This window comes from Burkholderia sp. Bp8998 (assembly GCF_003854235.1).
Classification (GTDB): Bacteria; Pseudomonadota; Gammaproteobacteria; order Burkholderiales; family Burkholderiaceae; genus Burkholderia.
In genome coordinates, this window is the sequence record NZ_QTQF01000009.1 from 56,630 (window position 1) to 113,431 (window position 56,802).

At 67.4% G+C, this 56,802-nt stretch carries 51 protein-coding genes and 2 pseudogenes (2 of these 53 only partly in view); 34 read left to right on the forward strand and 19 right to left on the reverse strand.

All coding sequences use genetic code 11. The features are described from left to right. Both DIE06_RS12060 and DIE06_RS12065 read left to right on the forward strand, forming a co-directional pair. Positions 1-426 carry the 3' portion of a hypothetical protein gene (locus DIE06_RS12060; RefSeq protein WP_260433602.1) on the forward strand. 45 nt of this gene lie to the left of the window's left edge, so only the last 426 of its 471 coding nucleotides appear in the window; the start codon falls outside the window, past its left edge; its stop codon occupies positions 424-426. Next, a complete protein-coding gene (locus tag DIE06_RS12065) occupies positions 423-626 on the forward strand; it encodes a hypothetical protein (protein ID WP_124615197.1) in 204 nt (67 codons plus the stop codon). Before DIE06_RS12060 ends, DIE06_RS12065 begins: the two co-directional genes overlap by 4 nt. Before the next feature lie 178 nt (positions 627-804). Here DIE06_RS12065 and DIE06_RS12070 read toward each other — a convergent pair whose 3' ends face one another. Then, positions 805-1,305: an Lrp/AsnC family transcriptional regulator gene (locus tag DIE06_RS12070; protein WP_124661616.1), complete on the reverse strand. Its 501-nt coding sequence runs from the start codon at positions 1,303-1,305 to the stop codon at positions 805-807. Between the two features lie 191 nt (positions 1,306-1,496). Here DIE06_RS12070 and DIE06_RS12075 point away from each other — a divergent pair, with 191 nt between their 5' ends. From DIE06_RS12075 to DIE06_RS12135, 13 genes are all read left to right on the forward strand, one after another. Next, on the forward strand, positions 1,497-2,513 hold the full coding sequence (locus DIE06_RS12075) for a 1-aminocyclopropane-1-carboxylate deaminase (RefSeq protein WP_124661617.1): 1,017 nt from the start codon (positions 1,497-1,499) through the stop codon (positions 2,511-2,513). 500 nt (positions 2,514-3,013) lie between these two features. After that, entirely contained in the window at positions 3,014-4,426 is a 1,413-nt protein-coding gene (locus DIE06_RS12080) for an undecaprenyl-phosphate glucose phosphotransferase (protein ID WP_124661618.1), read from the forward strand. A 52-nt stretch (positions 4,427-4,478) separates the two neighbouring features. Then, complete coding sequence (locus tag DIE06_RS12085; RefSeq protein ID WP_124661619.1) at positions 4,479-5,633, forward strand: polysaccharide biosynthesis/export family protein; 1,155 nt, start codon at positions 4,479-4,481, stop codon at positions 5,631-5,633. Then, positions 5,630-6,127, forward strand: a complete 498-nt coding sequence (locus DIE06_RS12090; protein ID WP_124661620.1) for a low molecular weight protein-tyrosine-phosphatase — start codon at positions 5,630-5,632, stop codon at positions 6,125-6,127. The genes DIE06_RS12085 and DIE06_RS12090 overlap by 4 nt, the downstream gene beginning before the upstream one ends. Next, positions 6,124-8,421, forward strand: coding sequence for a polysaccharide biosynthesis tyrosine autokinase (locus tag DIE06_RS12095; protein WP_124661621.1), 2,298 nt, complete (start codon positions 6,124-6,126; stop codon positions 8,419-8,421). Before DIE06_RS12090 ends, DIE06_RS12095 begins: the two co-directional genes overlap by 4 nt. Further along, on the forward strand, positions 8,418-9,656 hold the full coding sequence (locus tag DIE06_RS12100) for a glycosyltransferase family 4 protein (protein WP_124661622.1): 1,239 nt from the start codon (positions 8,418-8,420) through the stop codon (positions 9,654-9,656). Before DIE06_RS12095 ends, DIE06_RS12100 begins: the two co-directional genes overlap by 4 nt. Continuing rightward, entirely contained in the window at positions 9,653-10,825 is a 1,173-nt protein-coding gene (locus DIE06_RS12105) for a polysaccharide pyruvyl transferase family protein (RefSeq protein ID WP_124661623.1), read from the forward strand. Before DIE06_RS12100 ends, DIE06_RS12105 begins: the two co-directional genes overlap by 4 nt. Next, positions 10,819-12,111: a lipopolysaccharide biosynthesis protein gene (locus tag DIE06_RS12110; RefSeq protein WP_124661624.1), complete on the forward strand. Its 1,293-nt coding sequence runs from the start codon at positions 10,819-10,821 to the stop codon at positions 12,109-12,111. Before DIE06_RS12105 ends, DIE06_RS12110 begins: the two co-directional genes overlap by 7 nt. Beyond that, positions 12,101-13,198 (forward strand): hypothetical protein, encoded by a 1,098-nt coding sequence (locus tag DIE06_RS12115; protein ID WP_260433603.1) that lies wholly within the window; start codon positions 12,101-12,103, stop codon positions 13,196-13,198. Before DIE06_RS12110 ends, DIE06_RS12115 begins: the two co-directional genes overlap by 11 nt. Next, the gene (locus DIE06_RS12120; RefSeq protein WP_124661625.1) at positions 13,195-14,232 is read left to right on the forward strand and encodes an acyltransferase; all 1,038 of its coding nucleotides are present in this window, start codon (positions 13,195-13,197) and stop codon (positions 14,230-14,232) included. The genes DIE06_RS12115 and DIE06_RS12120 overlap by 4 nt, the downstream gene beginning before the upstream one ends. A 530-nt stretch (positions 14,233-14,762) precedes the next feature. Next, positions 14,763-16,325 carry a ShlB/FhaC/HecB family hemolysin secretion/activation protein gene (locus DIE06_RS12125; protein WP_124661626.1) on the forward strand — a complete coding sequence of 521 codons (1,563 nt, stop codon included), beginning with the start codon at positions 14,763-14,765 and terminating at the stop codon, positions 16,323-16,325. 174 nt (positions 16,326-16,499) lie between these two features. Then, complete coding sequence (locus DIE06_RS12130) at positions 16,500-19,946, forward strand: GLUG motif-containing protein (RefSeq protein WP_124661627.1); 3,447 nt, start codon at positions 16,500-16,502, stop codon at positions 19,944-19,946. A 178-nt stretch (positions 19,947-20,124) separates the two neighbouring features. Then, on the forward strand, positions 20,125-23,151 hold the full coding sequence (locus tag DIE06_RS12135) for a GLUG motif-containing protein (RefSeq protein ID WP_124661628.1): 3,027 nt from the start codon (positions 20,125-20,127) through the stop codon (positions 23,149-23,151). A 168-nt stretch (positions 23,152-23,319) separates the two neighbouring features. Here DIE06_RS12135 and DIE06_RS12140 read toward each other — a convergent pair whose 3' ends face one another. The 5 genes from DIE06_RS12140 to DIE06_RS12160 form a co-directional block, all read right to left on the reverse strand. Further along, positions 23,320-26,328: a hybrid sensor histidine kinase/response regulator gene (locus DIE06_RS12140; RefSeq protein ID WP_124661629.1), complete on the reverse strand. Its 3,009-nt coding sequence runs from the start codon at positions 26,326-26,328 to the stop codon at positions 23,320-23,322. A gap of 79 nt (positions 26,329-26,407) precedes the next feature. Beyond that, entirely contained in the window at positions 26,408-27,082 is a 675-nt protein-coding gene (locus DIE06_RS12145; protein WP_124661630.1) for a response regulator, read from the reverse strand. A 340-nt stretch (positions 27,083-27,422) separates the two neighbouring features. Beyond that, complete coding sequence (locus DIE06_RS12150; RefSeq protein WP_124661631.1) at positions 27,423-27,611, reverse strand: hypothetical protein; 189 nt, start codon at positions 27,609-27,611, stop codon at positions 27,423-27,425. A gap of 119 nt (positions 27,612-27,730) precedes the next feature. After that, on the reverse strand, positions 27,731-30,802 hold the full coding sequence (locus DIE06_RS12155) for an ATP-binding protein (protein WP_124661632.1): 3,072 nt from the start codon (positions 30,800-30,802) through the stop codon (positions 27,731-27,733). Positions 30,803-30,940: 138 nt separating this feature from the next. Further along, on the reverse strand, positions 30,941-31,348 hold the full coding sequence (locus DIE06_RS12160) for a hypothetical protein (RefSeq protein ID WP_124661633.1): 408 nt from the start codon (positions 31,346-31,348) through the stop codon (positions 30,941-30,943). Between the two features lie 305 nt (positions 31,349-31,653). Here DIE06_RS12160 and DIE06_RS12165 point away from each other — a divergent pair, with 305 nt between their 5' ends. The 3 genes from DIE06_RS12165 to atsR are packed head-to-tail and all read left to right on the forward strand — an operon-like array spanning position 31,654 to position 34,902. Next, complete coding sequence (locus DIE06_RS12165; protein ID WP_124661634.1) at positions 31,654-32,532, forward strand: helix-turn-helix domain-containing protein; 879 nt, start codon at positions 31,654-31,656, stop codon at positions 32,530-32,532. A 48-nt stretch (positions 32,533-32,580) separates the two neighbouring features. After that, positions 32,581-33,081 carry a molybdopterin-dependent oxidoreductase gene (locus tag DIE06_RS12170; protein ID WP_124661635.1) on the forward strand — a complete coding sequence of 167 codons (501 nt, stop codon included), beginning with the start codon at positions 32,581-32,583 and terminating at the stop codon, positions 33,079-33,081. Positions 33,082-33,090: 9 nt separating this feature from the next. After that, entirely contained in the window at positions 33,091-34,902 is a 1,812-nt protein-coding gene (gene atsR, locus DIE06_RS12175) for a hybrid sensor histidine kinase/response regulator AtsR (protein ID WP_124661636.1), read from the forward strand. 42 nt (positions 34,903-34,944) lie between these two features. On the opposite strand, the gene DIE06_RS12180 is transcribed toward atsR, so the two are convergent. Together DIE06_RS12180 and DIE06_RS12185 are read right to left on the reverse strand one after the other, a co-directional pair. Next, a complete protein-coding gene (locus tag DIE06_RS12180) occupies positions 34,945-35,364 on the reverse strand; it encodes a secondary thiamine-phosphate synthase enzyme YjbQ (RefSeq protein ID WP_059605044.1) in 420 nt (139 codons plus the stop codon). 10 nt (positions 35,365-35,374) lie between these two features. Beyond that, positions 35,375-35,701 (reverse strand): thioredoxin family protein, encoded by a 327-nt coding sequence (locus tag DIE06_RS12185; protein ID WP_124661637.1) that lies wholly within the window; start codon positions 35,699-35,701, stop codon positions 35,375-35,377. A 201-nt stretch (positions 35,702-35,902) separates the two neighbouring features. Here DIE06_RS12185 and DIE06_RS12190 point away from each other — a divergent pair, with 201 nt between their 5' ends. The 5 genes from DIE06_RS12190 to DIE06_RS12210 all read left to right on the forward strand — a co-directional run bounded on the left by DIE06_RS12190 (position 35,903) and on the right by DIE06_RS12210 (position 38,766). After that, a complete protein-coding gene (locus DIE06_RS12190) occupies positions 35,903-36,235 on the forward strand; it encodes a DUF2322 family protein (protein WP_124661638.1) in 333 nt (110 codons plus the stop codon). A gap of 72 nt (positions 36,236-36,307) precedes the next feature. Continuing rightward, positions 36,308-37,102 carry a hypothetical protein gene (locus DIE06_RS12195; protein ID WP_260433608.1) on the forward strand — a complete coding sequence of 265 codons (795 nt, stop codon included), beginning with the start codon at positions 36,308-36,310 and terminating at the stop codon, positions 37,100-37,102. A gap of 208 nt (positions 37,103-37,310) precedes the next feature. Then, on the forward strand, positions 37,311-37,943 hold the full coding sequence (locus tag DIE06_RS12200; protein WP_124661640.1) for a LysE family translocator: 633 nt from the start codon (positions 37,311-37,313) through the stop codon (positions 37,941-37,943). 207 nt (positions 37,944-38,150) lie between these two features. Beyond that, positions 38,151-38,492, forward strand: coding sequence for a type II toxin-antitoxin system RelE/ParE family toxin (locus DIE06_RS12205; protein WP_124661641.1), 342 nt, complete (start codon positions 38,151-38,153; stop codon positions 38,490-38,492). Then, a complete protein-coding gene (locus DIE06_RS12210; protein ID WP_124661642.1) occupies positions 38,479-38,766 on the forward strand; it encodes a helix-turn-helix transcriptional regulator in 288 nt (95 codons plus the stop codon). Before DIE06_RS12205 ends, DIE06_RS12210 begins: the two co-directional genes overlap by 14 nt. Positions 38,767-38,855: 89 nt before the next feature. Here DIE06_RS12210 and DIE06_RS12215 read toward each other — a convergent pair whose 3' ends face one another. Next, complete coding sequence (locus DIE06_RS12215; protein ID WP_124661643.1) at positions 38,856-39,425, reverse strand: hypothetical protein; 570 nt, start codon at positions 39,423-39,425, stop codon at positions 38,856-38,858. 217 nt (positions 39,426-39,642) lie between these two features. Further along, positions 39,643-40,101: an Lrp/AsnC family transcriptional regulator gene (locus DIE06_RS12220; protein WP_060153484.1), complete on the reverse strand. Its 459-nt coding sequence runs from the start codon at positions 40,099-40,101 to the stop codon at positions 39,643-39,645. A 126-nt stretch (positions 40,102-40,227) separates the two neighbouring features. Between DIE06_RS12220 and DIE06_RS12225 the strand changes: the two genes are divergently transcribed. From DIE06_RS12225 to surE (DIE06_RS12235), 3 genes and pseudogenes are all read left to right on the forward strand, one after another. Next, positions 40,228-40,965, forward strand: coding sequence for an AzlC family ABC transporter permease (locus DIE06_RS12225; RefSeq protein WP_124661644.1), 738 nt, complete (start codon positions 40,228-40,230; stop codon positions 40,963-40,965). Next, on the forward strand, positions 40,955-41,257 hold the full coding sequence (locus DIE06_RS12230; protein WP_409364497.1) for an AzlD family protein: 303 nt from the start codon (positions 40,955-40,957) through the stop codon (positions 41,255-41,257). Before DIE06_RS12225 ends, DIE06_RS12230 begins: the two co-directional genes overlap by 11 nt. 197 nt (positions 41,258-41,454) lie before the next feature. Continuing rightward, positions 41,455-41,718 (forward strand): annotated as a pseudogene (gene surE, locus DIE06_RS12235) (5'/3'-nucleotidase SurE); the annotation flags it as partial. 15 nt (positions 41,719-41,733) lie between these two features. Here the strand turns inward: surE (DIE06_RS12235) and DIE06_RS12240 are convergent. Beyond that, a complete protein-coding gene (locus tag DIE06_RS12240; protein ID WP_124661645.1) occupies positions 41,734-42,786 on the reverse strand; it encodes an RNA-guided endonuclease TnpB family protein in 1,053 nt (350 codons plus the stop codon). Between the two features lie 107 nt (positions 42,787-42,893). Here DIE06_RS12240 and surE (DIE06_RS12245) point away from each other — a divergent pair. Continuing rightward, positions 42,894-43,421 (forward strand): annotated as a pseudogene (gene surE, locus DIE06_RS12245) (5'/3'-nucleotidase SurE); the annotation flags it as partial. Between the two features lie 114 nt (positions 43,422-43,535). Here the strand turns inward: surE (DIE06_RS12245) and DIE06_RS12250 are convergent. From DIE06_RS12250 to DIE06_RS12265, 4 genes are all read right to left on the reverse strand, one after another. Further along, entirely contained in the window at positions 43,536-44,357 is an 822-nt protein-coding gene (locus DIE06_RS12250) for an SDR family NAD(P)-dependent oxidoreductase (RefSeq protein WP_124661646.1), read from the reverse strand. A 69-nt stretch (positions 44,358-44,426) separates the two neighbouring features. Next, positions 44,427-44,894 (reverse strand): cupin domain-containing protein, encoded by a 468-nt coding sequence (locus DIE06_RS12255; protein WP_059685155.1) that lies wholly within the window; start codon positions 44,892-44,894, stop codon positions 44,427-44,429. Positions 44,895-45,065: 171 nt separating this feature from the next. After that, entirely contained in the window at positions 45,066-46,418 is a 1,353-nt protein-coding gene (locus DIE06_RS12260) for a pyridoxal-dependent decarboxylase (RefSeq protein WP_124661647.1), read from the reverse strand. Positions 46,419-46,438: 20 nt separating this feature from the next. Then, positions 46,439-46,738 carry a helix-turn-helix transcriptional regulator gene (locus DIE06_RS12265; RefSeq protein WP_059464945.1) on the reverse strand — a complete coding sequence of 100 codons (300 nt, stop codon included), beginning with the start codon at positions 46,736-46,738 and terminating at the stop codon, positions 46,439-46,441. 260 nt (positions 46,739-46,998) lie between these two features. Here DIE06_RS12265 and DIE06_RS12270 point away from each other — a divergent pair, with 260 nt between their 5' ends. Further along, entirely contained in the window at positions 46,999-47,346 is a 348-nt protein-coding gene (locus DIE06_RS12270; protein ID WP_124661648.1) for a hypothetical protein, read from the forward strand. Positions 47,347-47,641: 295 nt separating this feature from the next. Here DIE06_RS12270 and DIE06_RS12280 read toward each other — a convergent pair whose 3' ends face one another. Next, positions 47,642-49,120: a PLP-dependent aminotransferase family protein gene (locus DIE06_RS12280; RefSeq protein ID WP_124661650.1), complete on the reverse strand. Its 1,479-nt coding sequence runs from the start codon at positions 49,118-49,120 to the stop codon at positions 47,642-47,644. A gap of 131 nt (positions 49,121-49,251) precedes the next feature. On the opposite strand from DIE06_RS12280, the gene DIE06_RS12285 reads away from it, so the two are divergent. From DIE06_RS12285 to DIE06_RS12300, 3 genes are all read left to right on the forward strand, one after another. After that, complete coding sequence (locus DIE06_RS12285; protein WP_124661651.1) at positions 49,252-49,728, forward strand: GNAT family N-acetyltransferase; 477 nt, start codon at positions 49,252-49,254, stop codon at positions 49,726-49,728. Between the two features lie 378 nt (positions 49,729-50,106). Beyond that, the gene (locus tag DIE06_RS12295) at positions 50,107-51,171 is read left to right on the forward strand and encodes a hypothetical protein (RefSeq protein WP_124661652.1); all 1,065 of its coding nucleotides are present in this window, start codon (positions 50,107-50,109) and stop codon (positions 51,169-51,171) included. A gap of 168 nt (positions 51,172-51,339) precedes the next feature. Next, entirely contained in the window at positions 51,340-52,149 is an 810-nt protein-coding gene (locus DIE06_RS12300; protein ID WP_124661653.1) for a TlpA disulfide reductase family protein, read from the forward strand. Between the two features lie 123 nt (positions 52,150-52,272). Here the strand turns inward: DIE06_RS12300 and DIE06_RS12305 are convergent, their stop codons facing one another. Beyond that, positions 52,273-52,677 (reverse strand): peptide ABC transporter ATPase, encoded by a 405-nt coding sequence (locus DIE06_RS12305; RefSeq protein WP_124661654.1) that lies wholly within the window; start codon positions 52,675-52,677, stop codon positions 52,273-52,275. A 250-nt stretch (positions 52,678-52,927) separates the two neighbouring features. Further along, a complete protein-coding gene (locus tag DIE06_RS12310; RefSeq protein ID WP_124661655.1) occupies positions 52,928-53,332 on the reverse strand; it encodes a hypothetical protein in 405 nt (134 codons plus the stop codon). Between the two features lie 19 nt (positions 53,333-53,351). On the opposite strand from DIE06_RS12310, the gene DIE06_RS12315 reads away from it, so the two are divergent. The 3 genes from DIE06_RS12315 to DIE06_RS12325 all read left to right on the forward strand — a co-directional run bounded on the left by DIE06_RS12315 (position 53,352) and on the right by DIE06_RS12325 (position 55,614). Then, positions 53,352-53,741: a fucose-binding lectin II gene (locus DIE06_RS12315; protein WP_057926312.1), complete on the forward strand. Its 390-nt coding sequence runs from the start codon at positions 53,352-53,354 to the stop codon at positions 53,739-53,741. A gap of 127 nt (positions 53,742-53,868) precedes the next feature. Beyond that, positions 53,869-54,687 carry a fucose-binding lectin II gene (locus tag DIE06_RS12320; RefSeq protein ID WP_124661656.1) on the forward strand — a complete coding sequence of 273 codons (819 nt, stop codon included), beginning with the start codon at positions 53,869-53,871 and terminating at the stop codon, positions 54,685-54,687. Between the two features lie 192 nt (positions 54,688-54,879). Continuing rightward, positions 54,880-55,614, forward strand: coding sequence for a fucose-binding lectin II (locus tag DIE06_RS12325; RefSeq protein ID WP_124661657.1), 735 nt, complete (start codon positions 54,880-54,882; stop codon positions 55,612-55,614). A 194-nt stretch (positions 55,615-55,808) separates the two neighbouring features. Here the strand turns inward: DIE06_RS12325 and DIE06_RS12335 are convergent, their stop codons facing one another. Beyond that, positions 55,809-56,802: the 3' portion of a M23 family metallopeptidase gene (locus DIE06_RS12335; protein WP_124661658.1), read on the reverse strand. The gene runs 377 nt beyond the window's last position; only the last 994 of its 1,371 coding nucleotides appear in the window; the start codon falls outside the window, past its right edge; the stop codon is at positions 55,809-55,811.

Consider the following 56,802-nt stretch of genomic DNA (forward strand, 5'->3'; position numbering starts at 1 on the left):
AACATGACCGCGCTGCACATGCCGGTTCCCACAACGCTATTCGCGACCCTGGAAACAGCGGTGGCGAGTGTCAGCACGATGATGGGCGCGCTGAACAAGCTAGGTCCGGATGCGACGGTCGCGGAATTGCTTGGCGCGACCACAAAACTCGAAGTGGCAACCGTCGTTGGGGCGATCCTCGGCAGCGCCTATCTGGGCGCGGTCATCGCTAGCCTGATGGTCGCGACAGATGCTGCGTCGGCATGCGGCATCGGCAAACACGGCAGCAACCTGTCCCTGGCGGTCGCGCAATGGGGCGCACGCCACCACCTTGCGGTTCATCCGTTGATCATGGCGCAAATCCTGCGGCATCCCGAAGTGCTCGCGCCCGGCCCGCATAGCTATCTCGGGTTGAAGGCAAACACTGCAATCCGGGGTGCGCGATGAAGTGGATCGTGGATCGCTTGCTTCTCATCGTCACGGCGTTGATTTGCGCCGCCGTGGGATGGACCATCATCGCCGCGACCGGCGAATGGTTTCCCACCCTGATGATGTTGATCGCGTTCGCTACGCTATGGGGCGATAACGCACGACTGCGAAAGCTGCTGGAACAAAACGGCATCGACCCGAGACGGCGCAAGCGGTAGCGAGTCGATTGGTCACGGCGACGAGCAAGGCCATGCCTGTACCGCCGCGTTCGAGCGCGTGGAGATTGGCTCTTGGTCATGCGGCGTCGCAGGTGAGTCTCCGTGTGCCCATCGTGCTCACTTCGTTTTTCCCGCATGCCGCCAACACAGCATGCGCGGCCAGCCGCATCGCGATGCGCTACACCGGCAGCGCATGCGTCGACAGAATCTCCTTGAGCACCATGAACGAGCGCACCTGCCGCACACCGGGCAGGTACAACAGCTGTTCCGCGTGCAGGCGGTTGAAGCTCTCGTTGTCGCGCGTGCGAACCAGCATGAAGTAGTCGAATTCGCCGGTCACCACGTGGCATTCGACGCACCCCGACACTTTCTGCGCGGCCTTCTCGAATTCGGCGAACGCCTCCGGCGTCGAACGATCGAGCACGAAGCCGATCACGACCAGCATCCCGGCACCGAGCGGCTTCGGGTCGAGCAGCGCGACGATGCCGCGGATCAACCCCATCTCCTTCAGCCGCTCGACGCGCCGCAGACACGCCGGCGCGCTCAGCTTCACCTTCGCGGCGAGGCTCACGTTCGAGATCGACGCGTCCTGCTGCAACTGCCGCAGGATCGCGCGATCGATACGATCAAGCGCCGGCGCGGCGTCAGTCGGCAATGCACTGCCCCGATCTAATTTCATTGCGCCTTACCTCCGTTTCACGAACCAAAATTATTCATTCGATCTTCATCCCATCGATAACGTAGGTCTACACGGTTAATTTCGCAAGCTCATTTCGCGCGGTTCTGCCTATCATTTTTCCATCGGAACACGGCGTGCCGGCCGCACCCGACCGATGCGAATTCCCGCCCACCGCCTTTCGGAGCTTGTCGATGAACCTGCAACGTTTCTCCCGTTATCCGCTCACGTTCGGCCCGACGCCGATCCAGCCGCTCAAGCGCCTGAGCACGCACCTCGGCGGCAAGGTCGAGCTGTATGCGAAGCGCGAGGACTGCAACAGCGGCCTCGCGTTCGGCGGCAACAAGACGCGCAAGCTCGAATACCTCGTCCCCGACGCGCTCGCGCAAGGCGCCGACACGCTCGTGTCGATCGGTGGCGTGCAGTCGAACCAGACCCGCCAGGTCGCGGCCGTCGCCGCGCATCTCGGGATGAAGTGCGTGCTCGTGCAGGAGCACTGGGTCAACTACGAAGACCCGGTGTACGACCGCGTCGGCAACATCCAGCTGTCGCGGATGATGGGCGCCGACGTGCGGCTCGTGTCCGACGGCTTCGACATCGGCATTCGCCGCAGCTGGGAAGAAGCGATGGAGAGCGTGCGACAGGCGGGCGGCAAGCCGTATCCGATTCCGGCCGGGTGTTCCGAGCATCCGCTCGGCGGGCTCGGGTTCGTCGGCTTCGCGGAAGAAGTGCGCGAGCAGGAAGCGCAGCTCGGCTTCAAGTTCGATTACGTCGTGGTCTGCTCGGTCACGGGCAGCACGCAGGCGGGGATGGTCGTCGGCTTCGCGGCCGACGGACGCGCGGATCGCGTGATCGGCATCGACGCGTCGGCGACACCCGAGCGCACGCACGAGCAGATCACGCGCATCGCACGGCACACGGCCGAGCTGGTCGGGCTGGGGCGCGATATCGACGAGAAGGACGTCGTGCTCGACACGCGCTATGCCGGACCGGAATACGGACTGCCGAACGACGGCACGCTGGAGGCGATTCGTCTGTGTGCTCGGCTGGAAGGAATGCTGACCGATCCCGTCTATGAAGGGAAATCGATGCACGGGATGATCGACAAGGTGCGGCGCGGCGAATTCGAGCCGGGGTCGAAGGTGCTGTATGCGCATCTCGGCGGCGTGCCGGCGTTGAGCGCTTACGCGGAGATCTTCCGCAACGGCTGATGTGCATCAGGCGTCGATCCGGCGCACGATTGCATGCGTCACGAGGTCGCGGCGGCCCGTGCGGAGATTGTCCGCATCGGGCCGCGATCGCTTTGCGATTGGGCGCAATTCGCGTCCCCCGCTCCCCGCCATTTCCGCGACTCGTCCCGGCAAGAAGAACGGACCATACGGATCGGTATCAGATCATTCGTACATGTACTACCTCCTGAGGGTGTCATTTAGTAGGCGTTCTATTTAAATCAGTACCCCACTTACCGAAAATTGACCCGGTCGATTCGATCGCAACGTTTCGCAAACATTCGCGCAATGCGAACGCGAATCCGAAAGCACCGGCGCAATGCGCCCGACCGACAGCAAATCAAGCAGCGCCCCCGTCCACCGATTGCCAATTCCGCGCAATGAAGCAGCCGCCTCCGGCATCCGCCGGATGTGCCTTCTTGCCTGCTGGATCGGGATGGAAACCGGCGCAGGGTCAACCAGAACGGTAGCAACAGGGGTATATGGATACGTCTTTCGAAGCACGACGCGGGCATGCGTCGCAGAACGCCGGAGGGGCGATCGCCAGGGTTTCCGACGTCGTGCTGATTTCGGCGGGCGCGCTTGCCGCAACGCTGGTTTCGCCCATCCCCGAACCCGGCGGGGCCGCGGAACTCGCGAACGTCGCCTGCGCGGCAACGTTCGCGCTGATGCTGTTTCCCGCGTTCCGCCTTTATCACGTGCCGGCCGGCCGGTCGAAATACCGCGCCGCCGCCGTCACCGCCTTCGCATGGCTGCTTGCCCAGGCCAGCGCCGCGTTCGTGATGCGCGCCCTCCCTCCCGCACTGAACGTTTCGCCCTACTGGCATCTGCTGTGGACGGCCCTGAGCGGCATCGCACTCGTCGCGTCGCGGCTCGCCGCCCGCACGACGCTCGACCGGATCGCGCGCGCCCAGGACGGTGACCGCCTCGTCGCCGTCGTCGGCGCGGGCACGCATCGCGACGCCGTGCTCGACCGCATCGGCCGGCTGCCGTCGGCCGGCTTTCGCGCGGCGGCGACACTCGACTTCGGCGTCGTGACACACGGCGACCGCGTCGATGTCCGGTCCTTTCACTCGCTCGACGCGTTCGCACGACACGTCCGCGCGCAAGCGATTCCCGAAGTCTGGCTCGCGTTGCCGATCGACGAGGCCCGCACCGTGATGGCCGTGCTCGATGCGTTCCGCGACGATCTCGTCAACATCCGGCTCGTGCCGGACGTCAGCAAGCTCGCGATGTTCGACGGCGAAATGATCGACCTGGTCGGCGCGCCCGCGATCAACCTCGTCGCGTCGCCGCTGTCGTCCCGCGCGCTGTTGCAGAAGGCCGTCTTCGACCGGCTGTTCGCGGCCGCCGTCCTGACCTGCACCGCCCCGCTGCTGCTCGTGATCGCGCTGGCGATCCGGCTGTCGTCGAAGGGGCCCGTCCTGTTCCGGCAGCGGCGCAAGGGCGCCAACGGCAAGTCGTTCACGATCATCAAGTTCCGCACGATGCGGCTGCACGACGATCATCGCGCAGTGCGGCAGGCGACGCGGGACGATCCACGCGTCACCCGGATCGGGGCATTCCTGCGCCGCACGAGCCTCGACGAGATGCCGCAGTTCGTCAACGTGCTGCGCGGCGAGATGTCCGTCGTCGGGCCGCGCCCCCATGCGCTCGAACACGACGACCTGTACCGGAAGATCGTCGACGGCTACATCCACCGCTATCGCGTCAAGCCGGGCATCACCGGCTGGGCGCAGATCAACGGCCTGCGCGGCGAAACCGATCGCGTCGAGAAGATGCAGCGCCGCGTCGAAGCCGATCTCTACTACTTGCGCAACTGGTCCTTCGCCCTCGACATGCGCATCGTCATGGCCACCGTCCTGCGCGGCTGGACCCACAGCAACGCGTACTGACACGCATGCGGCGCCTGCTCGAACGGCCGCCGATTCAAAATAAGGATTGCCAATGAAAACCGCACTGAACGCGCGGAGCGGCTCCGCGCATCCGGCCGCCGCGCGCGCGCTGCTGGCCGCGACGCTGTGCATCGCGCTGTCGGCCTGCGCATTCGCCCCCGGCATGCGCATGAGCACGGCGCCCGATTCGACCGGCGGCACAGCCGCCGACGGCGCGCCGCCGTTCCGGATGACGCGGATCGACACCGGCCTGATCCGCCAGCTCGATGCACAGGCTGCCCGCCATCAGGACATCCAGTCGGACCGGCTCGCCGCGCCTGCCGGCCCGTACCGGATCGGTGCCGGCGACGTGCTGCAGGTCACCGTCTGGGACCACCCCGAACTGGCCGCCGCGCAAGGCGCCGCGCCGCAGGGCACGCCGCGCGCGGCCGACCCCGTCACCGGTTTTGTCGTCGATCCGCACGGCAACGTGTCGTTTCCGTTCGCGGGCGACGTGCCGGTCGCCGGCCTGACCGCCGACGCGGCCCAGGCCCGGATTGCCGGCGCGCTCGCACGCGTCTATCGCAATCCGCAGGTGACGCTGCGCGTCGCATCGTTTCGGTCGCAGCAGGTCTACATCGACGGCGAGGTTCGCACGCCGGGCGCGCAGCCCGTCAACGACGTGCCGATGACGCTTTACGAGGCGCTCGGCCGCGCGGGCGGCCTGAGCCCGACGGCCGATCAGAGCCGCATGACGCTCGTGCGCGGCGGCGAAACCTATCCGCTCGACCTGAGCCGGATGTTGCGTCACGGCCGCAACCCGGCCGATGTCGTGCTCGCCGCCGGCGACCTGCTGCACGTGCCGGCCCGCAGCGACTACGGCGTGTACGTGATGGGCGAAGTCAACAAGCCGGCGCTCGCGGTCCCGCTGCGCGACGGCCGCCTCACGCTCTCCGACGCGCTGTCGCAGGCCGGCAGCGTGAACGCCGGCACGGCCGACGCGGCCCAGATGTTCGTGATCCGCGGCTCCGGCACGAACGAACCGCAGGTGTTCCATCTCGACGCGCGCTCGCCGGTGTCGATGGTGCTCGCCAACGAGTTCGAGCTGCGGCCGAAGGACATCGTCTATGTCGACGGCAACGGCCTCGTGCGCTTCAGCCGCGTGCTCAGCCTGCTGCTGCCGGGCGTCAATACCAGCGCGGCGGCGGCCGCGCTCGCCATCAAATGAGGCCCGTCGCCACCCTGCTCGTCGTGTGCATCGGCAACCTCTGCCGCAGCCCGATGGCCGAGGCCCTCTTTCGTGCCCGGCTGCCGGGCGTCGATGTGCAGTCGGCCGGCATCGGCGCGCGCGACGGTCAGCCGGCCGATCCGCACGCCGTTCACCTGATGCGCGCGCGCGGCCTCGACATTGCCGCGCATCGCGCGCGCCGCCTGCCGCCGGCGCTCGCGGCGCGTGCCGATCTGATCCTGACCATGGATCTCGCGCAGAAGCACTGGCTCGAGCAGTGCCTGCCCGTGCTGCGCGGCCGCGTGTTCCGACTCGGCCTGCCCGATCTTTCGGCCGGCCTCCCGTCCGGCTTCGACGTACCGGATCCGTACCTCGGCCCGCGCGCGTCGTTCGAGCACAGCCTGCGACTCATCGAGCGCGGCGTCGACGCGTGGTCCGTACGCATCGCGTCGCTGCCGCCCCCCACTTCTCCGCTTTCCGGACCGAACCGATGACATCCCCTCCCACTCACGAGCGTCCGCACGATCGCGACGCCGAGCTCGATCTCGCCGGCGTGATCGATGTGCTCGTTTCCCGGCGCTGGCTGATCGCCGTCGTCACCGCGACCTGCGTCGGCGCCGGTTCGCTGTACGCATTCCTCGCGCACCGGCAGTACCAGGCCGACATCATGGTGCAGGTCGAGGACAGCGGCGACACGTCCGCCGCCAAGAGCGTGCTCGGCGACGTATCGTCGCTGTTCGACGTCAAGTCGAGCGCCGCGGCCGAAGCGCAGATCCTTGCGTCCCGGCTCGTCGTCACGCGCGCGGTCGACGAATTGCGCAGCTACATCGTCGTCCGGCCGAAGCGCTTCCCCGTCGTCGGCGAGTTCGTGTCGCGCTTCAATCCGGGGGTGACCCGCCCCGGCGTGTTCGGTCTGGGCGGCTACGCGTGGGGTCACGAGTCGGCCGAACTCACGCGCTTCGACGTGCCGAAGTCGCTCGAAGGCGAACGCTTCGAACTGTCGATGCTGGACGCCGGCCGGTACCGCGTCACGGGTGCCGCGCTGCCCGCACCGGTCACCGGCACGATCGGCCGCCCGCAGGCTTTCGACACGGCCGACGGCCCGGTCGCGATCGACGTCGCGCGCATCGACGCGCTCCCGGGCACCCGTTTCACGCTCGTGCGCGAATCGCGCGCCGAAACGATCGATACGCTGCGCCGCGGGCTCGACGTCCAGGAAAAGATCAAGCAGTCCGGCGTGATCGTCGCGACGCTGCGCGGGACCGATCCGCAGCGCGTGCAGACACAGCTGCAGGCCGTCGCGAGCCACTACATCCGTCAGCACATCGAGCGCAAGTCCGCCGATGCCGCGCAGTCGCTCGCGTTCCTCAACGCGCAGTTGCCGGTGCTCAAGAAGCAGCTTCAGGATGCCGAGCAACGTTATACGAACCTGCGCAACGCGAACGGCACGATCGATCTCGACGCCGAAGCCAAGTTGCTCCTGCAGCAATCGGCCGACACGGCGACACGCCGGCTCGAATTGCAGCAAAAGCGCGACGAGATGGCGTCGCGCTTCGTGGCAGGCCATCCCGACATGATCGCGCTCGACGCGCAGATCGCCACGCTCGCACGCGAGCAGCAGGGGTTCGAACACCGTGTGCGCAGCCTGCCCGACCTGCAGCAGGACGCCGTGCGGCTGATGCTCGACGTGAAGGTCGATACCGACCTCTATACGGCGCTGCTCGCCAACGCGCAGCAGCTCGAACTGGTCCGGGCCGGCAAGACCGGCAGCGTGCGGATCGTCGACATGCCGATCGTGCCGGAGGACGCCGTCCGTCCGAACCGGCCCGTCGTGATCGCCGCGGCGGCGATGGTCGGCCTCCTGCTCGGCGTCGCGCTGGCGTTTGTCCGCGACTACCTGTTCGGCGGCGTGCGCGATGCCGACGAGATCGAGCGGCATCTCGGTATCGACGTGTACGCGACCGTCCCCGATTCCGCAGGCCAGCGGCGCGTCGCACGTCGCCTCGCGCAACGCCTGCCCGCGCCACACCTGCTGAGCGCGCTGGATCCGCACGATCCCGCGGTCGAAAGCCTGCGCAGCCTGCACACTGCGCTGCGCTTCGCGATGCAGGGCGCACGCAACAACGTGCTGCTGCTGACGGGCCCCGTGCCCGGCGCGGGCAAGTCGTTCGTCGCGGCGAATTTCGCGGCGCTGCTGGCCGCCGGCGGCGAACGCGTGCTGCTCGTCGACGGCGATCTTCGCAAGGGCTATCTGCACGAATCGCTGGGCCTCCCGCGCGAATCGGGGTTGTCCGAACTGCTGTCCGGCGACACGACCCCGGCGGACGCGATCCATCGCAACGTGCTCCCGAATCTCGATTTCATCGCGACCGGCACGATGCCCGAGCATCCGGCGCAATGGCTTGCCGACGATCGCGTCGCGGCGCTGCTCGATGCGCTGTCGGCGCATTACGACCGCGTCGTGATCGACGCGGCGCCGATCCTCGCCGTCAGCGACGCAGTCTCGCTCGGACGCCACGCAGGCACCGTGTTGCTGACCGCCCGAGCGGCATCGACACGCCTCGCCGAACTCGGCGAAGCCGCCCGCCGCCTCGCGCACAACGGCGTGGCCGCGAGCGGCGTGGTGCTCAACGGCGTCGATCCGCGCACGGGTCGCTACGGTTCGCGCTACGGTGCGTACCGCTATGCGCAATACCGCTATGGGCCGCCGAGCGACGACGCCGGCTCGCCGGTCCGGCGCGCGCTGCGGGCCTGCCTCTCCCGGTTGCATCGCGGAGGCACGCGATGAGCGAAATCCGCCACCTCGAACGCGCCGCTACGGGCGAAACCCGTCATGCACCGGTTCCGCACGCCGCCGACACGCGCACCCAGGGCGCGCCGCGCCTGCGCATCGCGCTCGTCGCGGAAGCCGCCGGCGGCGGTGTCGCCGTCCATCTCGCCGACCTGATCGACGGGCTGCGCGCGATCGACGGCGTCGAACTGCACCTGATCATGCCCGACGGCGCGCGCTTCGACGCGCGCATCCTCGACGAACGCGTGCTGTCCCGCTGCACGAGCGTGCATCGCATCCCGATGCAGCGGGCCGTGGGCTGGCGCGACGCGCTGGCCGTCGCGCGCGTGTATCGCTGCCTGCTGCAGATCGGGCCGGATATCGTGCACAGCCACAGCTCGAAGGCCGGCGCGATCGCGCGCCTGTGCGTCGGGCCATGGCGGCAGGTCTATACGCCGCACGCCGTCTACACGCTCAATCCGTCGCTGACCGATGCGCAGCGCCGCTTCTACGGCACGATCGAGCGGTTGCTCGGCCGGCTGTGCACGCACCGGATCATCGCGGTGTCGCATGACGAAGCACGGCACCTGCACGACGCGCTCGGCATCCCCGCTCATCGCGTGACGACGATCGTCAACGGCGTCAAGCCGCCGGACACGATGCCGCGACGCGACGCGCGGCAGGCGCTCGGCCTGCCGGACGACGCGATCGTCGTCGGCTTCGTCGGTCGCTTCGACCACCAGAAGGGCATCGACCGGCTCGTGCGGATCGCGCGCGGCGTCTATCGACGATGCGGGCGCGGCGTGCAATTCGTCGCGATCGGCTCCGGCGATTTCAATGCAGCCGCGGGCCCCGAGGCCGAGTATCTGCCGCCGAACCTTCACGTCGCGGGCGCCATCGAGCGCGCGAGCCGCTACTTCTCCGCCTTCAACCTGTTTGCGCTGCCGAGCCGCTACGAAGGCTTTCCGTACGTATGCCTCGAAGCGATGGCCGCGCGCGTGCCGATCGTCGCGTCGCGCGTTGCCGGCGCGGCCGAGCTGATCGATGCGTACGGCATCGGCATCGTCGTGCCGAACGAGGACGACACGACGTCGTTCGCGCGCACCGTCGTGGCGCTCGCGGACGAAGCGGCGCAGCGCGATCGCATGCGCGCCAACTGCGCGGCGGCGCTCGCGCCGTTCTCGGCCGAGACGATGGTCCGGCGCACGCTCGATCTCTATCGCGCACTCGTCGCACAAGGAAAAACCGCATGACCTCATCCCCTCATATCGCATTGCTGCATGCGTACAGCACGCGCAACTCGGGTGACGGCCTGCTCGTCGACCTGTCCGTCGAACTGCTGCGCGAGGCCTTCGGCGACGCGACCCGCGTGTCGATCGTCGCAGCCGACCCCGCATCGTTCCCCGCCTACGACGACGTGCGCGCGGCGCCCGTGCTCGCGGATCGCGGCTGGCGCCGGCTGACCGCCGCGGCCGGCACCGTGCTGCACGTGCGCGCCAACGGCCGGCTGCGCCCGCTGGGCGAACTCCTCGACGAAGTCGACCTGATCGTCGGCGTCGGCGGCGGCTACCTGCGCGCACGCAATACCGTCGAAGCGCTCAAGCTGGAAGCCGGTCATCTACTGCAGATGCGCGCCGCCCGTGCGTCCGGCAAGCCGGCCGTCTACCTGCCGCAGAGCATCGGCCCGGTGATGTCGGCACGCCCTGTCGACGCGCACCTGCAGGCGCTGCTCGCGTCCTTCGACACTGTGTTCGTGCGCGACGACCGTTCCGCGGCATGCCTTGCCGCGCATCCGAACGTGCGGCGTGCGCCCGACCTGGCGGTGCTCGATTTCGCGCATCGCCACGATGCGATCGTGCGGCGCGCCACGCACGCCGACGGCCCGATACGCCACATCGCGTTCGTGTTGCGCCGTGCGCCCGCATGGAGCACGGCACGGCGCAACCGTTACGACGCGGCGATCGCCCGGCTCGTCGAGCAGGTTCGCGGATCGTGCCGAGTCAGCTTCGCGGTCCAGAGCACCGGACGCGGCAACGACGATCTCGCCTACTACCAGAGTCTCGGCATCCGGGACGCCCTCGTGCCGTTCAGGACACTGCTCGAGCACGACCGGCCCGATGCGACGGTATCGGTCCGGCTGCACGGCGCGCTCGAATCGATCCTGCATGGCGTGCCGGCCTTCCACGTCAGCTACGAACGCAAGGGGTTCGGCGCGTATGCGGACCTGCGGCTCGACGACTGGGTCGTCAACGGAGCGGATTTCGATCCGTCGCGCGTGACCGCGACGCTGTTCGCGCCCGGTGCGACGACGGCATTCTGGTCCGCCGCGAGCGCCGGTCTCGCGCCGATCCGCGCGGCGCGCACCCGCGTGATCGACGCGCTGCGCGCCGCGCTGCGCACCGACCGGGCGGCCCGATGCTGACGCGCCTCGTGCTCCGGTTCTCGGCGCTCGGCCTGAAGTTCGCGCTCACGATCGTCATCGCGCGCACCCTCGGCTTCGACGCGGTCGCGGCCTACGGGCTCGCGGTCGCCGCGTCGGTCATCGCGTCGAAAGCGCTCGGGCTCGGCTTCGGCCCGGAACTCAACCGCAGGCTGAGCGAGGCCGACCCGCTGGACGCGATCGGCGATGCGCACGCACTCGGCATCGGCTACGGCGCGCTGTACCTGCTGATCGCCGCGGCGTTCGCCGTCGCGACGACGAATGCCGCGGTCGTCGCGCTGCTCGACCGGTTCACGCTGTCGATGCCGCTCGCATGGTGCGTGCTCCTCGTCGCACTGTCCGAGCATGCCGCGTTCGAAGTCAACGGCTGGCTGTTCTCGCTGCACCGGCCGCGCATCGGCGCGATCCTGCTGTTCGTGCGCACCGGCGCGTGGTCGGGCCTCGCCTGCGCCGGCCTGCTCGCCGGCGCACTGCAGTCGATCGAGGCCGTGTTCGCGCTGTGGATCGCGACCAACGCGATCGTCGTCGCGGTCGCATGGCGAAAGATCGGTGCGGTCGCGCAACGCACGCGCGGCATCGGGTTGCCGGCCCCCTTGCAACGTCCGCAACGCATGTGGGGTGTCTGGCGGCACGGCCTGCCGTTCTATGCGGCTGCCGTGATCCTGTCGTCGCTTCAATACGCGGAGCGCTTCATCGCCGGCAGCCGCATCGGCGCCGACGCGCTCGGCCAGTACGTATTCGCTTGGTCGATCGCGAATGCCGTGCAGACGATCGCGTTCGCGACGGTGGCCGTCACGGCCGGCCCGCGCCTCGTGCGCACGCTCGCCGACGCGCCCGACGCGTTCCTGCGCCGCACCCTGCACGCAGTAGCAGCCAGTGCCGCCGTGACGCTGCTCGTGTCGACCGGCATCATCGCCGTCCATCGCGAACTGTTCGCCCTCGCGCACGAGCCCGGCGGGTCGGGCCAGGTCGCGCTGCTCGCGGTACTGCTCGTCTCGTTCGTGCTGCGGGCGGCCACGGACGTTCTGTGGAGTGCCGCGATCGCGCTGCGTGCCGGCGGCATCGTGCTCGCGGCGATGGCCGGGCTCGCGCTGCTTTACGTGCCGGTCGCCGGATATCTGATCGACGTGTCGGGCGCCGAAGGCGCGGCGCTCGCGCACCTCGCGGCAAGCATCGCCATCGCCGCCGCGCTCGCGCTGACCGTCATGCGCCGCGCCGGCGCACGACGCGCCGAACCGGCGATGGAGGGGCCGTCACATGCTGGATAAACTGCTGCGCGCCGGCCCGCGGCTCAGTACCGGGATCACGCGCGCGATCGCCGCGCTGGCCGTGCTCGCGTACTGGATCATCTATGCCAAGGCCGGCGCGCTCCTGCCGGAATTCGTGTTCCGGGACGCGGAGAAAATCCAGAGCCAGATCGGCGGCGCGAGCACCTACGAAGGCACGTCGTTCGACGCGGTGGCCAAGTTCTACGCCGCGCTCGGCACGACGGGCACGCACCTGTTCGTGGCCGCCGTCGGTGCGCTGTGCATCTGGCGCACGCTCGGCCACGGCCGGCGCGCGGGCTCGCTCGCGGCATGCATCGTCCTGCTCGCGCCCTGCGTGTTCTTCAACCTGTTCGTCGCGAGCAAGGACACGATCGTCGTGCTGATGGCGATCGTGCTGAGCAGCGTCGCGCAACGCCGCTCGACGGCCGCGGCGCTCGCCACAGCCGTCGCGCTTTACGGCGGCTACGCGCTGCTCGTGCGCGGCTATTTCGCACTGGTCCTTGCACTCGCGCTCGCCGTGCTGCTGTTTCGGCGCGCATCGTGGCGTGGCAGGGTATCGCTGGCGCTGGCCGTGCCGGTCGCGCTGTTCCTGCTGCCGAACGATCTGTACTACCTGCTGCAACATCCGCGCGACATGGCCGCCGACTATCTCGCATACGGCTCGCCGTTCGGCGCGCGCACGAGTTTCCGCAACCCGCTGCCGCCGGATTCGTTCCTGGCGTTCTGCGCGAACTATGCGTACGGCGTGCTGCGCCTGAACCTGCCGGGACTCTTCATGCCCGGGCCGAAGGAACTCGCGATGCAGGCGTTCGTCTGGATCGCGCTGGCCGCCGCATGGCGACACGGGCGCGGCAACGCGCTTGCCCCCGCCGATCTGCTCGCGTGCCTCGTCATCGGCCACGTCGCCGTATCGATGCTGTTCGAGCCCGATCTCGGCAGCTATACGCGCCACCTGTCAAGCGTCGCGCTGTTCTGCGCGATGCAGTTCGACGCGCGCGGGCCACGCCGCTCGCGCCTCGGCGGCGTGCCGAACCCCGGTTCCGGCACGCCGCGCCCATCGTCCCGACTTTCCCGTTTTCGCCCATGAACTCGCTCGGCCGCCCCGGTGCCTTCTTTCCGAATATCCAGTGCGCGCGTGCCTGCGCGGCGCTCGCGGTCGTCGGCTATCACATGAACGTCCTGCCGTCCGGGCAGGCCGGCGTCGACGTGTTCTTCGTGATCAGCGGCTTCATCATGTCGCAGGTCGCGCCACGCGAAGGCCGCGCGTTCCTCCGCAAGCGGCTGATCCGGATCGTGCCGCTGTACTGGCTGACGACGCTCGGCGTGTACGCGATCGCGACATGGCGGCCGCAGTGGCTCAACTCGACGACCGCACGCTTCGACTATCTCGTCAAATCGCTGCTGTTCGTTCCCTACGTGAAGGAGAACGGTCATTGGGGACCGCTGAACCTGAACGGCTGGACGCTCGAGTACGAAATGCTGTTCTACGTCGTGGTCACGCTCGCGCTCGTGCTCGTGCGCGGCCGTCACGCCACCGCATTCGCGGCGCTGCTGCTCGCGGTGTTCTGTACGTATGTCTCCGTCCACGGCACGCGCAGTGCGCTGGCCGATCACCTCGGGCAGCCGTTCGTGCTCGAATTCGGTCTCGGCGTGCTCGCCCATCGCACGCTCGCGGCCGGAATCGCCGGCCGCGTCGCGCCGCGCGCGTGGATCGGGCTCGTTGCCGCGAGCGTGGCGACGATCGCGCTGCTTCCGCTCCTCGGCGGCACGCCGGCCGGCTTCGTCCGCGTCGCGGGATGGGGCGTGCCGGCGTGCGTGCTGATCGTCGCGCTGGTCGCGCTCGACCTGAACGGCCGCTCCGTCACGAACGCGCTCGCCGCGGCGCTCGGTGCGGCCAGCTATTCGATCTATCTGCTGCATCCGTACGTGATCGGCATCGCGACACGCATCGCGGGTGCGCATGCCGATCTCGGGACGCCGCTCGGTATCGTGACGACGTCCGCCATCCTGACTGCCGTATGCGCGGCGGGATATGCATGTCACGTCATGATCGAAAAACCGATGCTTGCGATGTTCGACGGGCGCCGCAAGCGGCCGCGACGCGCGCCGACGGCGACCTGAACACGCCGTCGCCGCCGTGCGACCGGTCCGGCCGGGCGGATCGCGCCGGCCGTGCTGCTTCGCACATCGGCCGGCGTCCGAAACCGCGCACAATCGCGGCCGGAGTTTCAACTCCCGACGACAATCGTTGCCTTCGCATCGCCGTCCGATACGCCAATGCATGCGCCGAACGCACATCGGGACAAAAATCATGCAAGACAGAGGTTTCCGGGATGCGCGCTCGTACTCGTTCAATATCCACGCCCGCAACCGTTTCGTAATATCCCCGCCTATATCAACGGACCGGTACAGATGCTTGAGATCGGTCCACATTTTCCGATCCGGGGTGGGATATTCAATTCATTCGTCGCACTCAGGCGCCGGCGGCCGTCGGCAGGTCGATCGCCATCTCCGGTTTGCCGGCAAACCTCGCCAGCACGCGTCGCGCCCCACACGCCGGCGCCCGCGCGTGGCGTCACTGGCGCTTCGCCGCCGCGCTGCTCGTTCCCGGGCTCGTCCATGCTCAGCCCATACCCAGCGCCGGACAATCGATGCGCGACATCGAGACCGTGCGGCCGTCGCTGCCTGCCGCCACCGGCCCGAAGATCGACCTCGCCCCCACCGAACCCGAACCCACCGCGAGCGATGAAACAGGTCCGCGAGTCACGGTCAGCGCATTCGCCCTCGAAGGCAACGCGGCCATTCCCGCCGCGCGGCTCGCCCCGCTGCTCGGCGATCTGGTCGGCCGCGAACTGAGCTTCGGCGATCTGCAACAGGCCGCCAACCGGATCACGACGTACTACCGCGAACACGGCTACGTCCTCGCCCGCGCCTATCTCCCCCGCCAGGACATCGAACACGGCATCGTGCGCATCGCCGTCGTCGAAGGCCGCTACGGACAGATCGAATTGCACAACCGCACGCGCGTGCTCGATCGCGCGCTGCGTCAACCGCTTGCGTCGTTGCAGCCCGGCGAGATTGCGCACGGCAACCGTCTCGAGCGCAGCCTCATGCTGCTGAACGAGATGCCCGGCGTCGATGCGAAGGGCACGCTGCGTCCCGGCGCCGAACCCGGCACGACCGATCTCGTGATCGACGCCGAACGCGGTCGCTTCGCCACCGGCTCGATCGAACTCGACAACTTCGGCGACCCGCTGACCGGCCGCTACCGCGCGACCGGCAACGTCGACGTCAACGCCCCGTTGCGCGTCGGCGATCGCTTCTCGCTGCGCGGACTGACGAGCAATACGAACCAGCACTATTACCGCACGTCGTATCAACTGCCCGTCGGCCCCGCGTCGACGCGCGTCGGTGTCGCGTATTCCGACATGGACTACCGGATCGGCGGCAGCCTCAAGGACCTTCGCTTCCACGGCGGCGCCGACGTTCGCTCCGCGTTCGTCACGCAGCCACTGCTGCGCAGCCGGCGCACGAACCTCGACGCGCAGGTCGTCTACGAAAACAAGCATTTGCGCGACGTGTACGGCGCGTTCGACGTGGTCAACGACAAGACCGTCGACCTGTGGTCGTTCGGCGTGAGCGGCAATCACCAGGACACCGTGGGCGGCGGCGGCCGGACCGGCTTCTCCGCTACGCTCGGCATCGGCCACCTGAGCGGCAACGATCCGCTCGACATGGACTACTACGTCCATACCCAAGGCCAGTTCGCGAAGCTGAATGTCAGCGCGCTGCGGCTGCAGGCGCTCGGCTCGCGATTCCAGCTCTATACGCAATTCAGTGCGCAGTTGTCGTCGCGCAATCTCGATGCATCGGAAAAATTCAGCCTCGGCGGCCCATACGGCGTGCGCGCATTCGCACTCGGCGCCGGCAGCGGCGATCAGGGCTGGCAGGCCACGGCCGAACTGCGCTATCTCGTCGCGCCCGGCTGGCAACTGAGCGCATTCGCCGACACGGGCCGCATCCAGCTCAGCAAGCAGCGATGGTCCCGCGAGCGCAACACCGTGCAGCTGTCGTCGCTCGGCGTCGGCGCGAGCTGGTTCGGCGCGCGCCATCAAGTCAATCTCGCCGCCGCGCTGCCGGTCGGTTACGCCGATCCGGTCGCGTCACCCACGCGGTCGCCAAGTATCTGGTTGCAAGCCGCCCAGTATTTCTGAGCGGCATTCGACGAGCGGCTCGTCAGGCAGGGATGGGCCGCAAGTAGCACGGGCGGTACAACCGCCCGCACCATCGGAAGCGTGCGTGCCACGTCTTTCCGCCTTCACCACTTCGTTAGGTATACAAACCAAATCGAAGCGATCTCCCAGTCCTTTTTCAAAGGGAAAAATCTCATGAACAAGACCTACGCACTGGTCTGGAACCAGACCCAGGGATGCTGGAGCGCCGTCGGGGAAACCGCGCGCCGCCGCGCCAAGCCCGGCAGCGCCAAGCGCGCCGCCGCCGCCCTCTCCCTGCTCGGCTTCACCGCGCTGCCCGCCTTCGCGCTGCCCACCGGCGAGAACATCACCGCCGGCAAGGCCGACATCATTCGCGACAACAACGGCAAGTCGATGTCCATCAACCAGCACACCGACAAGCTCATCACCAACTGGAACGACTTCAGCATCGCCAATAACGAGCGCGTGTCGTTCCATCAACCCGGCAAGACGTCGATCGCGCTGAACCGCGTGGTCGGCAACAACGGCAGCCAGATTCATGGCCAGCTCGACGCCAACGGCAAGGTCTTCCTCGTCAACCCCAACGGCGTGCTGTTCGGCTCCGGCGCGCAGATCAACGTCGGCGGCCTCGTCGCGTCCACCCGGAACATCACTGACGAGAACTTCCTCGCCGGCAACTATCGCTTCTCGGGCAACTCCACCGCGTCGATCGTCAACGACGGCCACATCACCGCCGCCGACGGCGGCAGCGTCGCGCTGCTCGGCGCACGCGTGTCCAACAACGGCGTGATCCAGGCGAAGATGGGCCGCATCGCGCTCGGCGCCGGCGACACGTTCAAGGTCAACTTCGACGGCAACGACCTGCTCAGCCTGCAGGTCGAAGGCGGCGCCGTTGATGCGCAGGCCACCAACGGCGGCCTGCTGAAAGCCGACGGCGGCGAAGTGCTGATGACCGCGCGCGCGGCCGGCAACCTGCTGAACGCCGTGGTCAACAACACGGGCACCATCGAAGCGAAGGGCCTCGCCAGCCACGGCGGCAAGATCACGCTCGACGGCGGCACCGTCAAGGTTGCCGGCAAGCTCGATGCAAGCGCGGCCGAAGCCGGCGCGCCGGCCGGTTCGATCGTCACGCGCGGCGAGCAGGTCCGTGTCGCACGCGGCACCACGGTCGACACGCGTGCCGGCAACACCGCCGGCACCTGGACCATCGAAGCCGCCAACGTCGGCGTCGCACGCAACCAGGCCGACAGCGTCTATCCGGATGGTGCGTCGATCGATGCCGATACGCTGTCGCACAACCTCGGCACCACCAACGTCGCGCTCACCAACACCCGCGGCGACCTCTCCGTAGCCGGCCCCGTCGCCTGGAACAGCGATCGATCGCTCACGCTGACCTCGCAAAACGGCAACGTCGATCTGCAGCAAACGTTGTCGGCCACCGGCGCCAACGCCAGCCTGAACGTCAACGCCGCCGACGAGATCCGCATCAACGACACCGTGAAGCTCACCGGCCGCAACGCGCACCTCGAGCTCAACGCGAAGAACGGCCATACGCTGAACGACAAGGCCGTCGTGACGCTGTCCGGCGACAACGCGTCGTTCCGCTCGAACGGCGAGGACTACAAGGTGCTGCACACCGTTGCCGACCTGCGCAGCATCGATGCGAACCTGGGCGGCCGCTATGTGATCGGCAACACGATCGACGGCGCGAACACGAGCTTCCGCAGCATCGCGGCCAACGGCGCGTTCTATGGCGTGTTCGACGGCCTCGGCAATACGGTCTCGCGCCTGCGGATTTCCAATCCGGGCCAAAACTCCGTCGGCCTGTTCTCGCACAACGCCGGCCGCATCGCCAACCTCGGCCTGCGCGACATCGTGACGGTCGCATCGGGCCTGCCGTACGGCTCGCCGATTTCGGTCGGCACGCTCGCCGGCAGCAACTCGGGCACGCTCTCGAACGTGACGGCCGAAAACGTCGCGGTGTCGACGACGGGGCGCGCATACGTCGGCGGCCTCGTCGGCTCGAACTATGGCGGCACGATCGAGCACGCCAACCTGTCCGGCCGCATCGACACCGATCGCTACGCGAGTGCGGTCGGCGGCCTCGTCGGCGAGAACCTGACGCTGCTGAACCAGCCGCCGGTCTCGGCGCTGATCCGCGACAGCCACGCCGAGGTACGCATCAACGCCGCGCACGACGGCGCCACGGGCGGCCTGGTCGGGTACAACACCGGCACGATCGAGCGCTCGTCGAGCGCCGGCAGCATCAACGCGACGGGCGCGAGCACGCAGGTCGGCGGCCTCGTCGGCATCAACGACGGCAAGGGCATCGTCAAGCAGTCGTCGTCGTCGGCTAGCGTGACCGCGCGCAACAACGCGGTGGCGGGCGGCCTCGTCGGCATCAACATGGCCACCATCGCGGAATCGCGCGCCAGCGGCAAGGTGAGCGTCGGCGAGCGCAGCGTCGCGGGCGGCCTCGCGGGCGTGAACCTGGGTGACATCGACGCGTCCACGGCCGACGGCGACGTGTTCGCGGCCGCCTCCAGCACGGTCGGCGGCCTCGTCGGCACGAACAGCGGCCGGATCCGCAAGTCGCAAGCCAACGGGAACGTGACGGCGGGCGGCAAGGCGGTGGCCGCAGGCGGCTTCGCCGGCTACAACGACGGCGACATCGACGAATCGACCGCGACGGGCAACGTCGTCGCAGGCGCCGACAGCCTCGCCGGCGGCTTCGTCGGGCGCAACGGTACCGCGGGCCGCATCCGTGCCTCCGTCGCGCAAGGCCATGTCCGTGCCACGGGCAAGTCGACGCTCGGCGGCTTCGCGGGCACGAACGACGGCTTCGTCGAAACGTCGCTGGCCAGCGGCAACGTGGCCGGCGATCACGGCAGCACCGTCGGCGGCTTTGTCGGCACGAATGCCGGCACCATCGAGGCATCCGACGCATCCGGCGACGTGGCTGCGGGCGACAACAGCACCGCGGGCGGCTTTGCAGGGATCAACACCGGTACGCTGGATTCCTCCAACGCATCGGGCCGCGTCACCGTTCTGAACGCCGGCACGGCAGGCGGCCTCGTGGGGCTCAACCAGGGCATCGTCCGCACGTCGAGCGCCAGCGGCAAGGTATTGGCCGGGCAATCGAGCAAGGCTGGCGGCCTCGCAGGCCGCAACCTCGGGACGATCGCCGATTCGCGCGCCACCGGCGCGGTCAAGGCGGGCGACTTCTCGTCGGCCGGCGGCCTCGTCGGCGCCAACGAAAGCGGCAACATCGGGCGATCGACGGCGTCGGGCGACGTCGAAGCCGGCCGGCAGAGCCAGGTCGGCGGTCTCGTCGGCAGCCTGCTCGGGTCGATCGACCAGTCGCGCGCGACGGGCTCCGTCAAGGGCGGCGACGCCAGCTACGTCGGCGGCCTGGTCGGCAGCAATGCCGGCGTCATCACCGCGTCGTCGTCGAGCGGCACGGTTTCCGGCGGCCGGTACGCGCGACTGGGCGGGCTCGTCGGCGGCAATTTCGGCTTCGTCTACGGCTCGTCGAGCACCAGCCGCGTCGACGTGAAGGCTGGCTACGACCAGTCCTACGGCGCACTGGTCGGCGTGAACTATGGCCGCGTGATGCCGTAAAACGGGCACGGACGGTTTCCGGTCACGCCGCCTGAACGGCATGCCGGATTCCGTCGCCTGATACGAGCGGCCCGTCCGCTCGCCGCCGGCGGCCACAAGGCCGCCGGTTGCCCCCTCCGGCCGATCAGCGTTCGAGGTCGGCCGGATTTTCCTAAAATGCAACCAGGAAGACCAACCGATGAATAGAACCTACGCACTGGTCTGGAACCAGACCCAGGGATGCTGGAGCGCAGTCGGGGAAACCGCGCGCCGGTGCACCAAGCCCGGCAGCGCCAGGCGCGCCGCCACCGCCCTCTCCCTGCTCGGCTTCACTGCCCTGCCCGCCTTCGCGCTGCCCACCGGCGAGAACATCACCGCCGGCAAGGCCGACATCATCCGCGACAACAACGGCAAGTCGATGTCCATCAACCAGCACACCGACAAGCTCATCACCAACTGGAACGACTTCAGCATCGCCGGCAACGAGCGCGTGTCGTTCCATCAGCCCGGCAAGACGTCGATCGCGCTGAACCGCGTGGTCGGCAACAACGGCAGCCAGATTCACGGCCAGCTCGACGCCAACGGCAAGGTCTTCCTCGTCAACCCCAACGGCGTGCTGTTCGGCTCCGGCGCGCAGATCAACGTCGGCGGCCTCGTCGCGTCCACCCAGAACATCGCCGACGCCGATTTCCTCGCCGGCAACTATCGCTTCTCCGGCAACTCCACCGCGTCCATCGTCAACGACGGCCACATCACCGCCGCCGACGGCGGCAGCGTCGCGCTGCTCGGTGCGCGCGTGTCCAACAACGGCGTGATCCAGGCGAAGATGGGCCGCATCGCGCTCGGCGCCGGCAACACCTTCAAGCTCAACTTCGACGGCAACGACCTGCTCAGCCTGCAGGTCGAAGGCGGCGCGGTCGATGCGCAGGCCACCAACGGCGGCTTGCTGAAAGCCGACGGCGGCGAGGTGCTGATGACCGCGCGCGCGGCCGGCAACCTGCTGAACGCCGTCGTCAACAACACCGGCACCATCGAAGCAAAGGGCCTCGCCAGCCATGCCGGCAAGATCACGCTCGACGGCGGCACCGTCAAGGTGGCCGGCAAGCTCGACGCGAGCGCGGCCGAAGCCGGCGCGCCGGCCGGTTCCATCGCCACGCGCGGCGAGCGCGTCGACGTCGCTGCCGACACCACGGTCGACACGCGTGCCGGCAACACCGCCGGCATCTGGACCATCGAAGCCGCCAATGCCGGCGTGAATGGCGATCGCTCGATCGACGCCGATACGCTGTCGCGCAACCTCGGCACCACCAACGTCGCGCTCACCAACACCCGCGGCGACCTCTCCGTAGCCGGCCCCGTCGCCTGGAACAGCGATCGCTCGCTCACGCTGACCTCGCAAAACGGCAACGTCGATCTGCAGCAAACGTTGTCGGCCACCGGCGCCAACGCCAGCCTGAACGTCAACGCCGCCGACGAGATCCGCATCAACGACACCGTGAAGCTCACCGGCCGCAACGCGCACCTCGAGCTCAACGCGAAGAACGGCCATACGCTGAACGACAAGGCCGTCGTGACGCTGTCCGGCGACAACGCGTCGTTCCGCTCGAACGGCGAGGACTACAAGGTGCTGCACACCGTTGCCGACCTGCGCAGCATCGATGCGAACCTGGGCGGCCGCTATGTGATCGGCAACACGATCGACGGCGCAAACGCGAGCTTCCGCAGCATCGGCGGCAACCAATCGTTCCATGGCGTGTTCGACGGCCTCGGCAACACGATCAGCCGGCTGTCGATCGCCAACACCGGCCCGAACATCGGCCTGTTCGGGCAAAGCAGCGGCACGCTCGCGAACCTGGTGCTCGATTCGCTCACCGTCGACGGCACCTCGGCCGCTCGCACCGCGTTCGTCGGTGGTCTCGTCGGCGACAACCTGGGCGGACGCATCTCGAACGTCACCGCGAAAAACATGAGCGTCTCGTACAACGGCAGGGACGCGATCGAGATGGGCGGCCTCGTCGGCCGGAACCTCGGCACGATCGATCGCGCGCGCTTCGCCGGGCGTGTATTCGGCAGCGCCAATACGTTCATCGTGGGTGGGCTGGTCGGCTCCAACGGAGGCACGATCGCCGACAGCGAGGCCTTCGCCGACGTCACGCTGTCCGGCCGCCCCGGCACGCCGCTCGACCTGCGGTTCAACCCTGACGTGCAGAGCGCTGGCGGACTCGTCGGGCTGAACGGCGGCCGCATCGTTCGCTCGTCGAGCGGCGGGCGCGTGTCCGGTCGCGACAACACGAGCACCGGCGGCTTCGTCGGCGTCAACTACGGCACGATTCGCGACGCGTCGGCCTCCGCCACGGTCACGGCAGGCAAAGGCGGGTATGTCGGCGGTTTCGTCGGCAAGAACCGCGACGGCGGCACGATCGCGAACGCGTCCGCATCCGGGTCGGTCACGGCCGCCGGTGCGATGGCGATCGGCGGGTTCGTCGGCGAAAACGCGCGCGGCACGCTGGACGACGTGCGCGCAACCGGCGGCGTGACCGACCTCGACAGCGGTCATGTCGGCGGCCTGGCCGGCACGAACCGCGGCACGATCCGCAATGCACACGCCACGGCCACAGTGAAGGCCGGTCGCAACAGCCACGCGGGTGGGCTCGTCGGCACGAACGACGGCACCGTATCGAACGCGCGCGCCGACGGCAAGGTCGACGCACGCGACGCAAGCGACGTCGGCGGGCTCGTGGGCCTGAACACGGGATTGCTGGACACCGTCCAGGCTGCGGTCGACGTGACGGCCGGCAACGGCAGCCGTGTCGGCGGACTGGTCGGCGCGAACCGCGGCAACAACGCGATCGTGCGCCATGCGTCCGCGTCGGGCAGTGCGGCGGCAGATGGTTCCAATGTCGGCGGTCTGGTAGGCCTGAACGACAAGGGCGCCCTGATCGAGGATGCATCGTCCACCGGCACGATTGCCGGCGAGCGCTCGAACCTGGGCGGCCTCGTGGGCGAGAACGCCGGCACGATCCGGCGCTCGACGTCGAGCAGCCGTCTGAACCTCGTGTCGCCGATCTACGGTCCGTTTTTCTGGGGCCGCCTGGTCGGGTCGAATACGGGTAGCGGCATTATCGAAACCAGCTCGGCCGGCGGCCCGGACCAGCCCTATTCCACGGTCGGCATGAGTTTCGGCAAGATCGACGGGCAGTGGCGTTACGGTCCGGTCAGCTGGTGATGGTGCGTTGAACCCGTAGCATTCGGCATGACGGTCCTCCCGCTCGGTTGACGAGCGGGAGCCGGAAAAGCGATGACGGGGGGGGTCGTCGAGACAGCCCGTCATCGCGACAACGCTGCGGCAGCCGCGTGCGACGCGCCTGCCGGCCGCGTCCAAGCATGCGCAGGTTCAGTGCTTCAGTTCGCGGGCAATCGCGTCGCGGAAAGCCGGCCAACGTTCCCTGAACGCTTCGGCTCCACCTTCGCTCAACGCATGCTCCATGGCCGCACAGGCGTCCCGCGCCCGCGGATTGTCGGCCAACGCGAAACCACCGCGCATCGAGTGCAGTTCGACCGCGATCGCATCGGCGTCGCCCCTCGACAGCGCCGCATCGAGCGCGTCGAGCGAAGTCAGCGTAGCCTCGCGCAGGGTTCGACGGATTTCGTGGGTGATGGCCGGCACATTCTCCCGCTTGCCGCTCCCCGTTTTCCCCGCGCCCACACCACGCCCCCCGTGCCGACGCAACACCGCCTCGAGCGCATCGATCGACAACGGCTTGAGCACGACTTCCACCGCCCCCACCTGCGCGCAGCGGCGCCGGTCCTCGTCGGTCGCATGCGCGGTCATCGCGATCACCGGCACGGTCGCGCCCTGCTCGCGCAGGAAATTCGCGAGCGCGAAGCCGTCGAGTTCCGGCATGCCGAGATCGGTCAGCACCACGTCGAACGGCTGCTGGAAGTACGCGCGCATCGCCTCGACGCCATTCGCGACGAGCGTGGCGTCGCAATGCAGCGCATCGAGCTGATCGCGCAGCAGCGCGCGGCTCGCGGGATGATCCTCCGCCACGAGCACGCGCAGCGGGGTCTCGTCGTCCGCAAGGATCGGCAACGCCGGCGCCTCGGGTTCCGGCTGGTCGAACGCGGCCCGCCACCCGTGCGGCGCGTCCGACAGCGGCAGCGACGCAGTGAACGTCGTGCCCGAGCCCGGCCGGCTCTCGACGGTCAGCTCGCCCTGCATGAGCCGCACGAGACGCCGGCAAAGCGGCAGCCCGAGCCCCGTGCCGCCGAAGCGCCGGTAGATCGACGGATCCGTCTGAACGTAGACGTCGAACAACGTCGGCAGGCCGTCCGGGGGAATGCCGATTCCGGTATCGCGCACCGCGATCTCGACGCCGCGCCGGTCGCCCGACGCGCCGGCCGGGCGCGCATCGATCCTCACGCTGCCGTGCTCGGTGAACTTGATCGCGTTGCTGACGAGATTCGACACGATCTGACGCAGGCGGCTCGGGTCGCCGACGTAGCCGTCGGCCAGTTCCGGCGCGATCCGGCATTCGAGCGCGAGATGCTTCGCGTCCGCGAGCGGGCGGAAGATCGCCGCGACGTCGTGCAGAACGGCACGCACATCGAACGGAACGGTTTCCAGCGCCATCTGGTTGGATTCGACCTTCGACAGATCGAGCACGTCGTTGATCACGCGCAGCAACGCGTCCGACGACGACATGACCGTCTGCAGCCGGCGCTGCTCCGTCGATGGCAGCGTGGCCCGCGCCATCAGCTCGAGGTTGCCGATGATCGCGTTCAGCGGCGTGCGAATCTCGTGGCTCATCGTCGCGAGGAACGTCGATTTCGCCTTGTTCGCATCCTCCGCCGCCATGCGCGCTTCCTTCAGCTTGACTTCCGTCAGCTTGCGGGCGGTGACGTCGGTCAAGGTGCACAGCAACACATCGACGCCGCGGAACTTGGTCCGCACGACATGCGCTGCCAGATAAACCGTGTCGTGATCCGGGCGCTCGATCGCCAGTTCGTGCTGCATGACGCCGCGCCGGGTGCCACCGCCCGCCTGGCGCTCGCGGTAGGCCTGCCAGATGCGCTTGCCGAGCGATAGCCCGGGCGTGCCGCGGTCGTACGCGAGCACCGCATCGTTGCGCACCATCGCCTCGCCGTCCGTCACCGACAGCAGCAGCAGCCCGGCCGGCGCGTGGCGGATCAGCGTCCGGTTGAATGCCTCGCTCTCGATCAGACGGATCGCGCGCCGGTTCGCCGGACGCAGCGCGCGACGATCGAACAGCACGATCGTCGACCAGAGCAGCACGATGCCGAACAGCGTGGCGCCGAGCGTGACGCTCACGCCGACGAACGTCGCCGTCAATACGCTGCGCCACGAGTAAGTCGTCATCACGACGAGGCTGGACCCGGGCAAGCGGTCGTAGACGATGAAGCGCGCGCCGCGCCGCCGCACGACCACGTGTTCGCCTAACGGTTCGCGCGCGTCGCGCAGCGCGCGTTCGATCATCGCCGGGTCGCGCTCGCGCCCGAAGACGATGTTCCCCTGAGCGTCGATGACCGCGACGTCCTCATCGTCGGAACGCGGCACCATCGCATCGTCGACCCGATACGCCCCGTTGACGACGAGCCATCCGAACGGCCGTCCGGCCGCGTCGTCGAGCCGACGCGCGAACCGCACGACGTCCCGTCCGGACAACGGGTCGAAACGGCGATCGAGCATGACCGGCCGGCTCTGAATGAACGTCTTCTGTTTCGCGGCCCCGGTCGGCATCAGCCGGGCAGTCAGCGCCGTCAGATCGATGCCCGGCCCGAGCGAACGGGCGCGTGCGACGAGCCCCGGCCCCACGACGGCGAGAAACCGGCCATCGAGCCCGATCAGGTAACCACCGAATGGTTCGGCGTCGGACGTAAGCGCAGAGGGTTGCGTCGGACTCCACCGGTCATCCTTCCGGATCAGGCCAAGCAACGCACCGAGATAGCCCGCATACGACACGGCGGGGCGATCCGGCGTGATTTCCGCCAAGGCGAGCAGCGTCTCGCTACCCGCGCCGTTGCTCGTGCCCAGCACACCGCCCGCCGCCGAGAATTGCGTCAGTGCGTCGGGCGACGGCCGCGCGCCCTGATTCCAGAGTTGCTCGATCCTGCTCCCGACGGTCGCCAGCACCTTGTCGCCCGCCTGTATGCTCCCGAAGAACTGCGCTTCGCGATACAGGAACGTCGAACGTGCCTGCCCGCGATAGTCCTGGACGTCGAGCCGCACGACAAGCGCGGCGCAAATCAGAATGAACAGCGTGACCGCGATACCGCCGCCATACAGCAGGAACTGCTGCTGACGGCGCACCCGGCCGGGATCGAACGGCTTGCGGCCGGCATTGGCAACCTGGCCGGCGAATCGCTTCAATTTGGCGGGCATGGACTATCGTGTGCCGATGCACCTGCCGGCGGCCGCTGCCTGCCGCCGGAACCGAAATCGGATCGCGCGTCGCATGCCGCTACTCGCCGCGCGCGGGCGCGTCGGCGCCGGGCAAGTCGGAAAGCTGGCCCTCGCTCGCATAGCGAATCAGGTCGGCATCGCGGACGATACCGAGCTTCTTCATCGCGCTCGACTTCTGCGAACTGATGGTCTGCTTGCTGCGATGAAGCTGGACGGCGATCTCGCCGACCGTCAGGCCGGCCCCGTAGAGCCGCACGACTTCAATCTCGCGGGCGGTCAGCGTGCGGGTGCCTGCCGACGGCTGGCAGTCCTCCAGCAGCTTCTTGACGAATGGAGACAGATAGTTCGCGCCGACGAACGCCGCATGAACCGCGCCGACCAGATGCGAAATCGCATCGGACTTGCTCAGGATGCACCCGACACCCTGCTTCTGGATCGCGAGCAGCACGCTCGGGTTGTCGATCATCGTGATCGTCACGAGGCGAAGCGCCGGATAGCGCCGCTGCAGAAACGACAGCAGTGCAAGACCGTCGCCGTACTTGCCGCCGGGCATCACATAGTCGACGACGAGCACGTCGCTCTGCTGCTCGTCGAGCATCGCCACCAGATCGGTCGAATTCGAGACAGTACCAAGCAGCCTGATCGTGCTGCTGCCCGCGAGTGCCTGCGACATCCCGAGTGCGGACGAAGGATGGTCGTCCGCCACCATCACTCGCACAAAAAATTCATCCATCTCTATTCTTCTCCCGATACACGCGGCCCGACGTGCCATGTTGTGCGACGCGCCGGCATTCGAGTCGATTCCGCAACACGATCGCGTTGCGGTGTTCGGCGAACCAGGCGGTGCGCAGCGTAATTTTAAGATATTAGGCGGATTGTGCGTCGCGTCGGTGCGACAAGGCGCGGGGGCCCTCGACCGCCCCACCCCCGCGCGCATGCATCGCGCCAGCCGACGCACCCGACACGACGTTGCGGCACGTAACCTCGGTGGCGCGCCGCCCACGCGCGCCCGATCGACGGCGCCCCCAACGCCGTCGATCCGTCCCGTCCCGCGAGGTGGCCCGAGCCGCGGCCTATCGTTTGGCCACGGACTTGTCTGGCTCACCGACCCCATCGTCCGCGACATGCTGCCACTCGGTGATGGCCCGCCGCTTCTGCGACGGCGACATCATCATGAATTCGTTCAGCTTCGTGAGGAAATCCCGTCTGGATTTCTCCGGCAACGTCGCGAACCCAAGCAGCAGCCCGAACACCTTTCCCATATAGCGCACGGCCTCACCCTTCCTTCTTCAGTCGAAATCACGCGGCACCGGCACGATGCCGCGTGTCTGCCTTCCCCGTTTGACGCCGGCGGTCTACGCCGCCTTCGCGTGTCGTTTTCTTATCGTCCCGGCCAATTCACCGCTGCGGCCATCGCATCCGTTGCCGGCCGCCCGTCCGCCGCTTCGGCGGGCGCACCCGTCCCGCGCAGCCGCGCGATGCGCACCAGACTGCGGCGCAGGTCCGCCAGCGTCACGGGCTTGGTCAACACGCATTCGACGTTCGATGCCGCGTAACGCCTTGCATCGTCGGGCGCCAGATGCGATGCCACGACGATCATGTCGCACGGCAGTGCGCGCGCATGGACGGCTTCCGCCAGCTCACGGGCCGACATGTCGGGCAGGTCGGCGCCGAGCAGCAGCACCTCCCATGCACCGTTCGCCAGCGTATCGAGCGCCGCCGCGCCGGACGACACGCAGCGGACCGTACAACCGAGCACGTCGAGCTGCTCGCGGAAGATCGACCCGTTGACCGACGCATCGTCGGCGACCAGCACGCGCGGCACACGCGGGCTGGAAGCTGACGCAGGTCGATCGTCACCGGCTTCGCCCGTCGGCTGGCGCCATTGCTCGGCAGTCGCGACGCGCGCCTGCTCGATCGCCGTGCGCAGCCCGTTCAGCGAATAGCTCGACACGCGGATCGCGCGGCCCGCGACGTCCGGCTTCAGCGGGCCGTCCGGCGTTGCCAGCACGACCGGCGTACCGCCGCCGAGGGTGTCGAGTTCGTCGCGCCGCCATTCGTCGGAATCACCGAAGAGCACGATCGCGTGCGCACGCGCGAGGCACCCGGCGGCAATCCCGATCGGACTCGGATGCATCGCGACGTCGAAACCCCATGCACGCAGATGCGGAAATGCGAACGCGCGCCACGCGTCCTCCGGTGACACGACGATCAGCGTCTGGCCGGCGCCCGTGCCGGCCGGGGATTTCGGCGCAATCCCCATGCGCAGCGGCAAGCGCACGGTGAACAGGCTGCCGATGCGCGGTGCGCTGTCGACCGAGATCGTTCCACCCATCGCCGCGACCAGCCGATCGCACAGCGCGAGCCCGAGCCCCGTGCCGCCGTAGCGCCGGGTGATCGACGCGTCGACCTGCGAGAACGGCTTGAACAGCCTGGCCTGTTGCGCGACGTCGATCCCGATGCCGGTATCGTCGATGCCGATCGCGAGCTCGGGTGCGCCGCGCGCGTCGTGTCCCACCGCCACGCGCGCGACGATGCGCCCTTCGCTCGTGAACTTGATCGCGTTGCTCAACAGGTTGCCGACCACCTGCGCGAGCCGCGTCGGATCGCCGCGCATCCGCTGCCCACCGCTCGCATCGATATCGGCGAACAGCGGCAACCCTTTCGCCTTTGCAACCGGCGAGAATGCCGCGAGCTCGCGCTCGATCACCGCGATCACATCGAACTCGATCGACTCGACCGACATCGCACCGGCTTCGATCTTCGAGAAATCGAGAATGTCGCTGACGATCGCGAGCAACCCCTCGGCCGATGCGCGCACCGTCCGTACCCGGCTCTGCTGCGAGACATCGAGCGCCGTGCGTTCGAGCAACTCGAGGTTGCCGAGGATCACGTTGAGCGGCGTGCGGATCTCGTGGCTCGTCGCGGCGAGAAACGACGACTTCGCCGCATTCGCCGAATCGGCCGCGCGCACCGCTTCCTCCAGCTGATGCACGAGGCGGCGCTGCGCGGTGGTGTCGGCGAATATCGCGATCAGCACGTCCTCGCCCTGGTAACGCGCGCCGTGCGCGATGATGTCCAGGTGCAGCGGCGCGTCGCCATCGGCGTCGAGCACGAGCTCGGTCATCATCGTCCGGCCGGCCCCGCCGTTCGCGATGAACGCGTCGTATTGCGCCAGCACCTGCGCGGTCAGCGCGTGGTGATCGCCACCGTGCGGCACGAGCATTTGCGTCAGTGCGTCGCTCTCGAGCATGACGCGCCGGTCGGACAGCGACACGAGGCCGATCCCGACCGGCGCCATCGCGATCACGCTGCGGCACAGCGCCTCGCTGTCGAACACGCGTGCGGAGCGTGCGTAGACCGGCAAGAGCACGCGCCGGTGGAATCGCACGAGCAGCAGCCACATCACGGCGATCGCGACGAGCGTCGACGCTGCCAGCGCGCCGGCCTGCACGCCGATGCCGGCCACCACGTCAGCCCACGACAGCGCGTAGGCGATCGTCCAGCCGGTTGCCGCGAGCTTGCTGCCGAACACGATCGCGCCGTCGCGAAAGCGCGGCTCGCCGGACGCCTGGCCGCCGCGCGCGACGTCGAGATTCAACAAGCGCTCGGTCAGTGCGTTCGTGCGCTCGACGCCGGGATCGATCGCGATCAGGCGGTTGTCCGTCGACGTGATGAAGAACGTGCCGACCGACGCACGCCCGGCCAGCCATGACAGCAGGTAGTCCGGCGCGTACTCGGTGACCAGCACCGCGAACGGCGCGCCGCCGGCACGCGCTTCGGCGGCAATCCGGATGCGCGCCTGCCCGGTCACGGGATTGATGTAGGGCGGCAGCCAGCGGACGTGCGGCCGGCCGTCGGTCGGGGCCGGTGCCAGGCCGTCGAAATCCACGTGCAGCGCCGCGAGGACGCGCGCGCGCGCCTCGGCCGACGCGAGCGCGGGGTTGTCGCGCGCCAGATGCGGCACGAAGCCGAAAAGCCCCGTGCGCGTGCTGTAGTGGTATCCCTCCAGCGTGCGCCCGCGATTGAGCGAGCTCGCCGCACAGATGCGCGACAGCATGAACGACAACGCGAGGTAGCGCGCCACCTCGTCTCGCTGCGCGGTCTGGCCCGGCACACCGATCACGAGCGACGGGTAGGGCTTGATCGCGAGCTGCTGGCCGTTGGCGAAGAAGTCGTTCACGACGCCTGCCGGCGCCGCGCGGAGTTCGCGCCAGATGAGCTGCGTATTCGCGACGCCGTTGCGGAACGAGTTCTCGGCCACCTGAACTTCGTCGACGGCTTCCTCGACGCCGTTCAGGAAATTGCGCCGCTCGCCGTCCAGGTAGCCGTAGACGATCGACGTGATCCCGAGCCCGCAGGCGATCAGGATCAGGATCGTGACGACGATACCGCCCCCGAACATCGAAATGCTCTGGTAGCGGCGAATGGACTGAAGCGTGCTGTATGACATGGTTCGGCGTGACGGCGCTCCGGGTACGGACACGCGGCAGATTCCCTGCCGGGCCGGGCGTCACGATGGATACATTCGGGATAGCGATATCCCGATCATGCCAAACGACATGGTGAAAATCAGTCGTGCATTATCCTTTTAGTACACGTCTGATTGGTTTTGATTCTTGTTTTGAACTTGAACGAATCTTCGTGGTGAAATCGCGTGCGGGGATCGATCCGATTGGACAAGTCGTGCGGTCGACGTGGCGCAGACACGCGCGCACACGAAATACCGCCGGCAAGCCGGCGGCAAAAGATGCGTCCACATACGACGTGACGCACCGGTGGCACCCGTACAGTTCGCCGGCTTGAAGTAAAACGACGCCGTCGCGATCGGCGGCGTGGTGCCGAGCGCGATATCGCATTGCGTGCGCCCTTTCCAGTCCTCCTCGTCTTCCTGCTTCGCCTGGCGCGCAAGTTCGAGCAGCTTTTTCGCGGTCGTCCGAATCGCTCTTCTTTTGATAGGAAAACTGATCTTCATGGCGATCGGAACACGCTGTGTCATCGCGGATCCGCGTGTACCCGGCTTGCGCGCGGCGAGGCGAATACAATTCACCCACGCCGACGCGCAGTCCAAGGCTCTCTCAGGCTCTCTTCGAATCGTTCAGTCACGCGCTGGCTGCCGCTTTTCGCTGGGCCGACTGCGGTCGACACCGGCCTCCAAACCTGACGCAACAAACAATAGTGACGTGGTGAGCAATAATAATGGAGAAAAATGGCATGTCAAGATGATTCGCGATTTCAGAGTTTGCATATCGCGTCACTTTTGAATATGCTCTTCGTCGCTAAAACCCAGGAGACCCCGTCGAGATGTCCAATAGCGAGCAGGCCAACGTCGATCTCATTACCGCCACCAAGGTGCACGATCTGCTGACGCGCAACGGCATTCCGCCGCGCAGTCACAACACGACGATCGCGAACGTGCTGGGGCTCAGTTTCTCGGTCGTCACGCGCAAGATGAAAGGCCTGATCCCGTGGAACCTGTCGCAGTTGCAGGACATCGCGACGCACTTCGGCGTGCCGCCCGCGATCCTGCTCGACGACAAGGGCACACAGCCGGCCGCCGCCGAGATGATCGACGCGACCCTCGTGATCGAGTCGCGCCGCTTTCGCTGCCGCGCGGCGATCTCGGCGAAGGCCAGCAGCCAGATCGAAACCGATTTCGTCGCACTGCAGTGGCAGGGCGAATGGATCGTCACCGAACGCCAGCATGCGCGCGAAGGCCGCCTCTATCCGGTCGACGTCGTCGAACTGCGCTCGAGCCAGCCGACCGTGTACGCGGCGCGGATCGCGGTGGTCGACGATTCGCAGGACGTCGCGGAAACCGTGTGCGAATACTTCATCGAAAAAGGCGTGAACGCGATTCCGTACCATGACGGCGCATCGTTCCGCAAGGCGCTGGAGGTCGAGGATTTCGACGGCTACATCCTCGACTGGATGCTCGGCGACCAGACGGCCGCCGAGCTCGTGCGCGGCATCCGATCGAGCGAGAACGGCGGCGCGCCGATCTTCCTGCTGACCGGCAAGATCTCGACCGGCGAAGCAAGCGAGGACGAAATCGCGCACATCGTGTCGCACTACAACGCGCGCTGCGAGGAAAAGCCGGTGCGCCTGCCGATCCTGTTCGCCGAAGTCGCGCGCGAACTGAAGATCACGCCGCCGGCCGCCACTGCCGCCGCCGCGAGTTGAGACCACGACGAACACCGACCACCACACGAACACGACCAAGGGAAAGACATGCGAGTTTCGACCATCTGGATCAAGAGCCTCATCACGGCCGGCCTGCTCGGCATGGCTGCCGCGAGCTGGGCCGCGTCATTTACGTTCACCGTCGACGGCAAGATCGGCCGCAGCAACCAGCCCGGCAAGACGATGTTCGTCTTTTCCGAGCAGGCGCTGATGGCGCTGCCGCAATACACGATCGTCACGTCGACGAGCTGGACGCCGAAAGCGACCTTCACCGGCCCGCGTCTCTCGGACGTGCTGAAGACCGTCGACGCGCACGGCACGCAGATCGAGTTCCGCTGCATCGACGAGTACACGTTCACGATCCCCGTGACGGACGCCGACAAGTACGGCGTGATCCTCGCGCGCACGATGAACGGCAAGGTGCTCGGCAACGACAACTACGGCCCGCTGTGGATCATGTATCCGCGCGACCAGTATCCCGACGAGCTGAAGACGCCGCTCGGCGAAGCCAAGTTCGCGTGGCAGATCATCGGCCTGACCGTGAAGTAAGCGGGCGACATGCAGCGCAGGCGGTGGAAGAACAGAAAAATCATCCTGGTCCTGGGATCGCTGTGGATCCTGGGATTCGCCGCGTGGGCATTCCTGCTATGGGACCTGCTCGCGACGTCGGTCAACGAGGGGGTGCTCGAAGGGCCGCGCGAAGGCGTGTTCTGGACCGCCGCGCAATACCGGAACGCCTACACGCGCTTCGACCGCCAGCTGATTCTCTACGCGACGCACGTGGACGACGACTTCGACCACGTGCAGATGCAGCTCGACAGCCTGTCGGTGTCGTTCGGGTTCCTGCAGCGGCCGTCCGAGGTATCCGAATACTGGCTGCGCATCCCGCGTGCACGCGCCGAGATCGCGGTGCTCGGCGAATTCATGGCACGCCTGAAGCAGAAGGTGCCGCTATTGCGCGATGCACCGAACGATGCGCCGCGCATGATCGACGAGGTCAACGCCTACTGGCCGAAAGTCAACGGCCTCGCGAACTACTTTCGCGCGATCGAGATGGCGCAGCGCGACTTCACGTTCCATCAGCTGAAGGAAAAACAGCGCGCGATCCTCTCGCTCGGCATCATCCTCGGCGTGATCCTGTGCGCGCTGTTCCTGCTGCTGTTCTATACGATGCGCACGCGCGACGACCTGCTCGAACGCCAGGATGCGGCACTCGAGGCGGAGCGCAAGGCATCCGATCGCGCGTTCGAGATGATCGAGGCGAAGAACGCATTCCTCGGGATGGTCAGCCATGAACTGCGCACGCCGCTGCAGGCGATCTGCGGATCGATCGAGATCCTGCTCGCGCGGCCGCAGTCCGATGCGAACCTGAAGACGATCCGGCGGCTGCAGAATTCCGCGTCGTCGCTCGAAGCGCTGGTCAAGGACCTGACCGACTACATCAAGCTGCGCTCGACCAAGCGCCTCGCCGAAACCGAAACGGTCGGCATGGCATCGCTGCTCGCCGAAGTGCTCGATCCGCTGCGCGCGAAAATCGCGGCCAAGCGGATCGCGGTCGCGCAGCGGGTCGAGCCTCGCGACCTCGCGATCCGCTCCGATCGCAAGCTGTTGCGCCAGGTGCTGTCGAACCTGATCGAGAATTCGGTGAAATACACCGTCGACGGATCGATCGACGTATCGATCATGCTCGTCGACGCGCCGGCCGGCCGGCAGCTGAAGCTCACCGTGCGGGACACGGGCGCCGGTATCGCGAAGCAGCATCTGTCGAAGATCTTCGAGCCGTTCTACCGCGCGAACGACGCGGTCGGCCTGCATGTGGACGGCATCGGGATGGGGCTCGCCGTCGTGCGTGAAATCGTGACGACGCTGCGCGGCCATGTGGACGTACACAGCGTCGTCGGCGAAGGCAGCGAGTTCGTCGTGACGCTGCCGGCGGAGGTGCCGAATGCCGGCGAAACGGCCGGCGACGCGCCCGCGTGGCCGGCCGCCGCGACGCCTCGCAACCGCCGCGCGCTCGTGGTCGACGACAACGACAACGCGCGCGAAACGCTCGGCGCGATGCTGTCGGCGCTCGGCCTCGACGCCGATCTGTGCGGCACCGGACAAGAAGGCGTCGCGCGTTTCGGCGACGCGCATTACGACCTCGTCGTGCTCGATCTCGAATTGCCGGACCTGAGCGGCTTCGAAGTCGCGCATCGCATCCGGATGGTCGCGCAACCGGATGACGACGGAAAGTTTCCGTCGATTCTCGGCGTGAGCGCGTACGAATCGGCCGCGCTGCGCGAGAACCAGCGGGTGTTCGACGAATTCCTGCCGAAGCCCGTTCACCTGCGCGAACTCGGCGCGCTCGTCGAGAAGCTGCTCGGCTGACCGCGACGATGATGCGAGCCGCGCCCGCTTGCTTTCCCCCGCTTACTCGCCGATCAGATGCAGCACGATGTCGCGCCGATGCGCGGCGCGACGATGCTCGAACAGGTAGATGCCCTGCCAGGTGCCGAGCACCATGCGTCCGTGCTCGACCGGAATCGACAGCTGCACCTGCGTCAGTGCCGTGCGCAGATGCGCGGGCATGTCGTCGGGCCCTTCGGTGTCGTGCTCGTAGCGCGTGTCGTCCTCGGGCGCGAGCGTCGCGAAGTAGCGCTCGAGATCGCGCTGCACCGACGGATCCGCGTTCTCCTGGATCAGCAGCGACGCGGACGTATGGCGGCAGAACACGGTCAGCAGCCCGGTGCGGATCGCCTGCTGGTCGACGAATGCACGCACCTGCGGCGTGAACTCGACGAGGCCGCTCCCGCGCGCGTCGACGCCGATGTGCGTGATGGCCTGTTGCATGATGACGACCTCAGGCGAATGCGGCGAAGCCGTCGGCTTCGATCTGCTTTGCATCGGCGGGACGCACGACGCGCGCGAGCTCGACCCCGTCGCGCAGGAATACCAGCGTCGGCCACAGCTTCACGCCGAACGACCGGCCGAGCGGCCGGCCCGGGCCATCCTCGATCTTCAGGTGCCGCACGGCCGGATGCGCGGAGAGCGACGCGACGATCGCGGGCTGCGCGCTCGCGCAGATCCCGCACCAGTTCGCGCCGAATTCGATGACGGTGATACCGGCCAGTGCGTCGACTTCCGCGCGCGTCGGCGCGTTGGCGGTGTAGCGTTGCTCGATGTCCATCGGGGCCCTCGTATGCAATGCAATGGCGGGACGTGGCCGCCGCGATGCGGCCAGTGATCTCCTACTCTAGCGGAAAAGCCCGCGCGATGCCGACGGTGGCGGACAGCGCGGCGTAGCTCGCCGGTGCGGCGCGGCCGGCCGGATGACGATCGGATAAGATACGGCCCGATTGGCCCATGACCGAACCGACGGAGTGTTTCAGTGATTCAACCGACCCAAGTATTCAAGGACAACCTCGCGCAACTGCCGCCCATCGACGGCATCGCACGCATCGATCTCGTCGGCGCGAACGGCGACGTGGTCGCGAGCATCGAGAACCAGCCGGGCAAGCAGGGCTCGCTCGCGGTGTACCACTACCTGAAGCAGGCATTCGGCACGCTCGACGCGAAGGCCGCCGAACACGGTCTCGCGGTGTTCGCGGAGCACACCGCCGACGCACGCAACCGCCCGGGTGCGCACCCGAACGTCGATCGTCTGCTGGCGATCGTCGACGGTGGCGAAGCATTGCGGATCGACGTGATCGCGAAGGCCTGAGTCCACGTGCGGCGCATCGCTGCCCGGCCGTTTGCCCGCCGCGTCGCATCGCTCGCGATACTCGCGTGCGTCATGCCCGGTGGCGCGGCATCGGCCGAGGCGCTGCGTACGGCGTCCGATATCGCCGGTGCATCGCTGGTTGCGCTCGGCGCGCTGCCGCGTTCGCCCGAGAACGGCACGCTCGACGCGTTTTGTGCGCAATATCGCGCGAAGACCACAACCGCGGCCGGCCGCGACGTCGCGAAGCTCGGCTGGATCGTGACGTCGGAAGCGCCGCTCGGCCGCCATACGGTCGTCACGTTCGCGAGCGGGTTCAAACCGGGAACCAGCGCGATCTGCGTTGCGCGCAACGCGAACATCGGCGTCTTCGACGGCACGACGCTCATCGCGCTCGGCTATACGGCGCGTGCGGCCGGCTGGCAGCTCGGCTCGGTCGAGCCGCTGGAAAGCGGCGCGCTGCTGGTCTGGGGCGGCGAGGGTCCGTCGGCGCCCGTCGGCGAGCTGCGCGAAGAGAACGGCGGCTTGCGGCTGACCGCGGTCGCGGCGGAACGCACGTACTGTCACGGCCGTGCGGTCGTGCCCAACGTGTACGGCCAACCGCTCGACAAGGCGCGCAGGATCCTGATCTCGCATGGCTGGCAGCCGCTGCGCCCGCACGAGAAGCCGGACGCGATGGATGGCGCGGCGACGCTCGCGAAGCACGGGATCATCGAAGCGGAAGCGTGCTCGGGCACCGGCATCGGGTATTGCGCACTGCGGTATCGGAGCGCGGCGGGCGTGCTCGGTGTGACGACGGCCGGCGGCGAGCCGGACATGCCGTCGGCGAATACCGTGATCGACTATCAGGTGGCTTGCAGGAAGCAGTGACCGGCACGGGGCGTCGCGTCGGCGCGTGCGCTTGGTTCGCGCGTGATCGCATGGCATGCGTGCGTCGGCACGCCGAAAACGACGCGCATCCGTTGGCGATCGGCTGCACCGGCCCATCGAATCCTCGGCCGTTCGGTCGATTGACCCGCGCCACACGCGCTCCTAAACTGACCTCCCTTTCACGCCGCTCCGGCTCAAAGGGACTTCCATGATCGACCTCTCCACGCTCGCGCTGTTCTCCGGCGCATGTCTCGCGCTGACCGCCACCCCCGGCCCCGACATGCTGCTGATCGCGTCGCGCAGCGTGAGCCAGGGCCGCCGCGCGGGGTTCGCCACGCTCGCGGGCATTCAGGCCGGCACCTACTGTCATGCGCTCGCGGCCGCGCTCGGACTGTCGCAGCTCTTCGTCGCGGTGCCGCTCGCCTATGACGCCGTGCGCTTCGCGGGTGCCGCATATCTGCTTTATCTCGCGTGGAAGACATTCCGTTCGGATGCGACCGCGCTGTCGCCGGTCGCGTCGCCGCGCCGCCATGCGACCGCCGCGATCTTCCGCCAGGGCCTGACGACGAACCTGCTGAATCCGAAGATGGCGCTGTTCGTCCTCGCGCTGTTCCCGCAGTTCGTGCGCCCGGAGCATGGCTCGATCGCCGTACAGATCCTCGTGCTCGCGACGGTGCTCAACCTGATCGGGCTCGTCGTCAACGGTGCGGTGATTCTGTCCGCGAGCCGGTTGAGCCAGCGGATCGGCGCGCGCCGTCGGCCGTCGAAGCTGCCGCAGTATCTGCTCGGCACGGTATTCGTCGGGTTGGCCGCGCGGCTCGCGGTGGCGGGGCGGAATTGACCCCGCCGGCGCTTCCGGCGGGCGCCACCTGCACCGACATCGAATCGCACACCTCGCCTGATTCAGGTCGCCCGAACCCAGTCGGGCACCTTCTTCCTGATCGACCTCCCCGACAGACGTAACGACGCTTCGAACGTCCGTCCGGCCGTCTGCATCCGCAGTCGCGGCCGGATATCGCACTTGCGCCGACATAACATATTTGTTACTATGCTGGTCAACTCATACGAAATTCAGTTCTTCAATACGCGCGTAGAGACAGGAGTCGTCACGTTACCGACGACGCTGCTTGCCCGTTTTTTTGCGCTTGCCGATCGCATGGAGCAGTACGGTCCGAATCTTGGCGAACCGCACACCCAGTCGATGGGAAACGGGCAATACGAAATGCGGCTGAAGGGCGCTGAAGGTATCGCCAGAGTGTTCTACTGCGCAATCGTCGACCGGCGTATCGTCATGCTTCACTGTTTCGTGAAGAAGACGCAAAGGACACCCCGGAAAGAACTGGAAATCGCACGCCGTCGACTCAAGGAGGTCCAGGATGGCAACGTATAAGGAACTGCGCGAGCGTGCATTGTCCGATCCGGAGGTGCGCGCCGAATACGAACGACTGAACCGCGAAGAACTCGCACTGCTCGACGTGATGCTGGCTGCCCGGCGAGACGCCGGCCTGTCGCAAGCCGACGTGGCCGAGCGCATGGGCACGAAAGCCCCCGCTGTGACGCGACTCGAGCGCGCGCTCGCAACGGGCCGGCATTCACCGTCCATCGATACGCTGCGCAAGTACGCGGCAGCGTGCGGCAAGAAACTCGTGATCTCGTTCGCTTGATTCGTCGTACCCGGCCGCCCGTCGTTTGAGCGGCCGGCCATCGCCACTGCCGTTCAAAATCCGGAAAGTGGCGCGTGCGTGCGCAATCGTCAGCGATTCGCGCCGAGCGCCACACGCAGCCGCTCCATCAGCCGCGTGTAGTGCCGCACCACGTCGGCCTTGTCCGTCACGTTCGCGGTCGAGAACCGCTCGGACCACGCCGCCTTCCATTCATACGTGCCGTGCACGCTGCGGTCGCCGTCCGGCGCGTGGATCAGCGAACGGATCCGCGCGTCGCGCCCCGGCCCCGTATGCATCTCGAACAGCGCGTGGATGAACGTGTGATACGCGTCGTACACGTCGTCGTCGAACAGGTAGCGGTAGATGTGGAACGTGCGATCCAGCTCGCGCTTCGCGCGGATCACGTCGTCCGGCGAGATGTCCTTCCAGTAGCCGATCCACGTGTAGAAGCACAGCAGCGCATTGAGCTGCGGCGCGACCGTGTCGTACAGCGTGAGCCGCTTCTCGATCAGCCGCTGGTTGGTCCACTGCACGAGTTCGAGCCGCTTCAGCCGGCGCGCGACGAGCCAGCCGAGACACGCAACCGACAACGGCGTCAGCACGCCGAGCACGAGCTTGACGATTTCCAGCGAATTCCACGGATTGTTGAATGGCTGCATGAATGGCTCGACAAGAAAAACGCACCGGACGGCGGGTCACGTCGCGCGGCGCGCGTGTTCGTCGATCGCTTCGCGATTGACCGTTAGTTGCTTGCACATCGAAGTCGCATCGTGCTGCAGCCGGTGCGCGGCGAAGCGGCTGGTCCCGCCAGTGTATCGGCCGATTGTCACCGGCTGGTGACGATTCGCGGAATCGTCGTCGCGCGCCCGCGCCGCGTTACGTCGGCAGCGCCGACGTGAGCTTGACCTTCTGCATCGGAATGTCGGTCTTCACGCTCAGCACGCCGGGGATGCGCGTCAGGTATTCCATCTGGAAGCGCCGGTAGTCGTCGATGTCGGCGGCCACCACGCGCAGCAGGAAATCGCAATCGCCGGCCATCAGGTGGCACTCGACCACTTCCGGCATCTGCTGAACGGCCTCGGCGAAGCGGTTCACGGATTCCGCGTCCTGCCCCTTCAGCCACACGCGCGTGAAGATCGTCAGCCCCTTGCCGACCTTCGCCGGGTTCAGCACGGCCACGTATTTCTCGATCACGCCCGCTTCCTCGAGCAGCCGCACGCGCCGCAGGCACGGCGACGGCGACAGCCCGACCTCGTGCGCGAGCTCCACGTTCTGCATGCGGCCGTCGCGCTGCAACGCGCTCAGGATCCGCCGGTCGATAGCATCCAGCCTCATTGGCATCCAATTCCAAAAAAATTGCAAATCACTCGTTCAATGCCAAATTCTCCGGAATATTGATCCGCAACGCAACCCGATTCGAGTCAAAAAAGCAGACAATCCTCCTCCCCCGAAGGAGGAGTAATGAGCAGTAGCGTTTCAACGTCGTCCGGGCTTCGCGACAAGCCCGCCTATGTCGCCGAGATGGGTCGCGGATTGCGCGCGGCGCTGCCCGTCATGCTGGGTTTCGTGCCGTTCGCGCTGGTGCTCGGCGCGCAGGCCGCGCAAAAGGGGCTGAGCGTGTTCGAGGTCCCGATGATGACGGGCCTGAACTTCGGCGGCGGCTCCGAATTCGCGGCGATCCATCTGTGGACGTCGCCGCCGCACATCGCGCTGATCGTCGCGATGTCGTTCCTCGTGAATTCGCGCCACATCCTGATGGGTGCGACGTTCGCGCCGACCATCCGTCACCTGCCGCGCCGCCGCGCGTTCGCGGCGCTGTTCTTCATGTGCGACGAAAGCTGGGCGATGTCGCTCGCCGACGCGCGTTCGCGCTCGGCCACGCACATCAGCGTCCCCTATTACGCGGGCGTGTGTTCCGGGCTCTACCTGACGTGGATCTCGATGACGACACTCGGCGCGGCGGTCGGCCCGACGATCGGCAACGTCGAGCAGTACGGCTTCGACATGGCGTTTACGGCCGTGTTTCTGGTGCTGCTGCGCGGGATGTGGAAAGGTGTGCGCGCGAGCCGTCCGTGGTTCGTGAGCCTCGTCGTCGCGGCCGCCACGCACCTCGCCGTGCCCGGCGCGTGGTACGTCGCGGCCGGCGCATGTGCGGGACTGATCGCCGCGCTGCTGTGGGAGCCGCGCGATGCTGCCTGATTTCGCGACGGTGGCGACCATCGTGTTGATGGCGTCGACGACCTACCTGTCGCGCGTGCTCGGCTACGTGCTGCTGCGCAACCGCACGCTGAGCCCGCGGATGGCATCGGTGATGGAGAACGTGCCCGGTTGCGTGCTGATCTCGGTGATCGCGCCGGCCTTCGTCTCGACGCGCCCGGCCGACCTGCTCGCGCTCGCCATCACGCTGGTCGCGGCGACACGCCTGTCGATCCTGCCGACCGTCATCATCGGCGTCGTGTCGGCCGGCCTGCTGCGGCATCTGCTCGGGTAATCGGATCGCAGTTCCGGCCCGCCGCCCGAGCGGCACATCGAACCGGAAAACGGGCGCGCCATGCGCCCGTTTTCGCATCCACGCGCAGGCACGGCACGGCATGACACGAGATGCGCCGCACCGGGAGTCATATCAGCCTTGCGGGTGTACCCGCGATGCCTTTCCCCTCTCATTGCCCACCTGCGAGGATCGTCCCGATGCAGGAAACCCGCCCGCTGTTCGACCGCGTCCTGCTCACCAACGACGACGGATTCGACGCCCCCGGCCTTGAAGTGCTCGAACAGGTCGCCACGCAACTGGCGCGCGAAGTCTGGATCGTCGCGCCGGCGGAAGACCAGAGCGGCACGTCGCATTCGCTGAGCCTGCACGAACCGCTGCGCGTGCATCGCAAGGGCGAGCGCCGCTTCGCCGTGCGCGGCACGCCGGGCGATTGCGTCGCGATCGCGGTCAGCCACCTGTTGACGTCCCCCCACTGCCTAAAGGCAGGGGATTCCCACACCTGGCGACGCACGTCCGCATCGGAGAATGTTCATAGCAGCGTTGGTATCACGATCATGCACGACTCCACAGTCACTGCAGGCCCACTCTCTTACTCGCAGTCCCGCGATACCTCTCGGCCGCGTCGTGCTGTCTTTCGACCCGCACGCCGAACAGGACTGGGTCGAACCGCTTTCGTCCACTTTGTCGAACGTGACTCCGTGCGCGATCGCCTTGTAACGGAGCTTGTTTCGGAAGGACGACCAGGATGCGTCGTAAACGCTCTTCGCCATCCTGGTTCTGGCGAGCTTCGCGACCGACACGTTGCCGACCGCGATGTAATCGAAGCGCCGCACCAGATCGAGCGCGAGCTTGTGCTGGAAATCGGCACGGGCATTCGCGACCTTGGCGTGCAGCTTCGCGATATGCCGCTTGTGCTTTCGCGCCCGTTGCGCTTTCGCGAGCTTCTCGGCCGCGCGTCGGCCGAACCGATCGTTAGGCAGCTTCTCGCCCGTCGAAAGTGTGGCGAAGTCTTTCAGGCCGAGATCGATACCGACACCCGAACGGATCGGGTGAGCCTGAACATCGGGCATCTCGATCACGATGTTGAGAAACCAGTTGCCCCGTGCGTCTTGCGCAAAGTTGGTTCCGTCCTTGATCTTTCCGTCGGGAAGCGGTCGGCTATTGAATACGCGAAAGGTGTTGCCGGCAAAGCGAAACGCATCACCCTCGCGCTTCAGGTCTCGGCCCTTCAGCGGCACCCAGCCCAGCGACTTCCTGCCGCGATAGCGCAGGTAGGGCCGACGGCACTGGCTGCGCGACTTCGCGTACTGCTCGCACGTTGCATTGACCGTGCCGGAGTGGATGCCGAGCGCCTTGCTGCTGCCGGTCGTCAGCACGTTCAAGTCGAAACCCGTCGGCCACTTCTTGCTCCACTTGAGCGCGTGCTTCTGCGTATCGTGGCAGAAGTTCCAGACGTAGTTCACCGCGCGGCTCTGCTTGTTAAGCAGTCCGTTGAGCGACTTCACCCGGTAGCGGTAGACAAGGATCATGCCGGTGATCCTAACCTGTGGAAGAAGCTGCCTGTCAACAGCACTCCTTTCCTCCCCGCCATGCGCCCCGAAGGAAGTCCCCTTGGGGGAAATGGCGAGGTTTCTCGGCGCAACTGATGAAAGATGCACGGCCCGACTTCGTGCTGTCCGGCGTGAATCGCGGCGCGAACCTAGGCACCGAAACGGTGTTTTCCGGCACGGTCGGCGCCGCGATGACGAGCATGCTGGTCGGCGTGCCGGCGATCGCGCTGAGCCAGGCGTTCAGCGACCGCAACGCGGTGCCGTGGAATACGGCGCGCACGCACGCTCCGGACGTGATTCGCCGGCTCGTCTCGGCCGGCTGGGACAGCGACGCGTGCCTCAACGTGAATTTCCCGGCGCGGCCGGCCGACGACGTGCGCGGCCTGAAGGTGACGAACCAGGGCGCCGGCACGCTGCAAGGCGTCGACATCGTGTCGGGGCGCGATCCGCGCGACATCGAGTACCACTGGCTGAAGCTGGCGCGCGCACCGCGCGACGACGATGCGGATTCGGAAACGGTCGCGCTCGGCGAAGGCCATATCGCGGTCACGCCGCTGAAGTTCGAGCGCACGCACGACCATGCGCTCGCGCGACTGCGGTCGAGCCTCGGCTGAGCGGCGCAATCGGCCCGTCGCGAAACCGGCAGGCGGCTTCGCCTGCCGGCGCGCATGCCCCGGCACAAGGCAGCCGCGCCGCCTCACCGCACCGACCGCATCAACCGTCCGCGGTCACGTCAGGTTCAATCCCCCGTCGAGCATCACGATCTCGCCTGTCACGTAATCCGACGCGACGAGCATCGCGACCGTCTGCGCGACGTCGTCCGGCGTCGCCGCGCGGCGCATCGGCGCGCGCTCGCGCCACAGCTGCTGCGCGTCGGTCCATTCGGCGGTCAGCGGCGTATCGACGAGCCCCGGCGCGACCGCATTGACGCGAATCGCCGGCGCGAGCGTGCGTGCGAGCAAGCGCGTCGTGTGATTGAGCGCGGCCTTCGCCGCCGCATACGGAATCGACGCGCCCTTCGGCCGCACGCCCGCATGCGAGCTGACGTTGACGACGCAACCGGCGCGCCCGCTCGACGCCGCCTCGAGCAGCGCCGGCTGCGCTTCGGCGACGAGCCGGAACGGTGCGATCACGTTGATCTCGTGCATCTCGCGCCACACGTCGGGTGTCGCGGCGGCGAGATCGTCGTGCGGAATCACGCGGCTGACGCCTGCATTGTTGACGAGCACGTCGAGGCGGCCGTGCACGGCGAGCGCGTCACGGATCAGCCGTACGCGTTCCGCATCGTCGGCGAGATCGGCCTGCACGTAGGCCGCGCCGAGCTCGCGCGCCATCGCGCGCCCCGTGTCGGCGGAGTTGCGCGAATGCAGGATCACCGCGTAGCCGTCCGCCGCCAGGCGTCGCGCGATGGCCGCGCCGATCCCCGACGTCGATCCGGTGACGAGCGCGACAGGCCGATGCACGCGCGACGCGCGCGGCTCGGCGATGGTTTCGGTTTCAGGTTCCGTTTCGGAAATCGGGGCATTCATCGGCGGATGCGGCGTGTCCATGGCGTGGAATCCTGTCGGTGGCGTTCCCGCATCATAAGCATGACGACGGCCGATGCGGATGCGTGCCGTCTACGGCCGTTTCGGCAGCTCGACGAAATCCTCGAGCTCGCCGGCGATGTAAAGCCGCTTGCCGATTCTCGGGTATTCGCAGACGTCGTGTTCGAGGCGCTGGCCGAGGATGAACAGTTCCAGCGGCACGTCGCCGGTATTCTGCAGCGTGTGTGCGTCGCCGCCACGCGGAAAGCCGAGAAAATCGCCCGGCCCGATCTCGCACGTGCGTTCACCGATCGTGGCCGTGCCGGTGCCGGACAGCACGTACACGCATTCTTCCTCGTACAGATGACGGTGATATTCGGCCGATTCGTGACCGGGCATCAGCGTGAGCAGGTGCGCGCCGATCTGCGTGAGGCCGGTCAGGTCGCTGAGCTGCCTTTTGAGGCGAACGGCATTGGGATTGAGCGAATGCACCGCGCGTGTCGGTTCCATCTTCGCGATGTCGGCGGCTTTCAGCAGTTCCCGGGGAGGTGTCGTGGACATGGGGATCTCGTCAGCGTGAATGCAGCGGTTGAACGCGCCGCCCGGGCACGGTACGGCGTGCATGCCGCGCTATTGTCCGACATTTTCATGCAGACGAGAAAGGCCTGCGCGCACGCCGGCACGCCTCGCACCGGCGGATGAAGCGTTGCCGGCCGAGCACCTCGTCGGCGCTCAGCCCACGCGCATGCCGCGCAGCTTCGTCAGCAACGCGACGAGACGGTCGATGTGCTCGTCCTCGGTGCGCCACGACGACACGCTGATCCGGAACGCCGGCCGCCCCTGCCACACGGTCTGCCCGAACCATACGTCGCCCGAATCCTGCGCGGCCTGAAGGATCGCGATCGTCTCGTCGTCGGTGCCGGCGCGCACGAGCACCTGGTTCAGCACCACGCGGTTCAGCACGTCGTAGCCGGCCGCGCGCAGGCCGTCCGCGACGCGCTGTGCCTGTGCGCAATGCCGCTCGACCATCGTCGCCACGCCGGCGCGGCCGAGCGCGCGAAGCGCGGCCCACACCGGTATGCCGCGCGCACGCCGCGAGAACTCGAGGTTCAGGTTCTTCTGCGCATCCTGCGCGCCGCTCAGGTAGACGGCATCGCTGTTCATCGCGGTCGCCAGCGCGGCCGCGTCACGGCAGATCACCATCGCGCCGTCGTATGGCGTGTTGAGCCACTTGTGGCCGTCGGTGGTCCAGCTGTCGGCGCCGTCGATGCCATCGGTCAGCGCGCGCTTCGACGACGCACGCGCCCACAGCCCGAATGCACCGTCCACGTGCACCCACGCACCGGCGGCCTTCGCGCGCGGAATCAGTGCCGCGAACGGATCGAATTCGCCGGTGTTCACTTCGCCGGCCTGCACGCAGAGGATCGTCAGGTCGTCGAGCGGCGGCAATTGCGCGGGGTCGATGCGGCCGTGCGGATCGACCGGCGCGACGATCAGGCGCTTCATCCCGAAGCCGAGCACGCGCAGCGTCTTCTTCACCGTGATGTGCGCGAGCTCGGAGAGCACGACCTTCACCTCGGGCGCACCGATCAGGCCTTCCTCGTCGACGTTCCAGCCCTTGCGCGCGAGCAGCGCACGCCGCGCGGCGACCAGCGCGACCAGCGTGCAGGCCGTCGCGCTCGTGCCGAAGCCGACCGCGCTGTCCTCCGGTAGCCCGAGCACGTCGACGACCCAGCGCGCGGCCTGCCGCTCGATCGTCGCGGCCACCGGCGAATTCGCGAACGACGACGCGCACTGGTCCCACGCGAGCATCAGCCGCTCGGCCGCCGCCGCGGCCGGCAGCGTCGCGCCGATCACGAAGCCGAAGTAGTTCGGGCCGTTCGATGCGACGGTCGCGGGCGTGCCGCGCTCGTCGAGCAGGCGCAGTACGTCGTCGGCCGGGCGGCCCGTATCGGGCAGCGGCTCGTCGAAGGCAGCAAGACCGGCGAGCGCGGCCGCGTCGGGATAGGCGCGCCGTTCATTGGTCGCGGCGAGATACGCTTGCGCGCGCCGGTCGGCGTCGGCCAGCAGGGCGAGTTCATCCATGTCGATTGCCTCTGTGAAGATCAGAGTTGCAGGAGATCGCGGCCCAACTGATGCAGCGCATCGTCGATCCGCTTGTAGTACGTGAACTTGCCAACGCGCGTCGCCTGCACGAGCCCGGCATCCGCGAGGATGCGCATGTGGCGCGTGGTCGTCGCCGGCGCGATGCCGAGCTTCTCGGTGATGTAGGTGCAGCACACGCCGAGTTCGTCGAAATCGCCGTGCGGCTGCGGCGGGAAATGCTTGCGCGGCTGCTTGAGCCAGCGCATCACGGCCAGACGGCTTTCGTTGGCCAGTGCGCTGATGCGGGTGACGTCGTCCATGGGTTCGGCCTCGTTTGACGTTTTGAATATTAGCCAAATGACGAAATGTCAGCAACCGGCCGAACGCAATCCGGCCATCACGTGCGCCCGGGTTCACCGGCCAGTCGCGCGCGTCCGGTCACCGGCTAAAGTTTCCCGCGTCCATGCCGTTGTAGCAGGCGATCACGCATCGGGACGGACCCGGCACGGTCGTCGAAGCCGTCGGCTCGATGCGGTCCCGTCGATCCCTCTTCCACTCATTCGTGAAGGCAAGCACCTGCATGGAACCTGTCATCATCACCACCGTCGACGAACTGAAGCATGCCCAAAAGTCCGGGGTCGCCGAGTTTCTCGTGACCGGCGAACTGGCGGACAAGCTCAAAAAGACCCGCACGATCATGACGTTGGGCCCGGTTGCCCTGGCGGCGCTCGGTGCCGTCGCAGTCGCGGCCATTCCGACCGGCGGCATGTCGACGGTCGGGTTCCTCCCCATCGCCACGCTGACGGGCATGGAGGCGGCCACCATCTTCTTCATCGCCGTGATCGGACTGACGGTCGTCCTCGCGCTCTACAAGGACTATGACGCTGAATTCACGATGAAGGGTGCGCGTTTCACGAAGAAGCGATAACCCGGCCGACAGCCGCGTCGATCGGCGCGCCGCCTGCTTCCCGGTGGCGGGCCCCCCGTCGCGATGCCGTCTGTCCGGCAAGACGGTTTCCGACTGCCGGTCACGCCCCTGCCAGCGCCTCCGCCAGCCGTTCGATCAGCGCCCGCACGCGCCGCGGCTGCAGGTCGACGCGCCGTATCCGCATTTCCCGTATCGCCGGCAGGACGCGTTCGCGCGACTCAATCCGCCGATGCCCGGGTAAGGCTGCCAGCGGACAGGCACGCCCCGACGCGACCACGATGCGGCGCGACGGCCGTCACCGCGCGGCCAGCACGCGGTCGATCATCTCGCCGATCCGGCGCGCGAGCGCGTCCATCCGCTCGGCCGGCACGCCGCCGTAGCCGAGCACGAGCCCGTTGTAGCCGTGCGCGGTGCCCGGCATGCAGAACGACGACAGCGGCCGCAGGATCAGCCCGTGCGCCTGCGCGACGCGGCTCAGCTCCGTGTCGGCCACCGGCACGTCGAGCCGCGCGGACAGATGCATGCCGCCCGCGCCGCCCGACACCGTCAGCCGCGTGCGCAGCCGCCGCGCCAGCGCGTCGTGCAACGCATCGCGGCGCTCGGCATAGACGCGGCGCATGCGCCGCAGATGCCGCGTGAAATGTCCGGCGTCGATGAAATCCGCGAGCGCGCGCTGCTCGACCGCGCGGCCCTGCAGCATCAGCGCGCCCGCCGCGTCGCGCAGCGGCTGCGCAAGCGCGGGCGGCACGACCATGAAGCCGAGCCGCAACGCCGGAAACATCACCTTGCTGAAGGTGCCGAGGTAGATCACCGGCGCGTCGTCGGCGAGCCCCTGCACGGCCGCGTGCGGCGTGCCGTGGTGCCGGAACTCGCTGTCGTAGTCGTCCTCGACGATCCATGCGCCGGCCGCGCGCGCCTGCGCGACGAGCGCGAGCCGCCGTTCGAGGCTCATCACCGCGCCGAGCGGATATTGGTGCGACGGCGTGATGTAGACGAGCTTCGGCGGCCGATCGCGCCAGTCGTCAGCATGCGGCGCGAGCCCCTGCGCATCGACGCCGATCGGTTCGACGCGCAGGTCGGCCGCGAGAAACGCGTTGCGCGCGCCGTGGTAGCCCGGGTTCTCGATCCATGCGACATCGCCCGCGTCGGCCAGCGCGCGGGCGCACAGGTCGAGCGCCCCCTGCGTGCCGTCGGTGACGATCACCTGCGCGGCGTCGCAGCGCACGCCGCGTGACGCGCGCAGATAGCCGGCGATCGCGTCGCGCAGCACCGCATCGCCCTCCGCCGGCTGATAGCCGAGCTGTGCCGGCCCCGCCGTGCGCCATGCGCGTTCTACACAGCGCCGCCACTGCGCGAGCGGAAATTCGTCGACGGCCGGCACGCCCGGCATGAACGGCAGCGATTCGTCGACGCCGCTCGTCGCGCGCTCGGCCTGCGCGACGCGCCGCGACAGCACCGCGGTATCGCCAGCGGGCGCCGCAGCGGCGACCCGCGACCCGCGCAAGCCCATCCGGGCGACCACCGTGCCCTGCCGCGTGCCGGTCACGAAGCCTTCCGACGCGAGCCGCTCGTACGCGTACAGCACCGAATTGCGTGCGATGCCGAGTTCGTCGGCGAGCGTGCGCGACGCAGCGAGCCGCGCACCTTCGGCAATTCGGCCGCTCAGGATCGCGTCGCGCAGGCACACGTACAGCCGCTGCTGCTGCGACATCCGCGTGGCCGCATGCGGCCCCGCTTCGCGCTCGAAGGTCGACAGCAGCACCGCGTAATCCATCGTGGCTCCAGAATGTGGGGATGTCATGGGTCTATACATGGTGCCACGAACCTTCTATCGTAGTGGTCTGCTCCCGCTTCCGGCCGCGCCGGCAACGCTTCATTCCATCCATCCTCGAGAGGTTCCGGACCATGAACGCTACCGACACCGGCCTGACCGTACGCCCCGTGCGCGAAGACGATTTCGACGGCTGGCTGCCGCTGTGGGACGGCTACAACCGCTTCTACGGCCGCTTCGGCGACACCGCGCTGCCCCGCGAGATCACGCAACTCACGTGGTCGCGCTTCTTCGACGGCTACGAGCCCGTGCATGCGCGTGTCGCGGAACGCGACGGCCGGCTCGTCGGGCTCGTGCATTTCCTGTATCACCGCAGCACGACGCTGGTCGGGCCGACCTGCTATCTGCAGGATCTCTTCACGCTCGAGAGCGAACGCGGCAAGGGCGTGGGCCGCGCAATGATCGAAGCCGTGTACGACGCCGCGCAGGCGCAGCGCGCCGAACGCGTGTACTGGCAGACGCATGAGACGAATCACACGGCGATGCGGCTCTACGACACCGTCGCGGAAAAAACCGGGTTCGTGATCTATCGGAAGGTCTTGTCGCGCTGACGCAGCCGATCTCCAGTGCGCGGCCGGTGCCGCGACCGAGGTATGCCGCCAACCGCTCGCGATGCTTCCAGAAGGCATCGTGGCCCGGCACGGTCGGCCCAGTCGATCATTGGTCGACGACGTGCGTCCGTCCAGCGCTCCGTAATGGCTTTGGTGTCGATCATGTTGCTCCCGATCGGTGTTCGTCATGCTGGCCCAGGATGCGCATGGTTGGGGTGAGCCGAAGCGGCGGTGAGCACGCTGCGCGGCTTGAAGCCGCCGCATCCGGTTTCCTTTTCCCGCGACGGCGTTCTACAGTGACGAGAGACGACATGCGCCGCCGCATATCGTTCGCGTTCGGTGCGCGTGCCGATACGCCCCCGATTCCGAGGAACGTCCATGCCGAGTATCGTCGCCGGTCCCGCCCATCTGCCGCCGAGCCCGATCGCCGCCGAAACGCGGATGGTGCACGACGTCGCCACACTGCAGCCGTCCGACTATCGTTCGGCCGACGGTGCATCGTGGGTCATCGCCACCATCACGCCGGCCCCGGACAGCGGCGAAAACGTGACCGGCAATACCTACTTCGATACCGCGAAACAGCAAACCGTCGCAGTGCCCGACGCGCGCCGGCGCTATGCGAACCGCGGCACCTGGCAGGTCGTCGCGAGTTCCAGCCCGTCGGTGCCCGCCACCGGCCGCTACGACTGGCTGACGCTCGCGTGGCTGCCGATCAACCGGCGGCCGCTGCCGCAAACGCCCGAGCACCTGTATTCGCCGTTCATTCAGGGCGGCACGATCGTCTATCGGTGGAATCCGGCCGCGCAAGGCGGCGAGCAGTTCGGCAACGTGCGGATGATCTTTCCCGAGTGGCAGCAGCAGGTCGCGGACGTGCTGCGCGCCGCGCCGGGCGACGTCTCGCAAGCGGCGGCCACCGCGCCGGCTTCGGCGCTCGATCGCGTGAAGCAGGACGGCAATCCGATGGCCGCCGTACTCGACTTCGGTGCCGCGTTGCATGACGAGCCGGCCGACCGGATCGTCGCGCGATTGCCGGCATTGCTGCGCGCGAACGACCTGCACGAAGTGTCGGCGATCGTGTTTCAGTGCATCGCCGCATCGCGTGAAGAAGACCGGCCGCGCTTCGTCGAAGCGATCAACGGGTCGATCTTCTCGATCGACGACACCGCGCGCCTGCTCGCGATCGCCTATGGCGCGTTCGCGGCCGGCAGGGCGAAGCCGCGTCCGTTCAGCGATGCCGCGCAAACCATGCGCATCCACGACGTGTTCACGGCATTGAAGCAGCGGACATCGGCACTCGGCGTGCCGGTCGGCCAAGGTTCGCCGTGGTACGCGTTCTTCACCGCGTACCGGCTCGGCGATGTGCCTTCCGGCTCAGGTGGAAACAGGCAGTCATTGCCGAATACGCGGAATCGCCGGTCGTCTCGATCCTTCGGGACGCTTTGATGAAAGCGACGTCGTCCTGAATGCCGGCGCCCGGCATGCGCGCAACGACGCCTGTCGCGCGGTCGTAACGGGAACCCGCGTGGATCGCGTAGGGTCGAAACGCTGCATGACCGGCAGCGGCGTCGCCTTCACCAGTCGATCCACCCTACCTCGCACCCTATTCTTCCCATGTTGAGCATCGGTCCCTTCTCGATCCGCGTCGTCGCGGTAGCCGCCGCGGCGCTGTTGGCGTGGCTCGTCGCCCGTTTCATCCAGCGCCGCCCGCCGGATGGCCAGCACAAGACCGCGTCGAGCCTGATCCTCGACGTGCTGCTGCTCGGGCTCGTCGCCGCACGTATCGGCTATGTCGCGCAATGGTGGCGCGACTACGCGACGGCGCCGCGCGCCATCATTGCACTCGGCGACGGCGGCTTCGACTGGCGCATCGGCGTCGCCGCCGCGCTCGTGTTCGCCGTGTGGAGGCTGCGTCGCCGCCCCGCGCTGCGCCGCCCGGTGGCAGCCGGCATCATCGCGGGTCTCGCGGCATGGGGCGTTGCGCAAGGCACGCTCGCGACCCTGCAGCGCACCGCGCCGCCGCTCGCCGCGATGCAGCTCCAGGCGCTCGATGCGACGCCCGTGTTGCCGCAACGCTTTGCCGGCAAGCCGGCCGTCGTGAACCTGTGGGCGACATGGTGCGCGCCTTGCCGGCGCGAGATGCCGATCCTGGAACAGGCGCAGCGCGATCATCCCGGCATCACGGTGCTGATGCTCAACCAGGGGGAAAATGCGCAAGCGGTACGCGCGTTCCTCGAACAGCAAGGGCTGCGTTTCGATAACGTGCTGCTCGATCCGTCGCTGCACGCGATGCATGCGTACGGATCGCGCGGGCTGCCCACGACACTGTTCTTCAATGCGAAAGGCGAACTCGTCGAATCGCACATGGGCGAGATCACCGCCGCGCGGTTGAAGGATGCGGTGGCGCAGCGCTTCGGTCAGTGACGCGATCGGCAGCCTGCCCAAGGCCATGATCGATCGTCGATGGCAGCGCGCGTTCTCGCTGCCGCGACCGACTCGACCGACGACACGCCGACACGCCGACTCTTCGACAACCGCCCGCCACGCTTACGGCCTCGACAGCACCATCACCCGCCCCGACACGCGCTGAAGCTTCAACCACCCCGTATCGGCCGTAAACCGAAGCTGCTGCAACGGGAAATCGAATCCGGCCTTCTGCGCGGCGTTGACCACCGCATCGGCAATCCAGCGGATCAGTTCCTTCCCTTCGTCGGTGGTCTGGTGACCGTTCTGGACACCATAGAAATAGCGGTTCCCGGCGTTGACTTCGTTCTGCAGCTGCATCCAGTGCCCCGGGAGGCCGGGCAGGGTCCTGAACAGGTCGGCCACGCGCTGCGTCGTCAGGCCGCGTGCCCACAACGCGCCGTTCACGGCGGGTCGCGCCAGATTGTGACGGTCTGCTTCCTGGGCCTGCCCCTTGATGTCGCCTTTCAGACTATCGGGTTTCGTCATCGCACTGTCCTCGTGAGGGCCCGGCAACGGGCCGATTAAATGAAAAAAGCCGCCGAATATCGAGCGCGCGCGCTCCTTGCACGATACTGCCAATCTCGAAATTAATCGCCTGTCAGGTGTATCAGGCCGGCGCACCGCAATATCGCAGGCAAAAATCAGCCTTGTCCGATAGGCGTCGCGGCAGCAAACCGATATGCTTCGTCGGGTGCGGTGCCGGTGTAGTGCCCTGTTCAAGTTCGGAGTGAGCCGGTCATTGAGCTTCGCCGGCGCCGCACACCCCTCCGTTGTGATCCGGCTTCGGCGTGGGCGTTCGGTGGTGGCCGGTGGGCGCGGCCACAGAGAAAGACGATGTTGAAACAACACGCTGCCATATGCGAACGCCGAGCGTCTGCACCGAAGCCGGATCCTCCCGCCCGCCCCGCCTGCGCACCCGTCCATTATTCAAAAAATCATGACACGCGCCGATATAATTTCGCAGATATATCGAACCGCACTCCATTAAATGTTCATCATTAAATCGGACTATTTCCGTTTCCGATTTTCCGAACAATTTCCATTCCCGGCCGAATATTTTCTTATTTATTTTTCGCCATGCTGGCTGAACCGTGTTTGAAACGGCAAGCGTTCGCGCGACACGGTGAAGTGCCTTATTCATTGACCTCCAGGAGGAAAGCATGGCCGACTCTCAAACGTCCTCGAATCGCGCCGGCGAGTTTTCGATTCCGCCGAACACCGACTTCCGTGCGATTTTCTTCGCGAATGCCGCCGAGCAACAGCACATCAAGCTGTTCATCGGCGACAGCAAGGAACCGGCCGCCTATCACAAGCTGACCACGCGCGACGGCCCGCGCGAAGCCACGCTGAATTCCGGCAACGGCAAGCTCCGCTTCGAAGTGACGGTGAACGGCAAGACGTCGGCCACCGACGCGCGCCTCGCGCCGATCAACGGCAAGAAGTCGGACGGCTCGCCGTTCACGGTCAACTTCGGGATCGTCGTGTCGGAAGACGGTCACGACAGCGACTACAACGACGGCATCGTCGTGCTGCAGTGGCCGATCGGCTGAGCTGACGCGCGACTGGCGACCGACCGCCGCTGGCCTCCCGCCTTTGGGCCGGCCGGCGGTTCGCGCCCACCAAGCGGCCACTTACGCAGCACCCCAATCCAAAACCGCGTTAACAACGGAGACTTCCATGCCGCTTCTTTCGGCTTCGATCAACAGCGCGCCCGTCGTCACGTCCGAGACGTACGTCGACATCCCCGGCCTGCATATCGACATCGCCAAGGCAGAGATTCGCGACGGGAAACTGCAGGTCATTCTCAACGTGCCGACGCCGTACGCGACCGGCAACAACTTCCCCGGCATCTATTTCGCGATCGCGACCGATAAGGGCGTCGTCGCGGACGGTTGCTTCACCTATTCGTCGAAGGTGCCCGAAAGCACCGGGCGCATGCCGTTCACGCTCGTCGCGACGATCGACGCCGGCAGCGGCGTCACGTTCGTGAAAGGCCAGTGGAAAAGCGTGCGCGGCAGCGCGATGCATATCGATTCGTACGCGAGCATTTCCGCGATCGGCGACACGGCCGCGCAATCGTCGTCGCAAGGCGGCGGGAATCAGGGCACCGAAAGCGGCGGCGGTGCCGGCAACATCGGCGGCGGCGGTGAACGCGACGGCACGTTCAACCTGCCGCCGAACATCAAGTTCGGCGTGACTGCCCTCACCAACGCGGCGAACGACCAGACGATCGACATCTACATCGACGACAACCCGAAACCGGCGGCTACGTTCAAGGGCGCGGGCGTGCAGGACCAGAACCTCGGCACAAAGGTGCTCGACTCCGGCAAGGGACATGTACGCGTGATCGTGACGGCGAACGGCAAGCCATCGCGGATCGGCTCGCGACAGGTCGATCTTTTCAAGAAGTCGTACTTCGGGATCGTCGGCTCGGAAGACGGCACCGACGACGACTACAACGACGGCATCGTGTTCCTGAACTGGCCGCTGGGCTGAACCCGGCAATTCGCGGCGCGGCATGGTGTGCGCGCCGCTGTCGAACCCGCGATGGCAATGGGGCCGACCACACATTGCGAATCGATTCATTCGAGTAGTCACTTGCAGTCCCACGCAGTGCTCCGTCGCGCGACAACGGCGAGATCCGCTCACCGGCCGCGACGCGAGATATTCCATTGAGACGAGGACGACATGTCACAACCGTTTACCCATGACGATCTGTACGCACTGCTGCAACTCGCCGGCAACGACGCAACCGCCATACAGGCGAACGGCGACCAGGCGGTGCTCGACCGGATGCGTCAGTTCATGACCGCACAGCTCGTGGAAAAGCTGCCGCAGTACGACGTGTTCGTCGACATCGCGACGATCCCGTACAGCTTCGACGTCGGCAGCTGGCAGAACAAGGTGAAGGCCGATGCGGCGGGGCAGGTGATCGCGTGCACGGTGACGTGGGCCGGCGCGCCCGGCGTGCTGCCTGGCGCTGCGGCGAAGTTCGGTGTCGGTGCGGTCGTCAATTACTTCTCGAAGGCGACGCCGCAACCCACCCAGCCGGATACCACGGCGACCGGCGGCGGCGAACGCGACGGCATCTTCAACCTGCCGCCGAACATCGCGTTCGGCGTGACGGCGCTGGTCAATTCGTCCGCGCCGCAGACGATCGAAGTCTATGTCGACGACAATCCGAAACCGGCCGCGACGTTCCAGGGTGCCGGCACGCAGGACGCGAACCTGAACACGCAGATCGTGAACTCGGGCAAGGGGAAGGTGCGCGTGGTCGTGACGGCGAACGGCAAGCCGTCGAAGATCGGCTCGCGCCAGGTCGACATCTTCAAGAAGACCTACTTCGGGCTCGTCGGGTCGGAAGACGGCACGGACGGCGACTACAACGACGGCATCGCGATCCTGAACTGGCCGCTGGGCTAAGCAGCTGAACCCTGTCGATCTTCGCCACGCCGTCCGGCGTGGCGATTTGCATTGCCTCAGAGCAACCGCGCGAACCATACGGATGAATACAACCGGAGTTCGAGCGGTACAGCGCGGACTTCGATCCGGTTGCCGGTACCGGCGTGCTCGACATCCGGCTGCCGATAGAACACGCACGCCGAGTGAGCCGGCGGTCAGCTCGCATCCGAATCAACAGGCTCCGCCATGGCCACCGTCGGCGGCCACGAAGCCGCCGCCAGCCGCACACGCGCGTCATGCGCCACACGCTCGAACGCCACGCGCTGGCGCCCCTTCAGCACGGCCGCATTCGCCGCCCGCACCAGCGCGACCGGATCGATCGGGCGATTGTTCCGCCGCACCTCGAAGTGCAGATGCGGGCCGGTCGCCGTGCCGGTACTCCCGACCGCGCCGACCCGCTGCCCGCGCGCGATCCGCATGCCGGTACGCAATTTCGGGTCGAACGCGGACAGATGCGCGTAATACGATGCATAGCCGCCATCGTGGCGCACCACCACATACTTGCCGTAGCCGCCCGGCTCGGTGCCGACGAACGACACGACACCGTGCTCGGACGCATGGACCGCACGGCCCGTCGGCGCGGCGAGATCGACGCCGGAATGCACGTGACGCGCCCCGCTCACCGGATGCACGCGCGTGCCGAAACGCGAACTGGTTCGCGTGGCGCTGACCGGCATCGCGAACCGCGCGCCGGCGAGCGGCCCGCCGTCGAGATCGTAGTAGGCGCCCGACGATCCCGCTTCCGCGGCAAACCACACCGCCGCGACGCGCTGGCCGCGAAAGCGGATATCGAGCGCCGTCACGCGCCGGCCATCCGGCAGCGATGCGTCGCCGTCCGGCTCGAAGGCGATGCGAAAGCTATCGCCCGCGGCGCCCTGCTGCGTCACGTCGAGCCGGCCGGCAAGCATGCGCGTGACCTGCGCGGCGACACCGGCCGGCAACTCGGCACGCGCCAGCGACGCGCGCAGGCTGCCATCGATCGCGCCGGCCCGCGTGCCGCTCTCCTGCTCCGCGAGCGTAAACGGCTCGGCGGATGCCAGATCGGCATGACGTGGCGCGAATGCCGACGGCGTGCCGATTGCCGGCAGAAGCGATGCAAAACCATAATCGAAACGTCCCGCGTACCCGCGTTCGATCGCCCCCCGCGCC

Coding starts and splice junctions, on each gene's coding strand:
- DIE06_RS12065 (WP_124615197.1), top strand. CDS start 423: ATGAAGTGGATCGTGGATCGCTTGCTTCTCATCGTCACGGCGTTGATT.
- DIE06_RS12070 (WP_124661616.1), bottom strand. CDS start 1,305: ATGAAATTAGATCGGGGCAGTGCATTGCCGACTGACGCCGCGCCGGCG.
- DIE06_RS12075 (WP_124661617.1), top strand. CDS start 1,497: ATGAACCTGCAACGTTTCTCCCGTTATCCGCTCACGTTCGGCCCGACG.
- DIE06_RS12080 (WP_124661618.1), top strand. CDS start 3,014: ATGGATACGTCTTTCGAAGCACGACGCGGGCATGCGTCGCAGAACGCC.
- DIE06_RS12085 (WP_124661619.1), top strand. CDS start 4,479: ATGAAAACCGCACTGAACGCGCGGAGCGGCTCCGCGCATCCGGCCGCC.
- DIE06_RS12090 (WP_124661620.1), top strand. CDS start 5,630: ATGAGGCCCGTCGCCACCCTGCTCGTCGTGTGCATCGGCAACCTCTGC.
- DIE06_RS12095 (WP_124661621.1), top strand. CDS start 6,124: ATGACATCCCCTCCCACTCACGAGCGTCCGCACGATCGCGACGCCGAG.
- DIE06_RS12100 (WP_124661622.1), top strand. CDS start 8,418: ATGAGCGAAATCCGCCACCTCGAACGCGCCGCTACGGGCGAAACCCGT.
- DIE06_RS12105 (WP_124661623.1), top strand. CDS start 9,653: ATGACCTCATCCCCTCATATCGCATTGCTGCATGCGTACAGCACGCGC.
- DIE06_RS12110 (WP_124661624.1), top strand. CDS start 10,819: ATGCTGACGCGCCTCGTGCTCCGGTTCTCGGCGCTCGGCCTGAAGTTC.
- DIE06_RS12115 (WP_260433603.1), top strand. CDS start 12,101: ATGCTGGATAAACTGCTGCGCGCCGGCCCGCGGCTCAGTACCGGGATC.
- DIE06_RS12120 (WP_124661625.1), top strand. CDS start 13,195: ATGAACTCGCTCGGCCGCCCCGGTGCCTTCTTTCCGAATATCCAGTGC.
- DIE06_RS12125 (WP_124661626.1), top strand. CDS start 14,763: ATGCGCGACATCGAGACCGTGCGGCCGTCGCTGCCTGCCGCCACCGGC.
- DIE06_RS12130 (WP_124661627.1), top strand. CDS start 16,500: ATGAACAAGACCTACGCACTGGTCTGGAACCAGACCCAGGGATGCTGG.
- DIE06_RS12135 (WP_124661628.1), top strand. CDS start 20,125: ATGAATAGAACCTACGCACTGGTCTGGAACCAGACCCAGGGATGCTGG.
- DIE06_RS12140 (WP_124661629.1), bottom strand. CDS start 26,328: ATGCCCGCCAAATTGAAGCGATTCGCCGGCCAGGTTGCCAATGCCGGC.
- DIE06_RS12145 (WP_124661630.1), bottom strand. CDS start 27,082: ATGGATGAATTTTTTGTGCGAGTGATGGTGGCGGACGACCATCCTTCG.
- DIE06_RS12150 (WP_124661631.1), bottom strand. CDS start 27,611: ATGGGAAAGGTGTTCGGGCTGCTGCTTGGGTTCGCGACGTTGCCGGAG.
- DIE06_RS12155 (WP_124661632.1), bottom strand. CDS start 30,802: ATGTCATACAGCACGCTTCAGTCCATTCGCCGCTACCAGAGCATTTCG.
- DIE06_RS12160 (WP_124661633.1), bottom strand. CDS start 31,348: ATGACACAGCGTGTTCCGATCGCCATGAAGATCAGTTTTCCTATCAAA.
- DIE06_RS12165 (WP_124661634.1), top strand. CDS start 31,654: ATGTCCAATAGCGAGCAGGCCAACGTCGATCTCATTACCGCCACCAAG.
- DIE06_RS12170 (WP_124661635.1), top strand. CDS start 32,581: ATGCGAGTTTCGACCATCTGGATCAAGAGCCTCATCACGGCCGGCCTG.
- atsR (WP_124661636.1), top strand. CDS start 33,091: ATGCAGCGCAGGCGGTGGAAGAACAGAAAAATCATCCTGGTCCTGGGA.
- DIE06_RS12180 (WP_059605044.1), bottom strand. CDS start 35,364: ATGCAACAGGCCATCACGCACATCGGCGTCGACGCGCGCGGGAGCGGC.
- DIE06_RS12185 (WP_124661637.1), bottom strand. CDS start 35,701: ATGGACATCGAGCAACGCTACACCGCCAACGCGCCGACGCGCGCGGAA.
- DIE06_RS12195 (WP_260433608.1), top strand. CDS start 36,308: ATGCCCGGTGGCGCGGCATCGGCCGAGGCGCTGCGTACGGCGTCCGAT.
- DIE06_RS12200 (WP_124661640.1), top strand. CDS start 37,311: ATGATCGACCTCTCCACGCTCGCGCTGTTCTCCGGCGCATGTCTCGCG.
- DIE06_RS12205 (WP_124661641.1), top strand. CDS start 38,151: ATGCTGGTCAACTCATACGAAATTCAGTTCTTCAATACGCGCGTAGAG.
- DIE06_RS12210 (WP_124661642.1), top strand. CDS start 38,479: ATGGCAACGTATAAGGAACTGCGCGAGCGTGCATTGTCCGATCCGGAG.
- DIE06_RS12215 (WP_124661643.1), bottom strand. CDS start 39,425: ATGCAGCCATTCAACAATCCGTGGAATTCGCTGGAAATCGTCAAGCTC.
- DIE06_RS12220 (WP_060153484.1), bottom strand. CDS start 40,101: ATGAGGCTGGATGCTATCGACCGGCGGATCCTGAGCGCGTTGCAGCGC.
- DIE06_RS12225 (WP_124661644.1), top strand. CDS start 40,228: ATGAGCAGTAGCGTTTCAACGTCGTCCGGGCTTCGCGACAAGCCCGCC.
- DIE06_RS12230 (WP_409364497.1), top strand. CDS start 40,955: ATGCTGCCTGATTTCGCGACGGTGGCGACCATCGTGTTGATGGCGTCG.
- DIE06_RS12240 (WP_124661645.1), bottom strand. CDS start 42,786: ATGATCCTTGTCTACCGCTACCGGGTGAAGTCGCTCAACGGACTGCTT.
- DIE06_RS12250 (WP_124661646.1), bottom strand. CDS start 44,357: ATGGACACGCCGCATCCGCCGATGAATGCCCCGATTTCCGAAACGGAA.
- DIE06_RS12255 (WP_059685155.1), bottom strand. CDS start 44,894: ATGTCCACGACACCTCCCCGGGAACTGCTGAAAGCCGCCGACATCGCG.
- DIE06_RS12260 (WP_124661647.1), bottom strand. CDS start 46,418: ATGGATGAACTCGCCCTGCTGGCCGACGCCGACCGGCGCGCGCAAGCG.
- DIE06_RS12265 (WP_059464945.1), bottom strand. CDS start 46,738: ATGGACGACGTCACCCGCATCAGCGCACTGGCCAACGAAAGCCGTCTG.
- DIE06_RS12270 (WP_124661648.1), top strand. CDS start 46,999: ATGGAACCTGTCATCATCACCACCGTCGACGAACTGAAGCATGCCCAA.
- DIE06_RS12280 (WP_124661650.1), bottom strand. CDS start 49,120: ATGGATTACGCGGTGCTGCTGTCGACCTTCGAGCGCGAAGCGGGGCCG.
- DIE06_RS12285 (WP_124661651.1), top strand. CDS start 49,252: ATGAACGCTACCGACACCGGCCTGACCGTACGCCCCGTGCGCGAAGAC.
- DIE06_RS12295 (WP_124661652.1), top strand. CDS start 50,107: ATGCCGAGTATCGTCGCCGGTCCCGCCCATCTGCCGCCGAGCCCGATC.
- DIE06_RS12300 (WP_124661653.1), top strand. CDS start 51,340: ATGTTGAGCATCGGTCCCTTCTCGATCCGCGTCGTCGCGGTAGCCGCC.
- DIE06_RS12305 (WP_124661654.1), bottom strand. CDS start 52,677: ATGACGAAACCCGATAGTCTGAAAGGCGACATCAAGGGGCAGGCCCAG.
- DIE06_RS12310 (WP_124661655.1), bottom strand. CDS start 53,332: ATGAATAAGGCACTTCACCGTGTCGCGCGAACGCTTGCCGTTTCAAAC.
- DIE06_RS12315 (WP_057926312.1), top strand. CDS start 53,352: ATGGCCGACTCTCAAACGTCCTCGAATCGCGCCGGCGAGTTTTCGATT.
- DIE06_RS12320 (WP_124661656.1), top strand. CDS start 53,869: ATGCCGCTTCTTTCGGCTTCGATCAACAGCGCGCCCGTCGTCACGTCC.
- DIE06_RS12325 (WP_124661657.1), top strand. CDS start 54,880: ATGTCACAACCGTTTACCCATGACGATCTGTACGCACTGCTGCAACTC.